Origin of the sequence: Spongiimicrobium salis, from assembly GCF_043678055.1 — a bacterium.
GTDB lineage: Bacteria > Bacteroidota > Bacteroidia > Flavobacteriales > Flavobacteriaceae > Spongiimicrobium > Spongiimicrobium salis.
Map to the genome: position 1 here is coordinate 631190 of NZ_JBHEQA010000002.1, position 57671 is coordinate 688860.

At 38.4% G+C, this 57671-nt stretch carries 50 protein-coding genes (2 of these 50 running past the window's edge); 30 read left to right on the plus strand and 20 right to left on the minus strand.

The annotated features are described in order from the left end of the window. From ACEXOE_RS12120 to ACEXOE_RS12135, 4 genes are all read right to left on the minus strand, one after another. A protein-coding gene (locus ACEXOE_RS12120; RefSeq protein ID WP_394749068.1) for a type III polyketide synthase crosses the window boundary here: on the minus strand, positions 1 to 292 show its beginning. The gene continues 758 nt to the left of window position 1, outside the view; the window shows 292 of its 1050 coding nt (coding positions 1-292); its start codon is at positions 290 to 292; the stop codon falls past the left edge of the window. A 7-nt stretch (positions 293 to 299) separates the two neighbouring features. Beyond that, a complete protein-coding gene (locus ACEXOE_RS12125) occupies positions 300 to 1022 on the minus strand; it encodes a methyltransferase domain-containing protein (RefSeq protein ID WP_394749069.1) in 723 nt (240 codons plus the stop codon). Then, the gene (locus tag ACEXOE_RS12130) at positions 1016 to 2146 is read right to left on the minus strand and encodes an NAD(P)/FAD-dependent oxidoreductase (RefSeq protein WP_394749070.1); all 1131 of its coding nucleotides are present in this window, start codon (positions 2144 to 2146) and stop codon (positions 1016 to 1018) included. Before ACEXOE_RS12130 ends, ACEXOE_RS12125 begins: the two co-directional genes overlap by 7 nt. A 114-nt stretch (positions 2147 to 2260) precedes the next feature. Beyond that, complete coding sequence (locus ACEXOE_RS12135; protein WP_394749071.1) at positions 2261 to 4240, minus strand: alpha-ketoacid dehydrogenase subunit alpha/beta; 1980 nt, start codon at positions 4238 to 4240, stop codon at positions 2261 to 2263. A 134-nt stretch (positions 4241 to 4374) separates the two neighbouring features. Between ACEXOE_RS12135 and ACEXOE_RS12140 the strand changes: the two genes are divergently transcribed. The 5 genes from ACEXOE_RS12140 (at position 4375) to ACEXOE_RS12160 (ending at position 8735) form a co-directional block, all read left to right on the plus strand. After that, positions 4375 to 5325 (plus strand): isopenicillin N synthase family dioxygenase, encoded by a 951-nt coding sequence (locus tag ACEXOE_RS12140; RefSeq protein WP_394749072.1) that lies wholly within the window; start codon positions 4375 to 4377, stop codon positions 5323 to 5325. Between the two features lie 358 nt (positions 5326 to 5683). Further along, complete coding sequence (locus ACEXOE_RS12145) at positions 5684 to 6013, plus strand: translation initiation factor (RefSeq protein WP_394749073.1); 330 nt, start codon at positions 5684 to 5686, stop codon at positions 6011 to 6013. 73 nt (positions 6014 to 6086) lie between these two features. Next, positions 6087 to 7022, plus strand: coding sequence for a DUF1835 domain-containing protein (locus tag ACEXOE_RS12150; RefSeq protein ID WP_394749074.1), 936 nt, complete (start codon positions 6087 to 6089; stop codon positions 7020 to 7022). 1 nt (position 7023) lies between these two features. After that, positions 7024 to 7893: a nucleoside phosphorylase gene (locus ACEXOE_RS12155; protein WP_394749075.1), complete on the plus strand. Its 870-nt coding sequence runs from the start codon at positions 7024 to 7026 to the stop codon at positions 7891 to 7893. Then, positions 7890 to 8735 carry a substrate-binding domain-containing protein gene (locus ACEXOE_RS12160; protein WP_394749076.1) on the plus strand — a complete coding sequence of 282 codons (846 nt, stop codon included), beginning with the start codon at positions 7890 to 7892 and terminating at the stop codon, positions 8733 to 8735. The genes ACEXOE_RS12155 and ACEXOE_RS12160 overlap by 4 nt, the downstream gene beginning before the upstream one ends. On the opposite strand, the gene ACEXOE_RS12165 is transcribed toward ACEXOE_RS12160, so the two are convergent. Together ACEXOE_RS12165 and ung are read right to left on the minus strand one after the other, a co-directional pair. Then, positions 8732 to 9169, minus strand: coding sequence for a response regulator (locus tag ACEXOE_RS12165; protein ID WP_394749077.1), 438 nt, complete (start codon positions 9167 to 9169; stop codon positions 8732 to 8734). The genes ACEXOE_RS12160 and ACEXOE_RS12165 overlap by 4 nt on opposite strands. Positions 9170 to 9253: 84 nt before the next feature. Then, entirely contained in the window at positions 9254 to 9919 is a 666-nt protein-coding gene (gene ung, locus ACEXOE_RS12170; RefSeq protein ID WP_394749078.1) for a uracil-DNA glycosylase, read from the minus strand. Between the two features lie 99 nt (positions 9920 to 10018). Between ung and ACEXOE_RS12175 the strand changes: the two genes are divergently transcribed. The 5 genes from ACEXOE_RS12175 (at position 10019) to ACEXOE_RS12195 (ending at position 15441) form a co-directional block, all read left to right on the plus strand. Then, positions 10019 to 12190 (plus strand): endonuclease MutS2, encoded by a 2172-nt coding sequence (locus ACEXOE_RS12175; RefSeq protein WP_394749079.1) that lies wholly within the window; start codon positions 10019 to 10021, stop codon positions 12188 to 12190. A 31-nt stretch (positions 12191 to 12221) separates the two neighbouring features. Beyond that, positions 12222 to 12635 (plus strand): thiol-disulfide oxidoreductase DCC family protein, encoded by a 414-nt coding sequence (locus ACEXOE_RS12180; protein ID WP_394749080.1) that lies wholly within the window; start codon positions 12222 to 12224, stop codon positions 12633 to 12635. A 98-nt stretch (positions 12636 to 12733) separates the two neighbouring features. Next, positions 12734 to 13258 carry a hypothetical protein gene (locus tag ACEXOE_RS12185; protein WP_394749081.1) on the plus strand — a complete coding sequence of 175 codons (525 nt, stop codon included), beginning with the start codon at positions 12734 to 12736 and terminating at the stop codon, positions 13256 to 13258. Further along, positions 13233 to 14336, plus strand: a complete 1104-nt coding sequence (locus ACEXOE_RS12190; protein ID WP_394749082.1) for a hypothetical protein — start codon at positions 13233 to 13235, stop codon at positions 14334 to 14336. Before ACEXOE_RS12185 ends, ACEXOE_RS12190 begins: the two co-directional genes overlap by 26 nt. Positions 14337 to 14643: 307 nt before the next feature. Then, on the plus strand, positions 14644 to 15441 hold the full coding sequence (locus ACEXOE_RS12195) for a hypothetical protein (protein ID WP_394749083.1): 798 nt from the start codon (positions 14644 to 14646) through the stop codon (positions 15439 to 15441). A gap of 109 nt (positions 15442 to 15550) precedes the next feature. Here the strand turns inward: ACEXOE_RS12195 and ACEXOE_RS12200 are convergent, their stop codons facing one another. The 5 genes from ACEXOE_RS12200 to aroC form a co-directional block, all read right to left on the minus strand. Further along, the gene (locus ACEXOE_RS12200; protein WP_394749084.1) at positions 15551 to 16723 is read right to left on the minus strand and encodes a flavohemoglobin expression-modulating QEGLA motif protein; all 1173 of its coding nucleotides are present in this window, start codon (positions 16721 to 16723) and stop codon (positions 15551 to 15553) included. Continuing rightward, positions 16720 to 17547, minus strand: a complete 828-nt coding sequence (locus ACEXOE_RS12205; protein ID WP_394749085.1) for an N-formylglutamate amidohydrolase — start codon at positions 17545 to 17547, stop codon at positions 16720 to 16722. The genes ACEXOE_RS12200 and ACEXOE_RS12205 overlap by 4 nt, the downstream gene beginning before the upstream one ends. Continuing rightward, complete coding sequence (gene gshB, locus ACEXOE_RS12210) at positions 17540 to 18571, minus strand: glutathione synthase (protein ID WP_394749086.1); 1032 nt, start codon at positions 18569 to 18571, stop codon at positions 17540 to 17542. The genes ACEXOE_RS12205 and gshB overlap by 8 nt, the downstream gene beginning before the upstream one ends. Positions 18572 to 18603: 32 nt before the next feature. Next, positions 18604 to 19929 carry a dicarboxylate/amino acid:cation symporter gene (locus ACEXOE_RS12215; protein ID WP_394749087.1) on the minus strand — a complete coding sequence of 442 codons (1326 nt, stop codon included), beginning with the start codon at positions 19927 to 19929 and terminating at the stop codon, positions 18604 to 18606. A 62-nt stretch (positions 19930 to 19991) separates the two neighbouring features. Further along, positions 19992 to 21056, minus strand: a complete 1065-nt coding sequence (gene aroC / locus ACEXOE_RS12220; RefSeq protein ID WP_394749088.1) for a chorismate synthase — start codon at positions 21054 to 21056, stop codon at positions 19992 to 19994. Between the two features lie 175 nt (positions 21057 to 21231). Between aroC and ACEXOE_RS12225 the strand changes: the two genes are divergently transcribed. Continuing rightward, positions 21232 to 22095, plus strand: coding sequence for a UDP-2,3-diacylglucosamine diphosphatase (locus ACEXOE_RS12225; RefSeq protein ID WP_394749089.1), 864 nt, complete (start codon positions 21232 to 21234; stop codon positions 22093 to 22095). Here the strand turns inward: ACEXOE_RS12225 and ACEXOE_RS12230 are convergent. Then, complete coding sequence (locus ACEXOE_RS12230; protein WP_394749090.1) at positions 22084 to 24996, minus strand: FAD-binding and (Fe-S)-binding domain-containing protein; 2913 nt, start codon at positions 24994 to 24996, stop codon at positions 22084 to 22086. The two genes, ACEXOE_RS12225 and ACEXOE_RS12230, sit on opposite strands and share 12 nt — an antisense overlap. 96 nt (positions 24997 to 25092) lie before the next feature. Between ACEXOE_RS12230 and ACEXOE_RS12235 the strand changes: the two genes are divergently transcribed. After that, the gene (locus ACEXOE_RS12235; protein WP_394749091.1) at positions 25093 to 25602 is read left to right on the plus strand and encodes a hypothetical protein; all 510 of its coding nucleotides are present in this window, start codon (positions 25093 to 25095) and stop codon (positions 25600 to 25602) included. A gap of 107 nt (positions 25603 to 25709) precedes the next feature. Then, complete coding sequence (locus ACEXOE_RS12240; RefSeq protein WP_394749092.1) at positions 25710 to 26816, plus strand: redoxin domain-containing protein; 1107 nt, start codon at positions 25710 to 25712, stop codon at positions 26814 to 26816. Positions 26817 to 26889: 73 nt separating this feature from the next. Here the strand turns inward: ACEXOE_RS12240 and ACEXOE_RS12245 are convergent, their stop codons facing one another. Both ACEXOE_RS12245 and ACEXOE_RS12250 read right to left on the minus strand, forming a co-directional pair. After that, positions 26890 to 28536, minus strand: coding sequence for an LVIVD repeat-containing protein (locus ACEXOE_RS12245; protein WP_394749093.1), 1647 nt, complete (start codon positions 28534 to 28536; stop codon positions 26890 to 26892). Positions 28537 to 28680: 144 nt separating this feature from the next. Beyond that, complete coding sequence (locus ACEXOE_RS12250) at positions 28681 to 29331, minus strand: rhomboid family intramembrane serine protease (RefSeq protein WP_394749094.1); 651 nt, start codon at positions 29329 to 29331, stop codon at positions 28681 to 28683. 60 nt (positions 29332 to 29391) lie between these two features. On the opposite strand from ACEXOE_RS12250, the gene ACEXOE_RS12255 reads away from it, so the two are divergent. Both ACEXOE_RS12255 and ACEXOE_RS12260 read left to right on the plus strand, forming a co-directional pair. Beyond that, positions 29392 to 30279, plus strand: a complete 888-nt coding sequence (locus tag ACEXOE_RS12255) for a lysophospholipid acyltransferase family protein (RefSeq protein WP_394749095.1) — start codon at positions 29392 to 29394, stop codon at positions 30277 to 30279. Between the two features lie 141 nt (positions 30280 to 30420). Further along, positions 30421 to 31224, plus strand: coding sequence for an alpha/beta fold hydrolase (locus tag ACEXOE_RS12260; protein ID WP_394749096.1), 804 nt, complete (start codon positions 30421 to 30423; stop codon positions 31222 to 31224). Positions 31225 to 31298: 74 nt separating this feature from the next. Here ACEXOE_RS12260 and glmM read toward each other — a convergent pair whose 3' ends face one another. Then, positions 31299 to 32687: a phosphoglucosamine mutase gene (gene glmM / locus ACEXOE_RS12265; protein ID WP_394749097.1), complete on the minus strand. Its 1389-nt coding sequence runs from the start codon at positions 32685 to 32687 to the stop codon at positions 31299 to 31301. A gap of 90 nt (positions 32688 to 32777) precedes the next feature. Between glmM and ACEXOE_RS12270 the strand changes: the two genes are divergently transcribed. The 3 genes from ACEXOE_RS12270 to ACEXOE_RS12280 are packed head-to-tail and all read left to right on the plus strand — an operon-like array spanning position 32778 to position 35826. Then, positions 32778 to 33362 (plus strand): acyl carrier protein phosphodiesterase, encoded by a 585-nt coding sequence (locus tag ACEXOE_RS12270; protein WP_394749098.1) that lies wholly within the window; start codon positions 32778 to 32780, stop codon positions 33360 to 33362. A gap of 29 nt (positions 33363 to 33391) precedes the next feature. Beyond that, positions 33392 to 35086, plus strand: a complete 1695-nt coding sequence (ggt, locus tag ACEXOE_RS12275) for a gamma-glutamyltransferase (protein WP_394749099.1) — start codon at positions 33392 to 33394, stop codon at positions 35084 to 35086. A 26-nt stretch (positions 35087 to 35112) separates the two neighbouring features. Then, positions 35113 to 35826 carry a hypothetical protein gene (locus ACEXOE_RS12280; protein WP_394749100.1) on the plus strand — a complete coding sequence of 238 codons (714 nt, stop codon included), beginning with the start codon at positions 35113 to 35115 and terminating at the stop codon, positions 35824 to 35826. Positions 35827 to 35830: 4 nt separating this feature from the next. On the opposite strand, the gene ACEXOE_RS12285 is transcribed toward ACEXOE_RS12280, so the two are convergent. Then, entirely contained in the window at positions 35831 to 36592 is a 762-nt protein-coding gene (locus ACEXOE_RS12285; protein ID WP_394749101.1) for an XRE family transcriptional regulator, read from the minus strand. Between the two features lie 127 nt (positions 36593 to 36719). On the opposite strand from ACEXOE_RS12285, the gene ACEXOE_RS12290 reads away from it, so the two are divergent. Together ACEXOE_RS12290 and ACEXOE_RS12295 are read left to right on the plus strand one after the other, a co-directional pair. Continuing rightward, entirely contained in the window at positions 36720 to 37982 is a 1263-nt protein-coding gene (locus ACEXOE_RS12290) for a putative DNA modification/repair radical SAM protein (RefSeq protein WP_394749102.1), read from the plus strand. Between the two features lie 2 nt (positions 37983 to 37984). Beyond that, complete coding sequence (locus tag ACEXOE_RS12295) at positions 37985 to 38761, plus strand: TIGR03915 family putative DNA repair protein (protein ID WP_394749103.1); 777 nt, start codon at positions 37985 to 37987, stop codon at positions 38759 to 38761. Positions 38762 to 38833: 72 nt separating this feature from the next. Here the strand turns inward: ACEXOE_RS12295 and ACEXOE_RS12300 are convergent, their stop codons facing one another. Continuing rightward, positions 38834 to 39361 (minus strand): hypothetical protein, encoded by a 528-nt coding sequence (locus ACEXOE_RS12300; protein WP_394749104.1) that lies wholly within the window; start codon positions 39359 to 39361, stop codon positions 38834 to 38836. 120 nt (positions 39362 to 39481) lie between these two features. On the opposite strand from ACEXOE_RS12300, the gene uvrA reads away from it, so the two are divergent. The 5 genes from uvrA to ACEXOE_RS12325 all read left to right on the plus strand — a co-directional run bounded on the left by uvrA (position 39482) and on the right by ACEXOE_RS12325 (position 49137). Next, entirely contained in the window at positions 39482 to 42316 is a 2835-nt protein-coding gene (uvrA, locus tag ACEXOE_RS12305) for an excinuclease ABC subunit UvrA (RefSeq protein ID WP_394749105.1), read from the plus strand. A gap of 62 nt (positions 42317 to 42378) precedes the next feature. Further along, positions 42379 to 43065: an LOG family protein gene (locus tag ACEXOE_RS12310; protein WP_394749106.1), complete on the plus strand. Its 687-nt coding sequence runs from the start codon at positions 42379 to 42381 to the stop codon at positions 43063 to 43065. Between the two features lie 7 nt (positions 43066 to 43072). Beyond that, positions 43073 to 45931 carry a gluzincin family metallopeptidase gene (locus ACEXOE_RS12315; protein ID WP_394749107.1) on the plus strand — a complete coding sequence of 953 codons (2859 nt, stop codon included), beginning with the start codon at positions 43073 to 43075 and terminating at the stop codon, positions 45929 to 45931. A gap of 162 nt (positions 45932 to 46093) precedes the next feature. Next, entirely contained in the window at positions 46094 to 48505 is a 2412-nt protein-coding gene (locus ACEXOE_RS12320; RefSeq protein ID WP_394749108.1) for an alpha-ketoacid dehydrogenase subunit alpha/beta, read from the plus strand. Between the two features lie 254 nt (positions 48506 to 48759). Next, on the plus strand, positions 48760 to 49137 hold the full coding sequence (locus tag ACEXOE_RS12325) for a DoxX family protein (protein WP_394749109.1): 378 nt from the start codon (positions 48760 to 48762) through the stop codon (positions 49135 to 49137). Between the two features lie 4 nt (positions 49138 to 49141). On the opposite strand, the gene holA is transcribed toward ACEXOE_RS12325, so the two are convergent. After that, on the minus strand, positions 49142 to 50143 hold the full coding sequence (holA, locus tag ACEXOE_RS12330) for a DNA polymerase III subunit delta (protein ID WP_394749110.1): 1002 nt from the start codon (positions 50141 to 50143) through the stop codon (positions 49142 to 49144). A gap of 26 nt (positions 50144 to 50169) precedes the next feature. Between holA and ACEXOE_RS12335 the strand changes: the two genes are divergently transcribed. The 3 genes from ACEXOE_RS12335 (at position 50170) to ACEXOE_RS12345 (ending at position 52648) form a co-directional block, all read left to right on the plus strand. Further along, on the plus strand, positions 50170 to 50616 hold the full coding sequence (locus ACEXOE_RS12335) for a type I restriction enzyme HsdR N-terminal domain-containing protein (RefSeq protein WP_394749111.1): 447 nt from the start codon (positions 50170 to 50172) through the stop codon (positions 50614 to 50616). A gap of 92 nt (positions 50617 to 50708) precedes the next feature. Continuing rightward, positions 50709 to 51713, plus strand: coding sequence for a glycosyltransferase family 2 protein (locus ACEXOE_RS12340; RefSeq protein ID WP_394749112.1), 1005 nt, complete (start codon positions 50709 to 50711; stop codon positions 51711 to 51713). Between the two features lie 83 nt (positions 51714 to 51796). Then, a complete protein-coding gene (locus ACEXOE_RS12345; RefSeq protein ID WP_394749113.1) occupies positions 51797 to 52648 on the plus strand; it encodes an OmpA/MotB family protein in 852 nt (283 codons plus the stop codon). An 87-nt stretch (positions 52649 to 52735) separates the two neighbouring features. On the opposite strand, the gene ACEXOE_RS12350 is transcribed toward ACEXOE_RS12345, so the two are convergent. Further along, positions 52736 to 53356 carry an L-threonylcarbamoyladenylate synthase gene (locus ACEXOE_RS12350; RefSeq protein WP_394749114.1) on the minus strand — a complete coding sequence of 207 codons (621 nt, stop codon included), beginning with the start codon at positions 53354 to 53356 and terminating at the stop codon, positions 52736 to 52738. A 43-nt stretch (positions 53357 to 53399) separates the two neighbouring features. After that, positions 53400 to 55727 (minus strand): ATP-dependent helicase, encoded by a 2328-nt coding sequence (locus tag ACEXOE_RS12355; protein ID WP_394749115.1) that lies wholly within the window; start codon positions 55725 to 55727, stop codon positions 53400 to 53402. A gap of 263 nt (positions 55728 to 55990) precedes the next feature. On the opposite strand from ACEXOE_RS12355, the gene ACEXOE_RS12360 reads away from it, so the two are divergent. Together ACEXOE_RS12360 and ACEXOE_RS12365 are read left to right on the plus strand one after the other, a co-directional pair. Then, a complete protein-coding gene (locus ACEXOE_RS12360; protein WP_394749629.1) occupies positions 55991 to 57223 on the plus strand; it encodes an amidohydrolase in 1233 nt (410 codons plus the stop codon). A gap of 32 nt (positions 57224 to 57255) precedes the next feature. Then, on the plus strand, positions 57256 to 57671 hold the start of the coding sequence (locus ACEXOE_RS12365) for an FMN-binding glutamate synthase family protein (protein ID WP_394749116.1). Its footprint extends 1162 nt past the window's final position; 416 of the gene's 1578 nt are visible here — the first part of the coding sequence; the start codon lies at positions 57256 to 57258; its stop codon lies off the right edge, out of view.

The following is a 57671-nucleotide window of genomic DNA, read 5'->3' on the forward strand; positions in this document are numbered from 1 at the left end:
CTGCTGTCCAAGCTGCATTGTCCAAGGCTTTTCTAAGGGCGGCATCGCCCAATTTCTTGACTTCTCGAATATAAATATTGTTCTTCTCTTCAAAGGAAGTTGCTGTAAACACTTCTTCAATGCTCATGATGCCATACCGTCTATCCACAGCCGCTCCCTCAAAAATTTTAAGTACTTTTCTTCTAAAACGCTCATCTTCATCTGCCAACCAAGCATTTACAAAAGGTAAAATATCTTTTGTTTCCCGTGCATAGGGTGGCAACTCTTTGGCTACTGCTTTTATTTTTGTCATTGTCATATTACTGCTTAATCGATGGTTGTTGTATTATCCATACATAACGGAATGCCCATTTCCATTTGATCTTATGTTTTTGTTTGGGCAATTGTTTAGCGAAGGCCAGCAATTCACTTTTGAAAAACCCGCTCATGATAGATACCAATCCATCATTTTTTGCAATTTTAGTTCTAATAAAAATAAGACTAAAACACTTAAAAAGATAATAGGCAATTCTGCTGCGTTGCAAATCATTAATGATTACCCCGATGCTCGCCAGCTTTACAAATTGACCTAAAAAAATAGGGATTTCCTTATCTTTAAAATGGTGCATCGTAAGGGTGCAAACTAAGATATCGCATTTTAAATCGGACGCTTGCAAATCCAAAATATCCTGCTGTAAAAAACTAATCTCGGGAAAAGCCTTCGTATGTTCTTGGGCAATTGCGATGGACTTTTCGTTTAAATCTACACCAATGAGACGGGCATTGATTTTTTTGTGACGGAGCAAGAGCGCTATTTCTTTCAACATTGTACCATCTCCACAACCCATATCAACAATGGTATACTGATCTTTTGAATGTCCTTTAATCAGTTTTTCCAATGCGTTTAGTGTAATGCCGTTTCCATTGAGCATGGCATTGGAGCGATTAATGTCCTTAAGGACTTCCCGCAATGTTGCCGAATCTACCCGTGGGTCATCCATCAATTCCTGCTCTGTACTTCGCTGTGAGAGATTCTTTAACATGTTATGGGTTTCCCATGGGTCTTTTTAATTAATGTCTTTATCAATAATGGCGACTGGGTAACAATTCCCATAGCGGCATTGGACAATTTTTGATTCAACAGCAAACGTTGCAATTGTCGCCCTGTATAGAGCCGCTGTTTAAAGGTAATATTCCATAATTTTTCATAATCCGATTCCAGCATTTCCCGACTATAGTCTTTTGCGCCATGAAAATTTAGAATTAATTCCGATGCAATCTTTGCACTATGTATTGCCATGGCCATTCCGTTACCACACAATGGATGAATGAGTCCTGCGGTATCCCCACACATAATAATATGGTTTTCAATAGCATTTTTAGGGTGAAATGATATTTGGGCTATACTCATGGGTTTTTCAAAAATAAGGGATGCTTCTTTTAAAAACGCATTCAAAAAAGGGTTTTGGGCAACCACATTTTCATTGAAGTTTTCAATGTTCTTATGTGCTTTGAAAGTTTTATAATTTGCCAAGTAACAAAAATTTACCGTGCCACTTTCTGTTTTGGATAAGCCACCATATCCCCCATTGAAATTGTGCAGGGCTACAAGATTCTCCGGAAAGTCATATTCATAATGCGCCTTTACACCTAGCCAAGAAGATTTGTTTTGAATAAAATTACGTTCCAATCGTTTGTCCAGTTGGGCCCTCTTTCCGTATGCACCGATGACTAATGGAGACAGGAAGGTGGTGTGCTCTATGCTGGCCACAGAGAATACACCATTTTGATAGTGCACCTTATCTACTGTTTCAAAAACAAAAGTAACACCTTGTGCAAGGGCTTTTCGATATAATAGATCATCAAATGCATATCTACTAATGCCCATTCCCCCTAAAGGCAATTTAGCTCTTAAGGATTTTCCTTTTACAGTGCTCAACTGAAACGTATCAATAGCGACGGCATTGGCTTCCTTGAGTGAAACATCCAGATAATTCAAATAGGGTTTGATTTCATTGGAAACGTACTCCCCGCATACTTTATGATGCGGATATGTTTGTTTTTCAAATACAGCAACCTGAAGTCCTTTTTTGCTTAAGTGCAAAGCGGCCGTTAAGCCTGCCAGTCCTCCTCCAATAATAATTACGTCATACGTACTTGCTTGCATATATTCCAAAATAACCCCATCATAATAATTACTCCTAGGTGGTGATAACAATCTTTGTGCTTCGTTTACTAAGTCGTGCTATAGTCACCCTACTTTCATAAAAAATGAAAACAGCTAGTAGTCAAGTAATTGCAACAACTCCTTTGTAAAACGATCTTTGGGAAGATAATTCTTTTCCAAAGTTTTGGCAAAAGGTATGGGGGTTTCAAGACTGGCCACTCTTCGTACGGGACCATCTAAATATTCAAAACAATTTTCCATGACCAAAGCCGATATATCACTTCCAATACCACCAAAAAGGCTGTCCTCCTGAAGAATGATGAGCTTCCCTGTTTTTTTTACAGAGGCATAAATGCTATCGATATCCAAGGGTTGTAGCGTGCGCAAATCAATAAGATCGGCTTCAATATTTGGATGATTATTTAAAGTTTCCAATGCCCAATGGACTCCGGCCCCATAGGTGACAATACTAATTTGCGTTCCTTCCCTGAGGAGGCTGGCCTTTCCTAAAGGCAAGGTATAATAATCAACCGGCACTTCCTGATAAACACTGCGATACAAGGCCTTATGTTCAAAAAAGAGCACCGGATTGGGGTCATTGATCGAAGAAGTCAATAAACCTTTAGCATCGTATGGGAAGGCCGGATAGACCACTTTTAAGCCTGGTGTTTTGGTAAACCAAGCTTCATTGGTCTGCGAATGAAAAGGACCTGCCCCTACTCCGGCTCCACAAGGCATCCGTATAACAACATCGGCATTTTCATTCCAGCGATAGTGCACCTTTGCCAGATAGTTGACTATTGGGTTGAAACCGCTGCTTACAAAATCGGCAAATTGCATTTCAACAACCGCCTTCATACCATTGATCGAGAGCCCCATGGCTGTGGATACAATGGCAGATTCACAAATAGGGGTATTGCGAACACGTTCTTTTCCGAAAGCCTCCATAAAACCTTCGGTGATTTTGAATACGCCACCATAATCTGCAACATCTTGCCCCATGATTATTAAGCTGTCATGTTGCTCCATAGCTTGACGAAGACCTTGAGAAATAGCATCGACAAGTCGAATATTATTCACCACAGAACCATGTTTAAATTCCTGATATTCAAAATTTTGAAATACATCACTTAATTCTAAAGTTTCATTTAATACAATCGCTTCTTCATTCGTAGCCAATAGCAACTGTTCATCAATTTCTTGCTGAATTTTATTCCGGATATCCTCAATAGTATCTTTGTTCAGAAGTCCTTCCTGTATTAAAAAATCTTCGTAATTCTGAATAGGATCTTTTGCTGCCCATGCTTCCATTAAGGCTTCAGGGACATATTTTGTACCACTGGCCTCTTCATGTCCGCGCATCCTAAAGGTTTTAAATTCCAACAATATGGGCCTAGGTTTTTTTCTTATATCTTCGGCTAATTCTTGGACTTTTTGATATACTTCCAAAATATTGTTCCCGTCCAAAATATGTGATTCCATTCCATAACCTATCCCCTTATCGGCTATATGTTCACATCGGAATTGTTCTGAAGTGGGCGTCGAAAGTCCATATCCATTATTCTCCACACAGAAAAGCACGGGCAAATCCCAAACGGCCGCTATATTCAATGCTTCGTGAAAATCACCTTCGCTTGTGGCCCCTTCTCCTGTAAAAACAGCAGTGACATGGGCTTGTTTTTTTAATTTATTTGCCAGAGCGATTCCATCGGCCACTCCTAGTTGGGGACCCAAATGGGAAATCATTCCTATGATCTTATAGGCTTGCGTCCCAAAATGAAAACTACGGTCTCTTCCTTTTGTAAAACCATTCGCTTTTCCTTGCCACTGGGAAAACAACCTATACAAGGGGATTTCCCTAGTCGTAAAGACCCCTAAATTTCTGTGCATGGGCAATATATAATCATTTTGGGCGTCCAGTGCTTTCGTAACCCCCACAGAAATAGCTTCCTGCCCAATACCACTAAACCACTTGGATATCTTCCCCTGCCTTAGGAGAATCAACATTTTTTCCTCGATCAATCGCGGTTTTAGGAGTTGTTTATAAAGTTCTAATTGAGTTTCTTGATCAATAGTCCCTGTGGTATACTGCATAAAAGGCCTTATATTATATTCTTGCTAATTGCTTCTCAAATGTAACAAAAAGCCCAGACTAAAATCAAAGATTCTATAACGGGAATCCATATTTATTTTTATTAATTTTGATATGTACTAAAAAACATTTTGTGATGAGCGAAATACCAAGTGTGGATCTTCAGGATTTTTTATCTGAAGACCCAAATAGAAAAAATAAATTTATTGTTGAGATTGGAGCTGCTTTTGAAAATATTGGCTTTGTAGCCTTGAGCGGCCATTTTCTTTCAGAATCTTTGGTTCAGGATTTATACGACGAAATAAAAGACTTTTTTAATCAACCCCAAGAAGTTAAAGATGGCTATGAGATAGCCGGAATAGGTGGGCAACGGGGGTATACCTCCTTTGGAAAGGAACATGCCAAAGGAAAAAAGGAAGGGGACCTTAAGGAGTTTTGGCATTTTGGGCAATATGTGGAGAACAACCCTAGGCTGGAAGCAGAATATCCTCCCAATGTGATGGTGAAAGAATTGCCCAAATTTAACGTGGTAGGCAAGGAAACCTATAAAATGTTGGAAAAAACCGCGAAATATGTATTACGGGCCCTAGCCCTGCATTTAAAATTGGAAGAGACCTATTTTGACCAATATATAGAAAATGGAAATTCCATTCTCCGCCCTATTCATTACCCTCCCATTAAAGAGGAGCCCAAGAATGCGGTCAGAGCAGCAGCACATGGCGACATCAATTTAATAACCCTCCTTATGGGTGCGCATGGCAAGGGACTTCAAGTAATGGACCACGAAGGAAATTGGGTAGACGCTATTGCCCGTCCAGATCAGTTGATGATCAATGTTGGCGACATGCTCTCCCGTTTGAGCAATAACAAATTAAAGTCTACAATACACCAGGTAGTTAACCCGCCCAGGGAACTCTGGGGCACTTCCAGGTACTCTATTCCCTTCTTTATGCATCCGATAAGTGAAATGCCATTAAATTGTCTTGAAGAATGCATTGATCAAGACAATCCCAAACGATATGAGGATATTACGGCCGGTGCTTTTCTACATGAACGCTTGATCGATCTGGGATTGATTAAAAAATAATTCCTATTTTAAAACAAAAAATGGATTTTATAACTATTGTAGCGACAAGATCTTTTGCACAACCTGATTTTTTACCAGGATTTTTGGCCACATTTGGGCTTTTGATTTTTTCTCTATTTTTTTTCTGGATTATTCGATTGCCTCTAAAGCGCCATACTAAAACGTATTTGGATAACTTCCCTCTGGACCCCTTACATCTTGAAGAGCCTCAATACGTAACTGAAATGACCATGGTTTCTAATATTTCGTTGGAGCCTCCAATTTCCAGAACAAAAAAGTACATTGTGTATGCCCTATGTCTTATACTTTGTGGTATTCCCATGTCAAAACTGCTATTCTCACCTATGCTCTTATAAATATGGACTTACAAGATCAATTAAAAAATTTATTTCCAGACCACACCCCTTCCGAAGAAGAGACTTCCACTCCTGAAAAAGATGCCATTTGGATGCAGGATGCCCCTATTCTCTGTAAGTACGAAAAAAGAAAAGGAAAACCTATTACCATTTTAGAGGGTTATACCGGAGCCGATGAGGATTTTAAAAAACTAGCGAAAGAAATTAAGACAACCCTTAGTGTTGGCGGGAGTTTTAAGGAAGATCGTATTATAATTCAAGGGGATTACAGGGATAAAATCATGGAAATTTTAAAAAATAAAGGCTTTAAAGTGAAGCGAGTTGGTGGTTAGTTGTGTTAATTTTCTTTTGTCGTGTTATTAATAATGCTATTTTTATAACTTCAACCTAACAACAGCCAACAGTATGAGTTCCCGAACACTACATATCACCAACGGTGATAGTTTTACTGAAAAATTAAATTCCTTACAGCTCAATGGAGATGTCATTACATGGCGAGAGATGCTGTGTGAAGGAAAAACCCTGACCAATGTGGGTAGTGAATCTTTTTGGAAAACCCGTTTTGAATTCTTCAACAAAACCTATAAAGTTTCCAAATCCAAATTTATTGAACACACCTTAAAAGAATACCGTTCCTTATGTAATCACAAACAGCAAGATCAGATTGTATTGTGGTTTGAGTATGATCTTTTCTGTCAAATAAATATGCTTGCGGTAATCAGCTGGCTTAAAACACATCGCAGATATGCAGAGATTTCTTTGGTTTGTAGCGGAAAAGAAGATGATACAGATAGGTTATACGGTCTTAGTGAATTGAATACGGAGCAATTATTAAAACTACACGAGAATAGAATAACCTTATCTCAAGACGATATTGAATATGCCGACTACATTTGGCAACTGTATTGTAGTGACAATCCCATTCGTTTAGAAAACTTGAAAGATTTTGAAAATTATCAATTTTCATATCTGGGCGATGCTATTACAGCCCACTTAAAACGTTTTCCTACCATTAAAAATGGCTTGAACAAAATGGAGAACACCATATTGCAACTGGCTGTGGACAAAAAGCCGGCAACGAGAAAAGAATTGCTGGGAACGGTTTTGGGACATCAGGACATCTATGGTTTTGGAGATATACAATATCAACGGGCCATTACTAGATTAAAGCCATTGTTTTCTTCTTTTAACCCTGTAAAGCTCACAAGAAAAGGAATGAGCATCTTAGAAGGGAAAAGCAATCACTATTCCAATATTCGAAATAGCAATGTTTATTTGGGAGGTGCACTAAAATATAACTATTTGTACAATACGGCTTCTGATCGAATTTTAAAATTATAATATGACGCTTGGACCATCAGAACTTATTCTGAATCCCGATCATAGCATCTACCATCTAAACTTATTACCAGAAGATATTGCCCAAACCATTATTACGGTCGGAGATCCGGACCGTGTGTCTGACGTATCCCAACACTTTGACCATATTGAAATTAAAAAGGGAAAGCGTGAATTTGTTACACATACCGGGACAATTTCCGGTAAACGTCTCACGGTAATATCCACAGGCATTGGAACAGATAATATTGATATTGTCCTGAACGAATTGGATGCGCTGGTGAATATTGATTTTGAAGAGCGGAAGATAAAAAAGGATAAGATAAGCCTGGATATTGTTCGGGTTGGAACCTCAGGGGCTATTCAACCTGATATTCCAGTTGATTCTTTTTTGATCAGTGAATTGGCTATAGGCTTTGACAATCTCCTACACTTTTATGATAGCAAGCACCTCCAAGAAGTACAAATGCAAGAGGAATTTAAAAAATATACCCATTGGAATATTGATAAATCCACTCCATATATCGTAAAATGCAACCAAGATCTCGCAGGCCGTTTAGCCTCCGATCTCACCTATACAGGTTTCACCGCCACCAATGTAGGTTTTTATGGTCCCCAAGGCCGTGTATTGCGCTTAAAAACAGAAGACCCTGCACTGAACGGCAAACTGGCTTCCTTTGAAAGCAAAGGGAGGAGAATCACAAATCTAGAGATGGAAACTTCCGGAATCTATGGCTTAAGTCTTTTAATGGGCCACAGAGCGGTCTCTATGAATTGTATCCTTGCCAACAGGAGTACCGGAGAATTTTCCAGGAGACCAAAACAAAGAGTCGATGAATTGATAGCATATACCTTAGATAAACTTCAAGAGTGAAAAAAGTTAATATTATAGGAGTACCAGAACATTTTAATCTCCCATGGCACCTCGCCATTGAAGAAGGAGCTTTTAAAAATAGAGGAATTGATTTAATATGGTCCGATATTCCCGAGGGAACGGGAAAAATGTGTCAGCTATTGCAAAATGAAGAAACTGATCTTGCCATTATCCTTACCGAAGGCCTCGTTAAAAGTATTACCGAAGGCAATCCCACTAAAATCGTACAAGAGTATATTGCTACCCCCTTGCTTTGGGGCATTCATGTTGCAGCCAATAGTGTCTATGAAAACATATCGGACCTGGAGCATTCCAAAGCGGCTATAAGTCGTTTTGGCAGCGGAAGTCACCTTATGGCCTATGTGCACGCTCAAAACAACGATTGGGATACCAGCACATTGGAATTTGAAGTTATCAATCACCTTCAAGGCGCTATAGAAGGTTTGACCAAGGGAAAGGCCGATTACTTTATGTGGGAGCATTTCACCACAAAGCCTTTAGTGACCGATGGCACCTTTAGAAGATTGGGGGATTGTCCCACACCCTGGCCCTGCTTTGTTATTGCAGCTACGGATAGTTTCATAAAAAACCATCCTGGAACCTTAAAGCACCTATTGGAAGTTATCAATAGCTACACTCTTGAGTTTAAAAGCATTCCCAGCATTGATAGGACCTTGGCCAACAGCTATGATCAAAAATTGGAGGATATTCAAAAATGGCTGTCCTTAACCCGTTGGAGCCAAAATCAAATGAAGGCAGAAACACTTGAAAATGTTCAAGACACATTGCTTGACTTAAATTTAATAACAACAAAAGTCTCTATAGACCAGCTATTGTACTAGGCATCTACTACAGAAAAGTATTTGTCAATTAAGTTTTGAAACTTGATATCCGATAGTGGTTTTTGAATGTACTCTTTGATATGCGGGTTATTACTGGCTTTAACCAAGTCTTGTTCATCTTCGCTTATGGTTACCATCACAATGGTGATGTTGTCCGTGATACTTTTGTCAAATTCTTTTTCATACGCCTCTAAGAATTGCCACCCATCCATCTGTGGCATGCGTATATCCAATATCAATAAACAAGGAAGCGTAAAGAGGTCATCTCCGTTAAACGGGCCTCTGTTTGCAATAATGTCCAAGGCTTCAGCACCATTTGATGCGACGCCGACATCAATGTCCAAATCCAATTTGCTAATAAAGATTTTATTTAAGAAATGGGTCGATTCATCGTCATCCACCAGTAAAATGGATTTTAGTTTTGAAGATATCATAAAAATTCGTTTAGTTTGTGATATTATAAATGTAGTAATTTTCCCCTAATAAAAAAGAACTTTCTTAATATACAAACAAGAAAATTACCAATTTATAACCTTTCTATTTTGTTGCCTCAATAAATCATTACATTTACTAAAGTGCTTATTACCAAACCAATACCCTCTATTTGCGCTTAGAGGTGAAGGGTGTCCCGAACTTAAGACATGGTGTTTCTTTGTGTCAATGAGTTTAATTTTCTTTTTTGCAAAGCCTCCCCAAAGTAGGAAAATCAACCCTTCTCTTTGCGCGGACAATTTTTTAATAACCGCATCGGTAAAAACCTCCCATCCCTGATTTTGGTGACTCCCCGCAGAATGCGCCTGTACGGTCAATGTGGCATTCAACAATAGAACGCCCTGTTTGGACCAACGCTCTAAATTTCCACTTTGAGGGTATGGCACTCCAATATCACTTTCTATTTCTTTGAAGATATTAATGAGAGAGGGCGGATGCGCAATTCCATCCTTTACAGAAAAACACAGTCCATTTGCTTGATTTGGACCGTGATAGGGGTCTTGTCCGATAATAATAACCTTTGCATCTTCAAAGGGACAATGATCAAAAGCAGCAAAAATATCCGCTCCCCGTGGATAACAGGTATGGCGGGCATAAGCTCCTTTTACAAAATGTATGAGTTTCTCAAAATAAGGTTCGCTAAACTCTTCTTTTAACTTGATTTCCCAACTTTCATGGATTTTAACCTTCATGCAATAGCTCCATTTTTATTTCTATCTAAAACACTGTGTACCCAGCACTTCAAAAATACTGAAAACTATGTACCTTTGACATCGATTAAATAAAAATCAATGAGCAACATTCATGCAAAGACGCTGCAGGATTTGGAATTTCATACGGTTTTGGATCAACTCGTATTGCGTTGCCATACTGCTATGGGAAAAGAACAGGTAGTTTCTCTAGCTCCTTTAAGCGATCAGCAGGCAATTTTAACCGCTTTGGGGGAAACATCGGAATATCTATCTTCTTACACCAATGAAAATAGAATCCCAAATCACGGCTTTGATGTAATTCATCATGAGCTTAAACTTTTGCATATAGAAAACACGACTTTAGAGATATCGGGGTTTCGAAAAATTGGAGGGCTTTCCAATACCGTTGGAATCCACAAAAAGTTCTTCAAAAAATTCAAGACCTATTACCCTTTACTTTTTGAAAAATCTGAAGATGTTGATTTACAATTAGATATACCAATTTACATCAACAATATTATAGATAAATTTGGAGAGATCAAGGATAAGGCTTCTGGTCAATTATGGGGTATACGACAGGATATAAATAGTGTTAAGGCAAAGATCAATCAAAGCTTTGCTGCAGCATTGCAGCGGTATCAATCTGCCGATCTTTTGGATGAGATCAGGGAATCGGTTGTAGACAATAGGCGTGTTCTTGCTGTTAAAGCCATGTACCGAAAGAAAGTAAAGGGGGCAATGATGGGAACTTCCAAAACAGGAAGTATTGCATACATTGAACCCGAAACAACGCTGCGCTATAACCGAGAATTGAATAATTTAGAATTCGAGGAAAAAGAGGAGATACAGCGCATACTGCATGAGCTTACCGATCAAATAAGACCACACCGACTCTTATTACAAAATTATCAAGATTTTTTGGCGCATATAGATATCACTTCCGCAAAAGCAAAATACGCCGAAGATATCAACGGTATTTTGCCTAAAATCAGCACAGAAAGAAAATTGCACCTGCGTGATGCCTATCACCCCTTGCTCTATTTAAATAATAAACGCAATAATGAAAAGACTTTTCCCCAGACCATATCATTGCATGAGGAAAATAGGATTATTGTGATTTCCGGGCCTAATGCCGGGGGAAAAAGTATTACACTAAAAACTATAGGGCTCCTCCAGTTGATGTTACAAAGTGGGCTATTAATTCCGGTGCACGAACGCAGCACAGCCTGTCTTTTTGATAAAATATTGACCGACATAGGCGATAATCAATCTATTGAAAATCATTTGAGCACCTATAGCTATCGATTAAAGAATATGAATTACTTTCTTCGAAAGTGCAATTCACAAACACTGTTCTTAATCGATGAATTTGGTACAGGAAGCGATCCAGAACTCGGAGGAGCATTGGCTGAAACGTTTTTGGAGGTATTCTATGAAAGAGGGGCTTATGGAGTAATTACAACGCACTATGCCAATTTAAAATTGTTGGCCAATGAACTGCCCCATGCTACCAATGCCAACATGCTTTTTGACTCCAAGACATTGGAACCTACTTTTCAATTGATTTTAGGGGAAGCGGGAAGTTCCTTTACTTTTGAAGTTGCCCAAAAAAATGGCATTCCCTATAGCTTGATCAACAAATCCAAAAAGAAAATCGAACGTGGAAAAGTACGATTTGATGCCACCATTGCCAAATTACAAAAGGAGCGCAGCAATATGGCCAAAACGGGAAATAAGCTTAAGGAAGAAGAATCCAAAGTCAGGGAAGAAGCTAAAAAACTGGAACTCCTCAATGGGAAAATAAAATCCAAATTAGAAAGCTATCAAGAACTTTTTGACAGCAATCAACGTATGATTTACTTGGGGAATAAAGTAAACGACGTAGCCCAAAAATATTTTTTAGACCGGAAAAAAAGACCTCTTATCTCTGAACTTTTGCGAATCGTGGAAACGGAGAATAGCAAACGTAAGAAGAAAAGTTCTGGTGAGGTCAAAAAAGCAAAAGAACAGAAAGTAAAGGTAGAGCAGGAAGTACAGCAAAAAGTATCCATAATTCGGGAGAAGAAAAAAGTAGAGAAGAAAAAGAAAGCGGCTATTCAAAAGAACAAACCCCGTCCAGTTTTCAAGATTGGAGATCGGGTGCGTTTATTCGATGGGAAATCTGTAGGCACTATTGATAGCTTGGAAAAAAACAAAGCCATTGTCAATTATGGGCTTTTCACTACCAATGTTAATGTGGATAAGCTAGAATTAGTGGAAGCAAAGAAATAGCTGTAACTTTGCACTATCTAATAGTCTAATAATGTCCAAATTGAATAAAAAAATAATTCTTTTTGACGGTGTTTGTAATTTATGCCAAAGTAGTGTCCAGTTTGTCATTAAACGAGACAAAAAAAACATCTTCCAATTTGCGGCACTTCAATCTGATTTTGGACGATCATTAGCACAAAAACTTAATCTAGACATTTCAAAAGTAGATTCCATAGTTCTGGTCGATGAGGAACGCAAAAGACACTGGATAAAATCTGGAGCTGCATTGCGTATTGCCCAGAATTTGGGAGGGGCCTACCCCCTATTGTCTGTCTTTCTAATTGTTCCAGGATTTCTTCGAAATATGGTTTATGATTATATTGCGGATAATCGATATAAATGGTATGGAAAACAGGAAGAATGCATGATTCCGACTCCAGAATTGAGAAGTAAGTTTTTGGATTGATGGCATATTGGCTTCCTATTAATATTTCCAAGTATGTTTTCTTGTCTATCGATCAAAGTATTGGAGTTTAACCCTAAAAGAGCATTGCCTTTGTATACATGAGATTGCGTTATAGAAATACCTTACACTTTTTCTTGCTCTTAATTTTCTTAGGTGGCCCTTTTGTACTGCGGATAGTGGATTACCGTTTTGAAATCTATCCTTCAGTGGTCCTGCCCGCTGGCGCCAAAAAACTTGATTTAAATAAGGAAATCCGTATTTCGGTCAATGAAATTTATGGGGAAACCGGAGAAGGAAGCCTCAAAAATTTAGACAATGCTCATTTTCTAAGGCCTATACGGGTAGAATACCTAAGCTATTTTTATGAAGCCAATTTTGGTTTGGATACCCCCAAAACTTATGAATTTACAACAAATCGTTTTGCTATTCCTATAACCCTAAAGTCCAAAAAGTCCCTAGAAGATATCAAGGCAACCAAAATATGGCTTCGACAACGATTACGGGAACAAGGGTGCAAGGATTCTGTATTGATTTTAAAGAAAAGAATAATGATTGTGTGCAAAGACGGCACATTTTATGAAGACAACAATATACTAAATGACACCATTCTTGGACTCTATTGAGGCTTTCTTGAAACGTATTTTCGAACGGATTGAGCAGGCCACGGCTGTAAGCACTGAACAATTGGCATGTTTTAGAGTATTTTTTGGGCTTCTCATGCTTGTTTATTTCCTTCCGTCCTGGTCTTGGCTAAATGACGTCCCCCCTGCTTTTTTTAATCCAAGAATCTTTAGTTTTGCCTATCTTACAGATGGTTATTTGCCCGATATCATCTATCTGCTCTGCGATATCTTGGCCATAATTCTTTTAGTATGCATTACGCTTGGGATCTTTACCAGAAAAGCACTCTTGGCGATGTTTGTTTTAAGTAGTATCCTCTTTTCATATGCTTTGAGTTTTGGAAAAATTGATCATTACACCAACCTTTTTTTAATTGCTTATCCTGCTCTTGCCTTTACCAATTCTGGGACTAGGTTTGCCCTCAAAAAAGATAAAGAATTAAGTTCTGCCACACAAGCAAGGGTTCTTGCCCTATTGGGCATTGCGATTGCCTTTGGTTTTTTTACGGCAGGAATCCCAAAACTCCTCTACTGGGTAGATTTTGATCTCAGTAGTAGTGGATTCTTGTTCTGGTTTTATGGAGTATTCCTTAAGGATCAGCATCAATACCTACTTAGTCCCTATGTATTTAAATTACCGTACTATGTATTTGAGGCCATGGATTATTTGGCCGCTATTTTTGAAGTTGTCGGATTCTTTTTTCTTTATAAGGGAAGGAAGTTTTGGAGGATGTATCTTACTATTGCATGCACTTTCCATTTTCTGAATTTGCTGACCTTGAACTATGGTTTCACCTTGAATTCGTTATGTTTTGGTATTTTCATCGTTGCCCCTGTATTAGCGTTGCTCTATCGCAAATACAACAGCTTCTTACAGCAATACGCTAACTATTTCATTCTTACAATACTTGGCATTGCCCTTCTAAAGACAGTCTTTTTACTATGGAACAATACAGGCTTTAGATATCATGGTTACGGCCCTTTATTGCATCTGGAACATATGGTAGACCTTTTCCTATGGAGTTTGACTATTTTTTGTGGTGTTTATCTCCTTCGATCCAAAAGTAAATCGACTCATTAATACCTTAAATAGGTTTCTATCCAGAAAATTGTGTTAAAGTAGTCTCATTATGTGATATATCTGGAATATTGGCATATTTTTTGAGCCTATTTTCATAGTAAAAAATGCTTCAAAATTGTCCAAAAAAAAGAATGTCACCATTGTTTGCTATGCATTGTTGATGCCACTTTTTTTCTTCTTTTTTTGATCAGTTTTACCAGAATGTGTATTGGTCCCAAAATCCTGCAGAAATCATTTGCCCATACGGTATTTGTCTACTTATGTTCTTAATGGCAAAAGAAAAAGAAAATTAATTTAAAAAAAATGTATGATGAAAAAATTGCTATTAGGAATTGCCCTATTGTGCCTGTGCACTACTTTTGCCCAGGTTGAAAAAATCAATGACACTATTTTTACCGTTGCAGGCCCCTTGATAAAGGCCCAAGTGACGAAAGTGAGTTCAAGTACCATTCATTATAATTACCCGGACGAGAAGGTAGTCAATGAATTGGAAACCAATGCCATTGCTAAAATAGTTTTTGCCAACGGAAGAGTTCAGTTTTTTTCTGAAGAAGACCAAAGTTCCGTAGCGGAAGAAACAATAGAAGTGGTCGAGGAAACCGTACCGGATTTTGAGGAAAACAGTTTATCTATTTTACCCTTCGCATTTACAAAAGGAGAAAACTTGGATAATGATGCTTCCGAGATTGCAACGGACTATGCCTATGAGTTTCTTGAAACCGCTCTTGAAAAGGATGAACTTGTCCTTCAAGAGACCATTGTTACGGCCAAAAGGCTCGATGAACATGAAATAGATTTAGGCCAACTCCAAAGTGTAGATATCAGTGCCTTGCGGAAAGCGGTCCAAACGGAATACATCCTAAAAGTAGCCATTGAAGAATGCACGGTAACTCAAGAGGAGAAAACCAATGGTATTGAGAATAGTATTGCCATCCATCTCAAATTGTACAATGCTGAAAATGATACGGAAATCTATGAATCGGCGACCACACAAAATTTATTTGCGAAAACCTCGATAGACACTAGTCTGGCTATTGAAACAAGTTGGAAAAATGGTTTGGAATCTCTTTTGCAACACTTTTTAATCTTTAAAGAATCGGAGTAAAAACTACACCATTAAATGATAAAAAAATATCCAAAACGTTAAGTTTTGGATATTTTTTTTAGGCTTACAGCTAAGCACATCCGAAAGAACATATCATGCTTTCAAGGTGTTATTTTAAATTGTTAAGGATGAAGTCTAATGTTGTATTGGAATTGAGATTTTGTGTGTAGGCGAAATTGGTATAGGTTGTAGGTTGTGCCAATCCTAGGTTGCGTAATTTTGCAATGGTGTCTTCGTACTCCAAGGTAACTTTCCCACTGAGTAAGGCATCCATATCCTGTCCATTTTTGTAGCGCTTATAGATTTTTTTTAAACCACTTAAATACAGCCTATCTTTAGTGAAGCCTCCTCCCCTATGCGCTCTTAAGGTGATGGAAAAAGCATCGTGTTTGTTTAATTTATATTGATTGTGTATCAAGTCAAAAGTATCCGAAAAACCGTATCCTTTAATTAAACTGTCTGAAGCTAAAACCCTATATGAAAGTTCCTTTAATCGTTTTAAGGTCAATGCGCCACACATATATTCACTAAAAACAGCCAAACCTTCCTGGGTTTCGACATTTTTTGGGAAACCATTGGAAAAAATCTTTAAAGGCTGAAGCATTCCGTTATATGTGGTCACCAAATGGACCCCTATTTCATGATTGGCCAGTGTTAATAATTGATTTTCACTAAAAGTGGTGTTTTTTTTGATCAAAAGTGTCTGCGTACTATTGCGAACCATGGCATCTGCCGCAATATTCGTAGAAAACTTAATATGCAGCGGGAAATCATATTGCTTGGAAAAAGCTTCAAAATACGCTTTGGCGTCTTCTGCCGTAAATCTTTTTACTTGTGTGGAATCTTCTGTCTCGTTTTCGTAATGTAATATAAATTTTGCATTGTCTACATCACGTTCGGTCGGAGTGCCATAAATCCGTAAAGAATTGTAATAAAACTCATTGGCTTTGCCGATGGTTTTAATACACTGGATCATATTGGCGTAATAATAGATGATATCCTGATATAATGCCTGAACTTCGGGCTCCTTAATACGCTCTAATCGCTGGGAAAAGAATAAGCGGTGTAATTTATAGGCGTCAAATTTTATTTTTGGATACTTAAATGTAGGCTCCTTACTGTATTTTGATGCGAAAAAACGGTTTTTTTCCTTTTCAATATTCAGCGGATTTACATAGTTCAATAATTCTATTCGTTGAATCAAGCGATTTAGATTTGCATCGATTTCAAACAAATCTGTATACTCCTGCTGTATATTGACCCCCACTTTTTCCTGTATCATGACACACCTTCTTGAAATACTCTAGCCTGCAAAGGTATTAATTCTTTTAGTTGCCGTTCAACAGCATGCACAACTTCAGGAAAAATTGTCCCTGTATGCTCATTACAATATATCTTTGAAATTTCCGTGGCCAGCACTAAGGTTTGATCAAAGTGTCGCGTAATGTATTTAAGGAAATAACCATTTCCTTGAAAAGTATCATTGATTTTGGAAGTTGTTTTAATTTTATTGGGCAATTGCATCTGCCCTAAAGAAGTACTCCATGACGTTGCAATAGCCCCAAATCTCTTGTCGTCTATATTTGCCGTTCCCAAGTTCCATACGGGCACTTCCCGTTCCCAACGTTTCCAATTATAACTGTGCATATCAAAAACCAAGGCATGGGAATACTTCTGTTCTATCTGTGCCACTAGCGCATGTACGACCTTGTAAAAAGCAAAGTGCTTTCTTAGGCTATGTTCCTTTTCTTTTTGATCCAAGGGGGATTTCCACAGTTGTTTCCCCCAGGCGTCTGTATATATCGCCGTTTCCGGAGGTCTATTTAAATCATATTCAAATCTGCTATCGCAACCCGCTATGACAATGGGATGGGATTGAACCATTTGTTTGGTACACGGGTCTTCCTCATACCAACGTTCATATTCCGTATGCAAGCAGTTTTCCCATAAAGATTTTCGAAATTGATGCCCATCGTGCACGGCTGCACATATATAGGGTATATACTTCTCTATTTTTATGGTAAAGGAATAATCCTCAGAAACAGCTTCAAAAGGTATTTCTGCTTCAATATTTGAAACGATATCCTCAACAGAAAGTTTATGCATTTTCCACTTCATTTCGCAAACGGGAGCGTCTATCCAGTGCTTGTAATTTGTCCAAGACCTTACTTTCTATAAAATCAATGACTTTACATTGTAATTTGGCTTTGTACACTTTGTTCATGTAAGTAATACCTCCTGGCGACATCACATTCACTTCCACCAGTTTTCCGCCTATGACATCGATACCCACAAAATACAATCCGTCTTTTACCAATTTCGGGCCTATTTGTTTACATAATGCCTTTTCTTCTTTCGTTAAGCTATGTTTTGCGATAGAACCTCCAGCAGAAACATTGGATCGGTGATCATCTTCGCCGGGAATCCGTTTCATAGCTCCAATATACTCACCATTAAGCAATAAAATACGAATATCTCCTTTATCCGCACCTTCAATATATTCTTGAAGAATAACATAGTTAGAGCTTCCATCTGAGTTAGTTACATAAAAATCGAGTAATGATTTGATATTAGACATGGCCGACTTTTCAATGAGGATAACCCCAGAGCCTCCAAAACCATTTAAAGGTTTTAAAATCATTTTATCCGCTGAGGATTCATTGATTTGTTGTACCAAATAATTCTTATTCTTGGATACATGGGTTACTGGAATAATATTACTATGGGAATCCCCAAAAGCCGCAGTGTACAATTTATTATTGGCCTCTCTAAGACCTTGTAATGAATTTACAATAAAAACATCGTCTTTTACCGAATCTAAAAAGTTTAGCATCAATGGGTCCAAGGGCGGATTTGCACGCATAAAAATAACATCAAAACCCGCTAGAGGAAGCATTTCTTCTCTTAGTTTAGCCTGTTTATAGAAGGTTTTTAAATTGGAAGGAGGTTTTTCCATTCTTCCAACTACCGTACAAAATGCACTGGTTACCGTATTTCGAATGGTAAGGTTGGCAGGAATACACATGGCGACACCGTGTCCTCTTTTCACACATTCATGAATTAAGGTAAGACTAGTATCGTTTTCGGGATCAATATCTTCCCAGGGGTACATTAAGAAACATATATTCATAATTCCGATTTTTTTATTGCCTTTACAGGGTATTATTTTACTTCGTCTAAATGATCATCCCAATTTTTAACTTTGGGTTCTCCAAGTTTTCCTTCAGATTTTGCAACGATCATAGATACCGTGGCATCCCCGGTTACATTAATTACAGTCCTACACATATCCAATGGTCTATCTACGGCAAAAATCAATGCCAAACCTATGGCGAGCTTGTCCGCAGGGAAACCAATGGATTCCAATACAATAACAAGCATTACCATTCCGGCTCCTGGTACTGCAGCAGAACCTATGGATGCCAACAATGCTGTTAAAACAATCGTCAACTGCCCTCCAAGGGTAAGGTCAAACCCTAGAGCTTGTGAAATAAACACTGCAGCAACTCCTTGATACAGACTAGTACCGTCCATATTTATAGTGGCTCCTACGGGAAGCACAAAACTAGAGACTTCTTTATCTACCCCTATATGTTCCTCAACACGTTCCATGGTAACCGGTAGGGTTGCAGCACTAGAACTTGTTGAAAAAGCAAGAAGCTGTGCTGGACTGATCTGTTTTAAAAACCAGAAAGGATTCTTTTTAACATAAAGACCTACAATCATTAAATAAAAGCCTACCATCAATAGCAGCCCCAAAACCACAACCAGAGCATATTTGAGTAGGGCAAAAAGTAAATCTGGATCTCCGGAAGATACCACCACACTAGCCAATAAGGCGAAGACAGCGTATGGAGCTATAAGCATGATAAGATCCACCATTTTAAGAACAATATCATTTAGGGCATCAAAAAACTGTTTCATGGGTTTAGCCTTTTCTTCCCCAATAAGCAGCATAGAAATTCCAAATAATATCGTAAAAAAGATAACTTGTAGCATTTTCCCATTATCACTTAAGGCAGAAAAGGCATTATCTGGAACCATGTCTTCTACAAATTGTAGAGGGCCACTATCCATCTGCTTCGAAGCCTCCATCATTTTAGAGGTAACCCCTTTATCATTGGCATAAGTTGCGGTTAATTTATCAATGGTTTCTGTAGAAACACCATCTCCAGGCTGCATAATATTCACCAATACAAGCCCAATGACAATGGCAACAACGGTGGTGCCTATATAAATGCCTATTGTGCGTAGTCCGATATTCCGAAATTTGGAAATATCCTTTAAATCGGAAATTCCTTTAATCAATGAAGCCAATATAAGCGGAATGGCAATTAATTTTAGCAATTTTACAAAAATGGACCCTAAGGGTTTTATCCAATCCGTTACAAACTGTCCTCCCCACGCTACTTGGGTCATTCCGTATCCAAAAAGGATACCAAGAAACATTCCGATCAAGATTTGCCAATGCAATTCAAGCTTCCGCATACATTTTAATTTTAGGATAGAAAGATACTATTTTGTATGGGAATGCGCCAAAAAAAGAAGGGCTATAATTTCACAACGCCATTAAGTAAAGTGTAATCGGCCAAAACCAAGGCTGCCATAGCTTCTACAATAGGTACTGCGCGAGGTACAACACAAGGGTCGTGACGCCCTTTTCCTTTAGTTTGCACCATATTTCCATCTTTGTCTATGGTTTCATAGGCCTGTATAATGGTGGCCACAGGTTTAAAAGCAACTTTAAAATATATGTCCATTCCATTGCTTATTCCGCCTTGTATTCCTCCACTGTGATTGGTCTTCGTTGTTCCATCCGTCCGATAGGAATCATTATGGGCGCTACCCTTCATACGTACACCTTCAAAGCCACTTCCATATTCAAATCCTTTTACCGCATTGATGGATAACATTGCCTTTCCTAGTTCTGCATGTAATTTATCGAATACAGGTTCCCCAAGACCAATAGGTACATTTTTAATGACACAACTAATAACGCCACCTATGGTATCCCCCTCTTTTCTAATTTCTTTGATATGATCTTCCATTAGCTTCGCCATGGCCACATCCGGACATCGCACAGGATTTGTTTCCGTAAGGGAGAAATCAAGTTTTTCATAAGGGGTATCCAATACAATATTCCCCACTTGAGAAACATAAGCGTTTATCGCTATTCCTTTTAGGAATTGTTTTGCTATGGCACCAGCAACTACTCTACTCGCTGTTTCCCGAGCAGAACTCCTTCCGCCACCGCGATAATCCCTAAACCCATACTTTTGATCATATACATAGTCGGCATGGGAAGGCCTGTAGGAATCCTTAATATGTGAATAATCATGGGATTTTTGATTGGTATTTCTTATGGCAAAACCAATAGGGGTGCCCGTAGTCTTTCCTTCAAAAATTCCTGAAAAAAACTCTACGGTATCGGGCTCTTTTCGCTGGGTAACGATAGCTGATTGTCCGGGTTTCCGACGTTCCAGTTCTTTTTGGATCTGGTCCAAATCAAGTGTGATTCCAGAAGGACAGCCATCCAGAACACCGCCAATGGCAACGCCATGGGATTCTCCAAAAGTGGTTAATTTAAATAGTGTTCCAAAGGTATTTCCAGCCATATCGTTTGTTCCTGCTTAAAGCTGGTAAAGGTAAATTTTAAATTAGCTAAAACCAAAATTTCACCACCTACTTAATATCTAGTTAATATACAGTCTATTAAGCTTAACCTTTTATTCATTGTATCCTGACCTGCAATTTATACCAGCAGGTTTATTTTGTAGGAAAATATTTGAATTGAAGAAAAGATCAATTGAACTAGCCGTAATCTCCGATGTCCACTTAGGGACCTACGGCTGTCATGCCGAAGAGCTGATTGCTTACCTCAATAGTATTTCCCCAAAAAAGTTAATACTGAACGGGGATATCATTGATATTTGGCAGTTTAGTAAACGCTACTTCCCTTCTTCTCATTTAAAAGTTTTAAAAAAAATCATTGGAATGGCCTCTAAAGGCACCGAAGTGTATTACATCACGGGCAATCATGATGAAATGCTCCGTAAATTTAGTGATACCGAAGTAGGCAATTTTACTCTGGTTAATAAATTGGTTTTGGAATTGGATGGAAAAAAAGCATGGTTCTTTCACGGAGATATTTTTGATGTTTCCATTCAAAATGCCAAATGGTTGGCAAAACTCGGAGGATATGGCTATGACATTCTGATACTCTTGAATAAATTCATGAATTGGATTCTGGCAAAATTGGGAAGGGAAAAATATTCTTTATCAAAAAAAATAAAGCATAGTGTAAAAGGGGCAGTACGCTATATTTCCAATTTTGAGAAAACCGCAGTAGATCTGGCGTTGAACAATGGCTATGACTACGTAGTTTGTGGACATATACACCAACCAAAAAAGGAAATACATGTTTCAAAAAATGGAAAATGCACCTATCTTAATTCCGGGGATTGGGTAGAAAACCTAACCGCCTTGGAATATTCCTTTAAACGTTGGAAGATCTACAAATACAGTCACGATAAGTTATTGCCTTTCTTTGTTGATGAAGATATCAAGGAAATGGACGTTAATGAGCTCATTGCCTCCATTATGTCCAATGAACCGAAACCAAAATCGCATAAGGACAAAGAATCAATTGAGTAAGGCTTCTTTCAATATAGATATGGGATGCATTGCCTTTCTGGAAGTACCATCCAATATTTGATGCCTACAACTGGTGCCATTGGCCGCAATAACAACTTCTTGGGGTGTTTTCCGAATGGCGGGAAACAATTTCAACTCTCCTACTTGCATGCTCAATTCATAGTGTTCTTTTTCGTATCCGAAGGATCCAGCCATGCCACAACACCCCGAAGCAATAATAGAGACCGAATAATTTTTTGGCAGGTTGAGAATGTCAAAGGTTACTTTTTGATTGGATAAGGCCTTTTGATGACAATGATTATGGATTTTAATTACTTTCTGTTTTTCCGTAAAATGCTGCGCATTAATATTCCCAAGTTCAATTTCATTCGCTAAAAATTCCTCTATTAAAAACACATTTTTGGCAATACCATCTATCACGGTCTTATCTTGGACAAATCTCTTATATTCATCTCTAAAACTTAGAATTGCTGAAGGCTCTAAACCAACTATTGGCATTTCGTCCTTCGTGAATTGCTCTAATTTCTTTATATTGGCTAGGGCTATTTTTTTTGCTTGTTTCAAAAAGCCTTTGGACAAAAACGTCCGACCGCTTTCTGCATAGAATAGATTTACGCGATACCCTAATCCTACCAATACATCAATAGCATCTTTTCCAAGTTCCGTATCTAGATAATGCGTAAATTCATCAATATATAAAATTACCTCTTTTTTATATTTAATATCCTTTTTATCAATGTTTTGAAGATATTTATTAAAATTAAAACTTGAAACTTTTGGAAGAGATCTTTCTAAAGCTACCCCAGAGGTTTTTTTAATGAATTTTCCCAGAATTTTGGAGTCATAAGTCTTATTGGTCAGCCAAGCCACTTTACTTCCCATTCGATTCATTCGCGTGCTATAGGCAAACAGTTTACTGCGAGTAGAATATCCGTTCTCCTCTTGATATTGATATAGAAATTCCGCTTTCAAAGTTGCAATATCCACATTGCTGGGGCATTCACTGGAACAGGCTTTGCAACTGAGACAAAGGTCAAAAACATCTTTTAGAGCCTCCTCGTTAAAAGCATTTTCTTTATTGGAAGTTGTCAAGAATTCCCTAAGGGCATTGGCTCGCCCTCTAGTGGTATCTTTTTCGCTCTTTGTCGCATGATAACTTGGACACATAGCCCCCGATACCTTATGCGTTTTTCTACAATCCCCGCTACCATTACATTTTTCGGCAGCTTTTAAAATACCTTCGCTATCGGAAAAATCTAGTAGCGTTGCAATCTTGGGCTCTTCCCGATCGATTTCATAACGCAGGGATTCGTCCATCGGATAAGCATCCACTATTTTTCCGGGATTAAATATATTCTGGGGATCAAAATAAGATTTTATGCGCCTTAGGAGTTCATAGTTCCTCTCTCCGATCATTAAAGGGATAAATTCAGCCCTTACTATTCCGTCACCATGTTCTCCACTGAAAGAACCTCTGTATTTCTTAGTAAGCTTGGCAACATCTGTAGTGATGGCTCTAAACAGCGTAACATCCTCTCTTTTTTTAAGATTTAATATTGGTCTAAGATGTAGTTCCCCAGCACCTGCATGCGCATAATAAACTGCTTGCTGCTTATACTGCTCCATAATTTCGCTGAATTCCCCAATAAAGTCTTTCAAGTCTTCCAGAGCTACAGCGGTGTCTTCAATACAGGCAACAGCTTTCCTGTCCCCGATCATATTGCCCAGTAGTCCTAGACCGGCTTTGCGCAATTCTATAGCTTTTCGGATATCATCACCCTTTAGGATGGCATTGGCATAACTTAAACCTGAATGATCCAAACTTTGAAGAAGGGTATCTGATTTTAATTGAAGCTCTTCTGGACTGTCTGCCTTGAACTCCAACATCAACAGGGCTGCTGGATCCCCTTCTACAAAAAACCGGTTTGCCAGTTGCGCCCTATTATTTTTTGTGCAGTCCAAAATGACCTTATCCATCATTTCACATAAATGTAAATCGTGTTTCATTACAGGGACTACATCATTCAGGCAATCTTCCAAACTGGTATAATGCGTAACGATCATCGCAGAATAGCTTGGAGGAACAACATCCAATTGTAAGGTAATTTCTGTAGTAAAGGTTAAAGTTCCTTCGCTTCCACTAAGAAGATCACATAGATTTATAGCTGGTTCCTCCCCGCCAAACAAATTACTTTTCAAGAGTTCATCAACGGCATAACCCGTGTTTCTCCTATGGATTTCAGCTTTAGGAAATTCTGAACGAATACTATCTTGTAAATCTTTGTTTTTTAATTCATTAAATACATTATTATAAATATTTCCTTCAAATGTGTCCAATGTCCTTTTTTGATGAAACTCTTCAATGCTCAGCGCCCCAAAACTTGCTTCACTACCATCCGCCAGCAAAGTCTTCATAGCCACAATCTTATCCCTGGTTACCCCATATTGAATAGAAGTAGTGCCTGAAGAATTATTGCCTACCATTCCTCCGATCATACAGCGGTTTGAAGTGGAAGTATTCGGTCCAAAAAACAGCTGGTGTTCTGCTAAATATAGATTCAGTTCATCACGTATCACTCCGGGTTGCACTGTAACTTGCTTCTTGGCGATATCAAGATCGACGATTTTTGTGAAATATTTTGAGACATCCACGACAATCCCATCACCTACGCATTGTCCGGCCAAAGAGGTACCTGCCGTTCTGGGAATGATGGAAGCATTATTTTCCTTGGCAAAAAAAATAATTTTTTTCAGGTCTTGAACGGTTTTCGGATAGGCTACCGCAAGGGGGACTTTCCTATACACGGAGGCATCTGTGGCATATAATCTCGTTGTAAGTTCATCCGTCAACAACTCTCCTTCCAGGTCGTTTTTAAGACCTTCAAATACATTTTTATTCACCTTGGAACAATTTTTGGATATAAAAGTAAGTTTTTATTAACTGAAGACCATGATGGCAATCCAATTTTAAACTTTTAACAAAAAAAGACGAAACTTATGAAAATCTTTAAATTTTTTAGCGCTATTCTTTTGTTTTCCATGGCTAGCGTAAATGCTCAAGAAATATCGGATCACACCTTAGGACTACGCTTAGGGGATAGTGACGGTTTTGGTGCAGAAATTTCGTATCAAAAATCCATTGCAAGGTACAATCGTGTGGAATTCAATTTGGGTTGGCGCGACAATCGTAATTTTGATGCCTTTAAAATTTCTGGAACCTACCAATGGGTACATACACTTGATGGCAATTTTAACTGGTATTACGGCTTTGGAGGAGGCCTGGGGAGTGTGGATTTTGAGCCTATATCCGATAATAATGGAGGTTCAGTAACACCTGATGGGGGATTGTTTGTATTTGCGGCCGGGGATATTGGCATAGAATATAATTTTGATATTCCCCTATTGATCTCGCTTGATTTTAGACCGGAAATCGGTTTAATTGGTTTTGATAATTTCTCGGATAATTTTGATTTTGACATTGCTCTGGGAATCCGATATCAATTCTAGAACAACACTTGTTTCTTTTAATACTGCCCTTAACACTATAACAGTTTGTTAAGGGCTTTTTTTATACGCTTTATAATAAGTACATTTGTTCCTTTAAAAATTTCCACATGAAAAAGTTTGCTTTGATTATATCTGCGGTTCTAATACTAGCAGCATGTAACACCAGTACGGAAGGATTTACGGTTAATGGTACGTTAAGCGGAGAAGTAAAAGACAGTACTAAAATATTTCTTCGAAAAACAGATTCCCTGAACAAATTAGTAGAGGTTGACACTACTGTGATTAAAGATGGAAAATACGAGTTTACAGGAATTGCGGATTCCCCGGAAGTCTACTTCGTATTTGTTGATCAACTCCCCGGAAACATTCCCTTTATTCTTGAAAACGGTGATATTACAATCAAAGCACAAAAAGACAGTTTGTTTTTCGCAAAATTAAGTGGCACGCCACAGAACGAAATTTTTGCAGGTTTTTTAAAGGAGACCAGAGAACGTGCCCAAAAGGGACAATCTATCTCTGTAGACATTCAACGAGCAAGTGCTGAGAAAAATCAGGATAAACTCATTGCCTTGCGGGATGAATATTTTGAATTACAACAAGAAGCAAAGGATTTCGAGGCCGACTTCATAAAAAAGAACCCCAATGCCCTTATTGCTGCATTTTTGATCGATCGTGCACTTTCCGGAAAATTACTTCCTGAAAATGAAGTCCGTGAGCTATACGAAGCACTTACACCTGAAATTAAACAAACTTCTATTGGAAAAGCATTAAAAGGAAAATTGGATAAAACCAAAAGCACTTCAATAGGTTCAAAAGCGCCTAACTTTTCTGCACCTACCCCGGAAGGAGAGCCACTGGCATTAAATGATGTTTTAGGAAAGGTAACCATTGTTGACTTCTGGGCGGCATGGTGTCGTCCTTGTCGGGTTGAAAACCCCAATGTTGTACGTATTTATAATGAATACCATGATAAAGGGTTAAACATCATGGGCGTTTCTTTAGATCGTCGTGCCGAGGACTGGAAAAAAGCCATTTTAGATGATGGGTTAACTTGGAACCACGTTTCCAATGTAGATTACTTTGATGAAATTGCCCGTTTATATAATGTAAATGCTATTCCAGCTACATTTATATTAGACGAAAAAGGGGTTATCGTGGCAAAAGATTTAAGAGGTGATGCCCTAGAGGAAAAAATTGCCAGTATGTTGCAATAAACAGAATAGCTTAACATAAAAAAAGCCTGTGCACTTGAATAGTGTACAGGCTTTTTTACTTTTTCTATTTTATTTAGAATTTGTTTGCTACGTCATCAAAAGTACCAGTGACTGTGGTATTCCCATTTCTTATTACATCACCAATAACATTTACAACAGAACTATCTCCTAAAAATTCAAGGGTAGCCCCATCATTCAATATCAAATCTCCAAAGATGGTCAAATTTCCTTCCACTCTGAACGTTGCGCCGTTATCCACGATAATATTTTTTCGATCCCTATTACGACCAACCACAAAAGTTCCATTCATTTCGAACAATGCGTTTGCACTGATATCAACATCATTCCTAACGGTCCATGACCCACATAAGAGCAAAGCACCTTTAATATCCAATTCTGAAAATCTAGCACTTCCTGTATACGCCAGGTCTTCATCTTCCTCTACAGTAAGATTTCTTCCTCTATTGTATAGTGGCAGGGAAATACAACGTTCTACAAGACTTGCAGAAGGCCTGTTTAATTTTATAATTTGCAATCCAGCTTTACCCGAAGCTGCAAAGAGATAATCTCCTTTAGATTCAACATAATTAATGGATCCATTCAGTTCCAATATCCCTACAACATCCATTGCGTTGTTATCATCATTTTCCGTAACACAAAGTCCTGCTCCCCCATTGGCCATGAACACAACATCTCCATTGGCACTAATGGCATTGGTTACAATATCGCTCTGGGCTACATCAGCAGGATTCACCAAAATGGGAATACGCTCTAGGAAATCCCCTGTATTATAGTCATAAACCCCAGCACCATTGGCTCCTTCAGATACAATTACCCTATTTTCAAAAAAGTCCATTGTTCTTTTGGAGGCTATTCCAAAATCGGCATTAATTGGGATTTCACGGGCTATGTCGTAATTTCCATCTAGGATGTTAACGCCAACACTAGCATCTAAAACGGCAATTTTATCGCCATCGATGGCCAACGATCTTAAATCGGCAAAAGAGTAGGTATTGACCAAAGTTAAGTCAGATTTCCGATACGCTGCCAGTACGCCATCTTTTCCACTGGTTACCAATACTTCATTGGCTGTGGTCTTGATATCTGTGCCTACAAAACCTTCCTGAAAACCAAAAGGAACACCGGCATTAATATTGAAAAAGCCGCCAGAAGCTTCTATTTTACCTACAAAGGAGTTGTTTTCTATGGTTGGAGATAATTCTGAATTGAATCCACCAACAACATAAGCAAATCCATTGTCAAAGCGTATGGCATTGACATCTGCATTATTGAAATTTAATCGAGAACGCAAGACCGGATTATTAGGGTCGCTAATATCAATTATATCAGCACCTCCTGCATATCCATCTTCTACAGTATTATAGGATACGTATGCATAATTACCATCGATGTGGACGTGGGATGCCGTAAGATTCTCTCCGCCAGAAAATGAAGGAGGATCTATTTGTGCCACTAAAGTCAAAGGATAGCCATTGGCCAATTCTTCAGGAGTTTTAGAGGACAAGCCTGTCCCATTGATGGTTTCTTCATTTAGAAGATCCAACACCCCTGCATCGTCAAAATTAACACTGTTCGCAAGTGCCTGTTGACTAGGTTGCAATTGTAAATCATCTTGAGTTTCGTTGAAAACGGTTGTTTCATCACTACATGAGGAAACAAGTAGCAGCAAGGCCACTACAAGGAGGGGAAATTTATTCATAGTTTAGTAGGTTTAATTAGATTTGGGCTCTAATACAACGTCGAAAGTAGGAAAATTATATAATTGGCACTTATTTTTTCGACCAACTGCACGGTTTTATGGGATATACTGCTATTTTAAGGACTTCATTTTCAGATAATATACTTAAATTTTGCCCATTTTTTGAAGAATAACAAAAATAATTATTGGAATTGCCAGCAAAATAACCATCAAAGTATCCGAACTAAAAAGTTCTGGTTTAAAAAACAAGGTAGCGACATAGCCTCCCACAGCGCCACCGAAATGGGCAGTATGCCCAATATTCCCTACTCTATTCTTCATACCATATATGGTATACAATAAATATCCTATTCCAAAAACATAACTCGGAATGGGGATGGGAAGAAAAATAAAGGCAATGGATTTTTCAGGTTGTAATAGAATGGCTGCATATAAAATACCCATTACGGCGCCACTTGCCCCTACCGCGCTATAATAGGATTCGTTCCTGTGAAAGAAAAGTGCCAATAAACTTCCCGCAAGTAAACTTATCACATAAATCCCTATATATTTTATAGGCCCAAAATCTGCAATGACCACATCGGCAAAGAAATACAGGGTAAGCATATTAAAAAAGAGGTGCATATAATCCACATGAAGAAAACCTGAAGTGAACATCCGTTCATTTTGTCCGGAACGTATAGAGCCAATTTCAAATTTAAAACGTTCCAAAAAAGAGCGATCTTCGAACCCTTTAAGAGAAACTATAACGTTTGCCGCTATGATTACAATAGTAGCGATATGCAAATTATTCATCTATGATGCCATTAAGTATCGTTTCAAATATAGTTATATTTGCCCATATTTTTTGATCGAATGCAGCTATTGGTTTTTATTCTTGCCTACCCTATTCTTTGGTTAATCTCAAAGTTGCCCCATACCCTATTCTATTTCTTTTCGGATGTGATTTTTGTGTTTATGTATTATGTTGTAGGCTATCGCAAAAAAGTAGTTTACGATAATTTAAAATTGGCTTTTCCGGAAAAAGACGGTGCGGAACTTAAGGTTATTCGAAAGAAGTTCTATCATCATTTATGCGATGTGTTTCTAGAAATGATAAAAACGATGGATTTATCCAAAGATGATATCAAAGCGAAGTACCAGATTACGAATATGGAGTTGGCGCAAGAGACCGAAAAAGAGAAAAGCATTTTGGTAGCACTTACCCATTACGCCAATTGGGAGTGGACCACTAGTGTAAATAATTATATAAAAGCCAATGGTTATGCCATTTATCAAAAAATCGGAAATAAATATTTTGATCGTTTGGTACAACGCATACGTGCTCGGTGGAACACCTACCCCATTACCCAGCAGGATACCGTAAAAACATTGATACGGAATGAACAAAAGGGCATAAAGGGGGTTTATGGTATTGTGAGCGATCAATCTCCCATGGTCTCCAAAGCAAAGTACTGGAGTAATTTCATGGGAATCAAAGTGCCCATCTTCAATGGTACTGAAGCATTGGCAAAAAAATTAGACCTTCCTGTTTTCTTTATGAAAGTATCCAAAATAAAGCGTGGTTATTACCGTGCTACTTTTATTCCTATTACCATGGCCGGAGCAAGTACGTCAAAAAATGAAATTACCGAGGCCATTATTAAGGAAACGGAGAAACAGATACGGGAATGTCCCGAGCACTATCTATGGACCCATAAACGCTGGAAGCATAGAAATAAGGTGCCAGAGGCCTTTAAATAAGCAAGTATATCTTATTTACTTCGACTGAGCGAATAACATAAATATTATCTTTATAACATGAGTATCCTTAAACGATTCAAAAAAAGATATTTTATTCTAGCCGGCATTACTGCATATGTATTATTCAATTCCTCTTGTTTAATGATGAGAACATCAAAAAAAGAGACCAAAAAGCTATTTTTGGAGGAAAACATCAGCTATCAGGATACCGTAGTCTCTATACAGGGTAGGAAGATCCATTACCTGCAGACAGGACGGGTTGATGCTCCCACTTTGGTCTTTGTTCACGGATCTCCAGGGAGTTGGGATGCATTCAAAGGATATTTAATGGATAAAGATCTTTTAAAGAGATACCGAATTATTGCTATGGATAGACCAGGTTTTGGGTATAGCAATTTTAGACGAAGTTTAGGGCTTTTGCCCCAAGCAAAATTATTGAACGAATTGCTGGCGCGATTGGATAATGGTGCCCCCTACACCCTTTTCGGTCATTCTTATGGTGGACCTTTAATTGTGCAAATGGCATTGGATAAGCCGCAATTGTATTCAAATTTGGGCATTTTGGCGGGAGCCTTAGATCCGGATGCGGAAAAACCCGAACGTTGGCGGTACCCTTTTAGAGCTTTTCCGTTAAAATATATCGTCCCGGGAGCGCTCAGGCCTTCCAATGATGAATTGATATTGTTAAAAAAAGAATTGAAAAATTTAAAAGGGAACTTTGAAAACCTAACACAAAATATTCTTATCATTCATGGAACGGACGACAAACTGGTTCCTTATCAAAACGTTCCCTATATGGAAAAGGAATTTACAGCTGCAGAAACACTCAAAGTGATTACATTAGATAAGCAAAATCATTTTTTCATTTGGTCCGAAAAGCCATTTGTAATTAAAAGTATATTAGAATGGCTATCCGGATTGGAAACCGCTAAAAAAGTAAATTGATTTTATCTAAAAATTTAATTATAAGATATTTAAGTAAATTACTTAATCTTTTAATTTAACCTCTTATCACCTAACTATATTCCCGCAATAGCTTTGATTTCTGCAATTATGGTATCTGCCAATTCATTGGCCAAGTCCTGAGTTTTAGCCTCCGTATAAATCCGAATAATAGGTTCTGTGTTGGACTTCCTAAGATGCACCCAGTTCTCTGGAAAATCAATTTTAACACCATCTATAGTACTCACATTTTCGTGTGCGTACTTCTCTTCCATAGCCTTTAAAAGCCCATCAACATCCAATTCTGGTGTGAGCTGAATTTTCTTCTTGCTCATGAAATATGATGGGTAACTTGCTCTAAGCGCTGCTACGCTCCCCCCCTTTTCGGCCATAAGCATTAAAAATAAAGCGGTACCTACCAGAGAGTCTCGCCCGTAGTGGCTTTCTGGGTAAATAATTCCTCCATTCCCTTCTCCTCCGATAATAGCATTATTGGCCTTCATTGCAGCAACTACATTTACTTCGCCCACTGCTGCTGCTTCATAAGTTCCTCCATGTTTTTCCGTGATATCCCTTAAAGCCCTTGAAGAAGATAGGTTGGAAACCGTATTACCCTTTGTTTTCCCCAACACATAATCTGCACAGGCTACCAAAGTGTATTCTTCTCCAAACATTTCACCATCATCGCTGATAAACGCAAGGCGATCAACATCGGGATCCACAACAATACCAAAATCCGCTTTTTCTTTCACCACCAGCTCACAAATATCACCTAAATGTTCTTTTAAAGGTTCTGGGTTATGCGGAAAATGACCTGTAGGTTCACAGTATAATTTTACCACTTCTACTCCTAGCGCTTCCAGCAATTTGGGAATGGCAATGCCTCCGGTGGAATTTACACCATCTACAACCACCTTGAATTTAGCAGCTTTAATAACTTCTGCGTCCACTAAGGGCAAATCCAAAACTTCGTCGATATGGATGTCTATATAAGCATCATTTTTCGTGATTTTACCCAAATCATCCACTTCAGAGAATACAAAATCCTCTTTTTCTGCAATTTCCAATATTAGCGCTCCTTGTGCCGCATCTAAAAACTCTCCTTTCTCATTTAATAGCTTCAGTGCATTCCATTGCTTAGGATTGTGACTAGCGGTTAATATGATACCTCCATCGGCTTGCTCCAAAGGAACCGCAACTTCAACGGTAGGGGTCGTTGAAAGCCCTAAATCAATAACATCAATCCCCAACCCTATTAGGGTAGATACTACCAGGTTTTGAATCATTTCCCCTGACAAACGGGCATCTTTACCAATGACTACGCTAAGTTTTTCTTTTTTGGAATACCCTTTTAACCATATTCCATATGCTGCTGCAAATTTCACTGCATCAATTGGGGTAAGATTTTGGTGAGGCGCTCCTCCTATTGTACCTCGTATTCCTGAAATTGATTTGATTAATGTCATGTATCTAAAAAGTTTTTGCAAATATATCGATCTAATGTTAAACTATGTTTCCGAATTCGTAAATTCGAAGCAAAGATTATTAACATTTCTATGAATTTTTTGGCGCATATCTATCTCTCTTTTAATGATGATGAGATTACTTTAGGAAATTTTATTGCAGACAGTATCAGAGGAAATAAATTTGGGCATTTGCCAGAAAAAGTTCAAAAAGGAATTTTACTGCACCGGCATATTGATACCTTCACTGATTCCCATAAAACTGTACGTATGAGCACCAAAAGACTACACAAGAACTACAGTCATTATAGTGGTGTTATCGTAGATATTTTTTACGATCATTTTTTAGCGAAGAATTGGAACCAATATTCTGAAACACCTCTGGATGTTTATGTGGATTGCTTCTATGACTTACTTGAGGATAATTATGCTATTTTGCCGGAAGGTATACGCCGTATGATGCCCTATATGATAGCGGACAATTGGATCTATAGTTATGCGAAAATGGATGGAATTGCCAAGGTGTTGAATGGAATGAACCGACGAACCAAGAATAAATCCAAAATGAATTTCGCCATTATCGACTTGGAAGAGCATTACAATGATTTTGAGCGGGAGTTCACTTCTTTTTTTGAAGAATTGATTATCTTTTCCAAGCAAAAATATAAGTCACTTTAACGCATTCTCATATAAAACCAGCACATCCCATGAAAAGAATTACGCTTCTCGCCTTAATTTGCCTATTTCTATGTACAAATTGTAAAAAAGAACCTGCACTCCCTACCGGGGTAGTTTCCAAAAATGCCATGGTGGTATCTGCACGGGAAGAAGCTTCCAAAATTGGTAGTGCTATTTTAGAGAAAGGCGGAAATGCCTTTGATGCCATGGTGGCTACTGAAATGGCCTTGGCCGTGGCTTATCCTTTTGCAGGAAATTTAGGCGGTGGAGGTTTCATGGTCTACCGTAAAAGTAACGGAGATATTGGTGGGTTGGATTATAGAGAGAAAGCACCCTTATCGGCCCACAAGGATATGTATTTGGATTCCCTAGGAAACGTCATTCCCGGAAAAAGTACGGTAGGCGCTACTGCTGTTGGTGTTCCAGGGACGGTAGCAGGCATCTTTGAAGTTCATAAAAAATTTGGATCGCTCTCCATAGAAGAAATATTGACCCCAGTTATTGAATTGGCCGAAAAAGGGGTATTGGTCACTGAAAATCAAGCCAGGCGTCTCGCCAATGTAAAAGAGGCTGTCGTTGCGGTTAATGGCGATAGTACACTGTTCGCAAAAGATTTTTCCAGGGGAGACAAGATAATGTATCCTGCTCTGGCAAATACGCTAAGGCAATTGGTAAAAAATGGTCGGGATGAATTTTACAAAGGGGAAACAGCAAAAAAGTTGGCCGCTTTCATCCAAGAAAAAGGAGGTTATGTTACCGAAGAGGACTTAGAAAAGTATGAAGCCGTATGGCGGCAACCTGTAGTATTTAAATATAAGGATTTAAAAATTATATCCATGAGCCCTCCAAGCAGTGGCGGCGTTACCATGAATCAAATTTTCAAAATGATAGAGCCTTATGATGTAGCGGATTATGGACATAATAGCGCCAAAACGATTCAGTTATTTACCGAAGCTTCCAGAAGGGCGTATGCCGATCGAAATTATTATTTGGGAGATCCAGATTTTGTAGATATTCCATTGGATGTCCTGTTGAGCACGCCTTATTTGGAAGATAGGATGGCAAATTTTTCCTTTGACAAAGCCACAAAATCTTTGGAAGTAGAAAGAGGTAATGTTCAAATTGTTGAAAGTAATGAAACCACACACTATTCCATTGTTGATCAAGAAGGAAATGCAGTCTCAGTAACTACAACCTTAAATGGGGCATTCGGATCTAAATTATACCATGATGAACTTGGTTTTTTTCTGAATAATGAGATGGACGATTTTAGCGCAAAACCAGGAGTACCCAATATGTTTGGACTTATTGGGGCCGATGCGAATAGTATTGCTGCCGAAAAACGAATGTTGAGCAGTATGACACCAACAATTGTTGAAAGGGACGGGCAGTTATGGTTGGTAGTAGGTACCCCGGGAGGATCTACTATTATTACTGCAGTGGCACAAACCATACTAAATGCCTATGAATTTAATATGAGTATGCAAGAAGCGGTAAAAGCGCCTCGCTTTCATCATCAATGGTTGCCCGATGCGGTAATTTTTGAACCCAATGGGTTTTCGGATCAATTGAAATCGGAATTAAAAGCTAAATCGTACATCATTAATGAGGAACGCACTCCAATTATTGGAAAGGTTGACGCCATTCGAGTATTGCCCGACGGTTCTCTTGAGGGAGGAGCCGATCCGCGGGGTGATGATACTGCAGTAGGATTCATGCCATAATTTACCATATCAAAGCACCCAAAACCATGAAGAAATTTTTTAAAATCCTTTTGAAAACCCTAGTAGGCCTTATTGGTGTTTTCCTATTGGTTTTTGTTGTGCTGTATCTTATATACAATGAAAGTGTTCCAGAAATGAAACCTAGTCCTGAAGCGGATATGTATGCCAATAAAATGTTGAACGCTTTAAACTATGATTCGTATAAACAAACTCGTTTTTTAGAATGGTCCTTTAGAAATGGGGCGCACCGTTACCTTTGGGATAAGGAAAATGGCAGAGTGAAAGTATCATGGAGTACCTATGAGGTTAATCTTCATTTAACCAATAAAACGTATAGCACGGTTTTTAAGAATGGTATTGTGGTCAAAGGAAAAGAAAAAAACAGGTTGATCACAAAGGCCACAACACTCTTCAACAATGATTCTTTTTGGTTGGTAGCTCCCTTTAAAATCTTCGACAAGGGTACGGAACGCAGTATTATTACTATGAAAGATGGTTCAAGGGGACTGTTGGTGCACTATTTGGAGGGAGGGGATACTCCTGGAGATGTGTACCTATGGCGATTAAACCAAGACGGAACACCAAAAAGCTACCAAATGTGGGCAAAAATTATCCCTATTGGGGGTATTGAAGCTACTTGGGAAGAATGGACCGAAATGGAAAGTGGTATCTTACTACCGCAATCCCATGACTTAGGACCATTGACCTTGGATATGGGAGCTATAAAAGCGTATAATTAAAAACTTAGTGTTTCACCTGTTTTAATTGGCTCTTTAATTCTTCCATAGATTCTTGTAATTGACGTAATAGGCCTTTTTCGGTTGTGGCATCCACACTAAAGGTTATTTTACTGCTTACCTGCCATATTTCCTGAATCTGAAAAGGTTTGATTTCGTAGGGTGGATAGGTTTCGTTCAAAGAAATTAAAGTAACATTATTGGAGTTGGGGCGCTTTTCCACTTTTTTAACCAATACGGCATCCTGTAAAACCACAACATACATCTTATTAGGGCTAACATCATCGATATGCTCTATGGCCTTGGCAAGGACCCATTCCCCTGGCCTTAAATTAGGCAACATACTATCTCCTTCTACCTGAAACCCACGATAAGTAGCATTTCTAAATTCCGGTAAGGGAAGATCGAAAGCCGGTAGTTGACGATACCAACTCGTATCCTGAATATTTTGTGGATAGCCTGCAGCCGCTTTTGCATTGACCAAAACCATATTTTCGTTTTCTCCAGCATCTACAGTAACCACTTTTGGAATAACACTGGTGTTTGTAGTAGCCAAATATTTTTGCTCACTGTCTCCAAAAAGCCATAAAGGATTTATTTTAAATTGCCGTAACAATTCAGAAACTACTTTTCCAGACAATTTTGTACGCCCACGCTCAATATCGGCAGTAGTACTGGAAACACCCAGCAATTTGGCAAAATCCGCTTGAGTATACCCTAATTCACGGCGTATTTCAATAAATCGTTTTAATGTTAATTCGTTTTCCATAGGTTCGGACTATCACATTGTTCTCTGCTCAAATATACAAAAATAGGAATATATCCAAAAATAAATTGGAATATTTCCATAATTAGGAATTTTTCCATAATTTTGGATTAATTACTAATTACAGCTTATGTCATTTGATCGAATACGGGAAAAATTAAACATCTTGGCAGATGCCGCGAAATATGACGTTTCTTGCTCAAGCAGTGGCAGTAAACGGGTTAATAATACAGGAGGTCTGGGAGATAGTTCTGGCATGGGGATTTGCCATTCTTATACGGAAGATGGACGTTGTGTTTCCCTCTTGAAAATCTTATTGACCAATCATTGTATTTTCGATTGTGCCTATTGCGTTACGCGAAAAAGCAATGATATTGAGCGAGCTGCCTTCAAAATACAGGAAGTGGTTGACTTAACCATTAATTTTTATCGTAGAAACTACATCGAAGGTCTTTTCCTGAGTTCAGGTATTTTCAGTAATCCCGACTATACCATGGAACGCTTGGTCAAAGTGGCTAAAAAACTACGCTTGGAAGAAAATTTTAATGGATATATACATCTTAAATCCATTCCGGGAGCGAGTGATGAACTGATGCGGGAGGCTGGATTATATGCAGACCGCCTTTCCGTGAATATTGAAGTACCCACTATTTCAGGATTAAAACTATTGGCCCCGGATAAGAAGCACGAAGATTTTATAAAGCCCATGCGTAAAGTCAAAAATGAAATCATGCAATACACTTCTGAAAAGAAGAAGTTTAAAAGTGTACCGACCTATGCTCCTGCTGGGCAAAGCACGCAGATGATTATTGGAGCTACGGGAGAGTCCGATAAAGATATCATGTATACTGCAGCACACTATTACAACAATTTCAATATGAAGCGGGTTTACTATTCGGGCTATGTTCCCGTGACCCATGACGAGCGTCTCCCTGCCATTGGGTCACAAGTTCCCATGCTCCGGGAAAACAGATTGTATCAGACCGATTGGTTAATGCGTTTTTATGGCTTTGGCATAAAAGAATTGCTAAATGATACCCATCCTAATCTGGATATTGACGTAGACCCAAAATTAGGGTGGGCCTTACGTAATCTCAATATGTTTCCCATTGATGTCAATAAGGCCGACAAAAGTATGTTAGCAAGAATCCCGGGAATGGGAATGAAATCGGTCTACAAAGTTATCCAGGCCAGACGGTATCGAAAACTACATTGGGATCATCTCAAAAAAATCGGTGTCGCGTTGAACAGAGCAAAATACTTCATTTTATGTGATTCCCGGCATTGGGAGCATAAGGATATGGACGCTCCCAAAATTAAAGGGCTCATTCTACAAAATTCAGTAGGAAAGTTTAGAAATCAATACAGCACACAATTAAGTTTATTCAATTAATTATGGAAAATGCAAAAATTTTAATCTATGATGGTAGTTTTAATGGATTTTTAACGGCCATTTTTGTCGCTTTTGACGAAAAAATCCCTGTATCGGATATTCAAAAAAACACCAAGGTCCAGCGGGGACTCTTTTCCGATAATGAAACCGTATTCACTCAAATGGACAAGGCCAAACGTGTTTGGAATGGGATCAAAAACAAAAGTCATACCGCTATTAAGGATATTTATTTTGCATTCTTAAGTGAAACAAAAGATATTGAACACCTACTCTATCGGTATATCAGAAAGTTGTTTGCGGCAACGGCCACTTCGCATTCCAATTATGCAGATCCCTTGGTATTAAAAATTAGTCAATTGGCAAGATCCGTGGGACGGGAAAAACATCGGATGGAAGCTTTTGTTCGTTTTCAATTGACCAAAGATGAAATCTATTTTGCCAATATTGAACCTGATTTTGATATTCTTCCCCTAATATCCAAGCATTTTAGGAATAGATACGCAGACCAACAATGGATTATCTATGATATAAAACGTTCTTATGGGTTGTATTATAATCTAAATACTGTAGAAATCATTGCCCTTGATTTACAGGATATCCACACCAATAGCATTCGTAAAAGTGATACTTTTTTGGATTCGGAATACGAATATCAATCCCTTTGGCAAGACTACTTTAAGAGCACTAATATCAAATCTCGTATCAACAATAAATTACACCAACAACATGTTCCAAAACGTTATTGGAAATACTTGAGTGAAAAAAAAGCCGTGTCCTAATAATACCAACGCTTCGTGCTGTTGCTATGCCAAAATAAGAGCTTTCAAGGCCTAGCTTTGCTCTAAATTAAGCTATTTGGAACGTTCGCCTATAAACTGATCGCTCTGATTTTTAAAGAGAACATTGAAGGTTGTTAAACTTCCATATATGCGGGTAATATATTGTTGGAGATCTACTTTTTCCTGATCATCCAAATTTTTGCTGGAGTTTATTTTTTGTTCCATCACCCGTATGCGATCTCGCACCATGACTATTTTATGAAAAAAAGTATTGATTGGGATTTCCTTAGTGCTTAGGTTTTCATTTCCAGGTTGTAATATTAGTGTACCTCCCTTCCATTTATCTGCAATTGGAGATATCTGACTCGTATCGCTCCATCGTCTTAAAATGGAAATAAGGGATTGTTCTACTTCCGAAAAGCTAATGGTATCCACTTCGTCCTCTACGGCTTCAATAACCTCAATATCTTCATCAAGCTCAATAGTTTCAAGTCCATTTTCCATAAACGTGACCCAATAGTGTTTGGAAGTAACATTCGTTACCACACCTTTTCCGTATTCTTTATGCTGTATTCTTGATCCAATTCCTAAAAGTTGCATATGTTGTATTTAAAATTATGCCGCTAATTTATAGCTACACTTTTAATTAACAAAAAACTAAATCGTGCGTACTTTATTTTTAGTTGCCAAAACCGTAACTTCGCAATCTTGCTAAAAAAGATGATAAATTACGAGGAAAATATTGAGGTTAAAGGAGCTAGAGCACACAACCTCAAAAATATAGACGTTACTATTCCAAGGGAAAAATTAGTGGTTATTACCGGTCTTTCGGGTAGTGGCAAATCCTCTTTGGCTTTTGATACCATTTATGCCGAAGGACAGCGCAGATACATTGAAACCTTCTCTGCTTATGCGCGTCAATTTCTTGGAGGCTTGGAGCGTCCGGATGTAGATAAAATCGATGGCTTATCGCCCGTGATCGCTATTGAGCAGAAGACCACTTCCAAATCTCCTCGTTCTACCGTAGGTACCATTACGGAAATCTATGATTTTCTAAGACTTCTATATGCGAGAGCGGCAGATGCCTATAGCTATAATACCGGTGAAAAGATGGTAAGTTATAGCGATGAGCAAATAAAAGAATTGATTATTGCTTCTTATCAGGGGAAAAAAATAAATATTTTAGCCCCGGTCATTCGTTCTAGAAAAGGGCATTATCGGGAATTGTTCGAACAAATTGCGAAACAAGGTTTTGTCAAAGTTCGTGTAGATGGAGAAATCAGGGATATTGTCAAAGGAATGAAAGTGGATCGGTACAAAGTCCACGATATTGAAATTGTGATTGACCGATTAAAAGTTGCTGATGGTGCAGATTTGGATAAAAGATTGAGCGAAACCATCAATACGGCAATGTATAGTGGCGATGACATTCTCATGGTTCTAGAAGAAGGAGCCAAAGAACCTCGTTATTTCAGTAGGGATTTAATGTGTCCTTCCACCGGAATATCGTATCCAAACCCTGAACCCAATACCTTCTCTTTTAACTCTCCCAAGGGAATGTGTGGGGAATGTAGCGGAATTGGTCACGTATATCAGGTGAATCCTGATAAAATTTTTCCCAATAAAAAGCTATCTATCCATGACGGGGGTATTGCACCTCTTGGAGAATATAAAAAGTCATGGGCCTTTAAACAAATTGAAACGATTGGGAGTCGCTATAACTTTGAACTTACCACTCCAATTCATGCTATTCCTGACGAAGCCATGGAAATTATTCTGAATGGAGGTAAAGAACGTTTTGAAGTAGATTCCAAGACTTTAGGCATAAAACGGGAGTATAAAATAGATTATGAAGGAATTTCCAATTTCATTAAAAATCAATACGAAGCCTCGGATTCTACTTCTCTCAAACGTTGGGCAAAAGAGTATATGGACAGGGTATTATGTCCGATATGTAGTGGTTCCCGCTTAAAGAAAGCTTCTTTAAATTTCAAATGCGACCATAAGAATATTGCGGAGTTGGCAGATATGGATATTACAGAACTTGCCGCTTTTTTCAATGCACTATCGGATAAATTGGATGGCAAACAGCTGAAAATTGCCGAAGAAATCATCAAGGAAATCAAAACCCGTATTCAATTTTTATTGGATGTGGGCTTAGATTATCTTTCCCTTAATCGGAGTTCCAAATCCCTTAGTGGCGGTGAAGCCCAACGTATTCGACTTGCCACGCAAATAGGATCTCAACTGGTAGGCGTACTGTATATCTTGGACGAACCAAGTATAGGCCTGCACCAAAGGGATAATGAACGTTTGATCCGTTCTTTGGAGTCTTTACGGGATATTGGAAATTCCGTAATTGTAGTGGAGCACGACAAGGATATGATCGAACGGGCCGATCATGTCATTGACATTGGCCCTAAAGCAGGAAAACATGGCGGGGAAATCATTTCTGAAGGAAAACCTTCGGAATTGATAAATTACCATACCTTAACGGCCGATTATATTACCGGAGTAAAGCAGATTGCAGTACCCAAGAAAAGAAGAAAAGGAAATGGAAAAAAAATCACCTTAACCGGCTGCACGGGGAACAATCTAAAAGATGTTACGGTCACCTTTCCGTTGGGGAAAATGATCGGGGTAACCGGAGTATCGGGAAGTGGAAAATCTACCTTGATCAATGAAACCCTCTACCCCATTATGAATGCCTATTATTTCAATGGAGTAAAAAAACCAATGCCGTATAAAAAAATACAAGGCTTGGAGGCCGTTGATAAAGTCATTGACATCAATCAATCCCCTATCGGCAGAACGCCAAGATCCAATCCCGCAACCTACACAGGAGTCTTTAGTGAAATTAGATCTCTTTTTGCGAAAACTCCAGAAGCGGCCATACGAGGTTACAAACCTGGTCGTTTTAGCTTTAATGTCAAAGGAGGACGATGTGAAACATGTCAAGGAGGAGGATTACGGGTTATTGAAATGAATTTTCTTCCCGACGTATATGTGGAATGCGAAACCTGTCATGGAAAACGTTTCAATAGGGAAACGCTGGAAATACGGTACAAAGCAAAATCGATTTCCGATGTTTTGGAAATGACGATCAATGAAGCGGTAGGGTTCTTTGAAAATATTCCTAAAATACATCGAAAACTAAAAACGATTCAAGATGTAGGTTTGGGCTATATTTCACTGGGGCAGCAATCCACCACTTTATCTGGCGGAGAAGCGCAACGGGTAAAATTGGCTACCGAGCTCTCCAAGAGAGATACTGGAAACACCTTTTATATTCTAGATGAACCCACTACCGGTTTACATTTTGAAGATATTAGAGTTTTAATGGAAGTTTTGGATAAATTGGTAGACAAAGGTAATACTGTCCTTGTTATTGAACACAATATGGATGTGATTAAAATGGTAGACCATATCATTGATATTGGCTATGAAGGTGGACGTGGTGGCGGTATGGTTGTCGCTAAGGGCACCCCGGAGGAAGTTGCCCGAGATAAAAAAAGCCATACTTCAAAATTTTTGAGAAAAGAATTGAACGCATAGCCCTTATTTTTCGTACATAAAAACAACTAAACGCAAACAACAACAAAATAACAAAGGTTACAATGAGAAAAGAGCAACATCATAAAGGGTGGAACGAAATAAAAACAAATGATTCATGGGCATTGTTTAAGATCATGGGCGAATTCGTGAATGGTTTTGAAAAAATGAGTGCCATTGGTCCCTGTGTATCCATCTTTGGATCTGCACGAACCAAAGAAAATGATCCTGAATATAAGCTGGCGGTACAAATTGCCGAAAGCGTTTCCAAAGCTGGTTATGGTATTATTACCGGAGGTGGCCCTGGTATTATGGAGGCGGGTAATAGAGGGGCGCATTTGGCCGGAGGTACTTCCGTAGGCCTAAATATAGAATTGCCTTTTGAACAGCATGACAATCCCTATATTGATGGAGATAAAAGTTTGGATTTTGATTACTTTTTTGTTCGGAAGGTAATGTTTGTAAAATACTCCCAAGGATTTGTGGTGATGCCCGGTGGTTTTGGTACATTGGATGAACTTTTTGAAGCCATCACCTTGATTCAAACCAATAAAATTGGAAAATTCCCCATTATTCTAGTAGGAAAGGGTTTTTGGAAAGGCCTTATGGACTGGATAAAAAATACCATGCTGACCGGTGGAAAAATAAGTCCTGGAGACCTTGATCTCATTAAAATAGTAGATACTGCAGATGAAGTTGTAGATATCATTGATGCCTTTTACAAAGGCCATACATTAAGCCCTAATTTCTAATCCTATTATGCCCCAAAAAAAGCATCATTATTTATCGTATTGGCTCGTATTCTTGCTATTTATTCTAGGAGTAAATGCTTCAAATGGCCAGCACACCAACATAATGAATGCTACTTTGGATGACGATACCAAGACAATTCGCATTAAACAAGAGTTCACTTATCTGAACTCTTCAAAGGACACCTTAAATACCATCTATTTCAATGATTGGAATCATGCGTATTCCGATAAGAACACCCCTTTGGCAAAACGTTTTGCGGAACAATTCAAAAAAAGTTTGCACCTAGCCAAAGACAAAGACCGTGGTAGAACGGATATTGTTAGTGTGGTCACTAAGAACCATGTTGGCCTCAAATGGGAGCGCACCAAAGAGCTGGATGTCGTAAAATTGGAATTGGAGACACCTATAGCCCCATGGCAATCCACTACGGTTTTTTTAACTTATACTGTAAAATTGCCCCCAAGAAAATATACGGCCTATGGGTATTCTAGTAATAGCCGTTACTATCTTAAGGATTGGTACCTCACTCCTGCAGTGTATAGAGATGGAGATTGGTTATTGTATTCCAACAAAGACTTAGAAGATTTGTATACCGGAATCACAAATACTACTATAAATTTTACATATCCACAGGACGTTTTTTTGAATACAAATTTGGACAAAGGCAGTATTTCCAAATTGCAGCAAGGGCAACATACGACAATAACTGGAAAACTTAGGAAGAGTTGCGAAATTATTTTATACCCCAAAAAGAGGTTCACAAAGCATGTCACCGAGCATTTAACGGTAGAAACCGATATTGAAGCGACAAAATTTAATGAAATCATGCAAGGGGTTTCTGTAAATAAAATTTCGGAATTTATTTATGACAATTTAGGCGCGTACCCTCATGAGACCTTATTGGTAAGCGAAATAGATTATGCAAAGAATCCCTTGTATGGAATTAATCAATTGCCTTCTTTTGTGCGTCCTTATGAAGAACAATTTCAATTTGAACTGAAGTTTCTAAAAACTGCTTTGGCCAGTTTCTTAAGGGAAACCATGTTTCTTGATACCCGTAAAGAATATTGGGTAAACGATGCCCTGGTAAATTATTTGATGATAGACTATGTGGACACCTACTACCCAAAGCAAAAACTTTTGGGGAAATTATCCAAAATTTGGGGTGTTCGCGGATTCCGGTTGGCACAATTGGATTTTAACGATCAGTATGCCTTTCTTTATATGTTCAGTGCAAGGAAAAACACCGATCAATCCTTGATCACTTCCAATGACTCCCTTATCAAATTCAATCATAAGATTGCAAACAGATACAAAGCAGGACTTGGAATAGCTTACTTATCGGAGTATCTAGGCAAGCAACAGGTAGATCAAAGTATAAAAACCTTCTATCACAATTTTAGCTCCAAGCCTTCTACCGCTGCCAATTTCAAGGCCATATTGGAGGGACATGCAGATCAAAATATAGATTGGTTCTTTAGTGATTACATCTCCAGCGAGAATCAGATCGATTTTAAAATTGAAAATGTCGTTAAAAGTGAGGATTCCATCCAGATTACCTTAAAGAATAAATTGGGTACTAATGTTCCTATTTCCGTTTTTGGACTTCAAAAAGATTCTGTAGTATCCAAATACTGGTTTAAGGATATTGTCACGGAAAAAACATTTACGGTACCAAGAAATGGGGAAGATAAATTGGTCTTGAATTATGATCAGAAAATTCCGGAATTTAACCAAAGGGATAATTGGAAAACCCTAAATGGTGGTTTTTTAAGCGGTAATAAAAAATTAAAAATACAATTCTTTAGGGACGCAGAGGACCCTTATTATAATCAATTATTTTATGTCCCCGCATTTATTTTCAATGCCAATGATGGTATTACCCCAGGTCTTAGAATTACCAACAAAACCCTTTTGGAACGCCCTTTTTTATTTAATTTCAATCCCTCCTATTCCTTTAACGAAAAAGCTTTTGTAGGTTCGGGTGGCTTTAGTTATCGAAAGTACCATGGAAAAAGTGGATTTTTTCTTTCCCGATACTCCTTAGGAGGGTCTACCTTTCATTTTGCCGAGAATTCGCGCTTCTTTACCTTGACACCTGCGATTAGTTTTGCTTGGAGGCCCGATGACCTTATATCTAACGAAAGACAATCCCTGATTTTTAGATGGGTGAACATTTTTAGAAATGCAGATGAAAATCTAAGTGATCAAAACCTCAATCTTGAAGATCAGCCCGATTATAGTGTGATAAATGCCCGTTTCCGTAGTTCCAATACAGGAATCATTGATTTCCGTTCTTGGTTTGTGGATGCACAGCATTCTGTCGACTTTTCAAAAATTGCTTTCAATTGGGAATACCGAAAGTTATTTAAGAACAATAGGCAATTAAATCTTCGTTTCTTCGCTGGTAAATTTCTACGAAATCGGACGGAATCCGATTTCTTTAGTTTTGCTTTGGATAGGCCCACAGATTATCTTTTCGACTTCAATTATTTGGCGCGCTCTGAAGATTCTGGGATATATGGACAACAAATTATTATTGCCGAAGGTGGATTTAAGTCACAATTGGAAAATCCATTTGCCAATGATTGGTTGACCACTGTAAACGTCAGTGGTAATGTTTGGCGATGGGTAGAACTTTATGGTGATGTCGGACTTTTGAAAAATAGAGGAGTCAACACTCGTTTCGTATATGATTCCGGAGTTCGACTAAATTTTGTTACGGATTTCTTTGAACTTTATTTCCCGGTATATTCCAACAATGGATGGGAAATTGGGGAAGATAATTATGCCGAAAGAATACGTTTTGTGGTCACCTTAAGTCCAAAGACACTTATCCGATTATTCAATAGAAAATGGTTTTGATTTTTTAGACTATTGCTAAAAAATAGACGTTTTTATTGCGTAAAAAATAAAATTACAAAAGTAAAATACAGCATTTTTGGGAAATTATTAATATATATCCGTTTCTTTTGAATTGCAAAAACCATAATGTTTTGATACTTTTGCAAAAAGTATTTCCAGTATATGAAGGCAGAAGCAAAACTCAACGATAATATTTCTTTCAATGATTTTAAAGAGCAAATTCTAAAAGACTATGAAATTGCGGTAATCAGTAGAGAGTGTAGTTTGTTGGGTCGGCGTGAGGTATTGACTGGAAAAGCAAAGTTTGGAATCTTTGGTGACGGGAAAGAACTACCACAATTGGCCATGGCCCGATCTTTCCGAAATGGAGATTTTAGAAGTGGTTACTATAGAGATCAGACTTTTATGATGGCACTGGATCTTTTGAGTGCCAAAGAGTTCTTTCATGGATTATATGCAACGACAAGTTTGGAGCAGGAACCCATGAGCGCTGGTAGACAAATGGGCGGGCATTTTGGAACTTCCAGTCTTAATTCTGATGGTAGTTGGAAGAATTTGACAGAACAAAAAAACAGTAGTCCTGACATCTCTCCTACCGCTTCCCAAATGCCAAGACTATTAGGTTTAGCTCAAGCTTCCAAAATTTATAGGAATGTAGAAGGTATTGCCAGCGAAAAATTTTCTAAAAATGGTAACGAGGTTGCTTGGGGAACCATTGGTAATGCCAGTACTAGCGAAGGGCATTTTTTTGAAACCGTAAATGCTGCAGGTGTACTTCAAGTACCTATGGTCATTAGTGTATGGGATGATGATTATGGAATTTCAGTACAAGCAAAATACCAAACTACCAAAGAAGATATTTCCAAAATATTAGCTGGTTTTCAAAGAAATGAAGAAGAAGCTGGGTACGAGATTCTAAAGGTAAAAGGATGGGATTATACGGCCTTGATACACGCCTATGAAAATGCTTCTGATATTGCACGGGAAGAACATGTTCCTGTATTGATACATGTTACCGAATTAACACAGCCGCAGGGGCATTCCACTTCTGGCTCCCATGAACGTTACAAGAACGAAGCCCGCTTGGAATGGGAAAAGGATAATGATTGTAACAAACGCTTTAGAGAGTGGATTCTTGAAAACAATATCGCCCAAGAGGAAGATCTCAAAGCCCTCGAAAAAGATATTAAGAAAAACGTCAGGAATGCCAAAAAAGAAGCTTGGGAAGAATTTTTAGCTCCGCATAAAGCGGCTAAAAAGACATTGGTTTCCTTATTAGAAAATGTAGCTAGGAATAGTCCAAATAGAGTCTTTGTTGAAAAGGTAATGCATGATTTAATTGCCGTTGAAGAACCTCTAAAGAAAGATTTGGCGGCTACTTCCAGAAGAGCACTCCGTTATTTAATTGGGGATACTACTCCCGAAAAAAATGCCTTACTTGCCTGGATCAATAACTTTATGCAGGAAATGCAGCCTAAATTTAGCTCGCACCTCCATAGTGAACTACCTAGCAAAGCAACCAATGTTTCTGAACTTAAGCCCTCTTATGTTGGCGAACCTGAAGAAGTAGACGGCAGAATAATCCTAAGAGACAATTTTGACAAAATTTTTGAGAAATATCCTGAAGCCTTAATTTTTGGAGAAGATAGTGGCGCCATTGGCGATGTTAATCAAGGTTTGGAAGGATTACAAAAAAAATACGGCGCTTTGCGGATTGCGGATACTGGTATCCGGGAAGCAACCATTATAGGTCAAGGAATAGGTCTTGCCTTACGAGGTTTACGTCCTATTGCCGAAATTCAGTATTTGGATTATCTCTTATATGGGATTCAATTAATGAGTGACGATTTGTCTACCATCCTATACAGAACCGTTGGCCAACAAAAGGCACCTTTGATTGTAAGAACCAGGGGGCATCGTCTTGAAGGGATTTGGCATTCCGGTTCCCAAATGGGTGCTTTGATCAGTTTACTGCGTGGAATGTATATTCTGGTTCCTAGAAATATGACCAAGGCTGCAGGATTCTATAATACCTTAATGCAGAGCGACGAACCTGCCCTAGTCATCGAGAGTTTAAATGGATATCGACTAAAAGAAGATAAGCCAGATAACCTCGGAGAATTGCGAACACCAATTGGTGTTGTCGAAACCATAAAGGAAGGAACAGATATCACGGTAGTTTCCTATGGGTCTACCTTACGTATTGTGGCTAAAGTTGCCGATGAACTTAAGGAGGTAGGAATTGATGTAGAGGTTATTGATGCACAAAGCCTACTCCCATTTGATTTGGCCCACAATTGTGTGGAAAGCGTCCAAAAAACAAATCGTTTACTAGTAGTAGATGAAGATGTTCCCGGCGGATGTTCTGCCTACCTAATTCAACAAATTGTTGAAGTTCAAGGAGGGTACCAATATTTGGATAGCCCAGCACAAACCTTAGCAGCTAAAGATCACCGACCGGCCTATGCCACAGATGGCGATTATTTTTCTAAACCTAGTGCGGAAGATATTTTTGAAAAAATCTACGAAATCATGCATGAGGCCAATCCTAGTGATTTTCCTTCACTACGATAGGTAAACACTTCTAAGTATTTTCAGTTAGATAGCATAAACATCCTTCTGTCGTCTTGAAAAGATAACATTTTTAAGAGGTATACAGATACATAGAAATAGTTCGGCAAAGATTTAATAGAATATTTACAGTAAAATTCTATTCGATCGGTTTTCCTGAAAATCATATCACAAATTGTCATTAATCTAAGGGTCTATTCATTAGATATTCAATAAAAATTATATACTTTTACGAATATTCAAAATGACACTACACAATGAAAAGTTCCCTTAAAAATGACATTGGTCTTGCCTTATTACGAATTCTCCCATCGGCAATTATGCTGACTCATGGTATCCCTAAATTGCAAAAATTAATTAATGGAGATTTTGAGTTTGCCGATCCTATTGGTATTGGTGCGACTCCTTCCCTATTTTTAACCGTGATTGGAGAAGTAATTTGCCCCATCCTGATTATTGTTGGTTTTAAAACAAGGCTAGCAGCTGTTCCTGCCGCCATTACCATGTTGGTTGCCGCGTTTTTCTATCATGCTGACGACGCTTTTAAAGTGAAGGAACATGCCATTCTATACCTTATTTTCTTTGTAGTCATCTTTCTTTTAGGGCCAGGAAAATTTAGTATAGACCGAAAGTAATGCCTTAAATTACTTTTACCAAAAGCTCTTTTAACAAATCGGCCTGTGAAATAGCTGTAGCGCCTACCCCTTTTCCTTTAAGGTCCAGTTCCCTTAGTTGGGAAATGATATGGCTCACTTTTTTCATGGGGTAATTTTTAGCTGCAACTTGATATTCCTTTACAAAATAGGGATTAACACGTAAAACGCTGGCCACATTTTTTGGAGACTGATCTTTTAGACCATGATAGTTCAATAATTGGGAAAAAAACGTATGCAATAAACTTATAGTGACCACTAAAGGATTATCCTTGGGGTTCTGGGAAAAGTAATTGATAATGCGCGTCGCTTTTAGAATATTGCGTTCTCCAATTGCCTTTTTCAACTCAAAGTTATTGTAATCTTTACTTATTCCAATATTCTCTTCAATAGCTTCGGGGCTAATTTCGGTGTCCTTGCTGATAACCAACTGCAATTTCTCCAATTCATTATTGATCTTACTTAAATCTGTTCCCAAAAACTCCACCAGCAATATGGCCGCCTTGGGAGCTATTCGATATCCTTTTCCGGCAAGTACTTTTCGTATCCATTCGGAAACTTGGTTTTCGTAGAGCTTCTTACTTTCAAAAAGCACTCCGTTTTTTTGTACAGATTTGTATAATTTTTTTCTCTTATCGAGTTTATTATACTTATAACATAATACAAGCACCGTTGAAGTCTGCGGATTATCTACATAACTACTCAACTGGTCAATACTTCTGGATAAGTGTTGGGCCTCCTTGACAATCACTACTTGTTTTTCGGCCATCATTGGGTAACGCTTTGCATTACTTACGATATCCTCTATAGTAACATCTTTCCCATAAAGCACCATTTGATTAAACCCACGTTCTTCTTCGGAAAGTACATTCTTCTCAATGAATTCAGCTATTTTATCAATATAATAGGGCTCCTCGCCCATCAAAAAATACACAGGACTACTATTTCCACTACGTATATCGCCAACTATTTTTTTAACTTCATCCATCCAAAAAAAATCATCAATTTTGCAGCATGCGACCACTGAACTTTCCGGCCTATGACTTCAGATTCAAAAGTAACGAAAATAACGTGCATATTTTTGATGTTATCCGCAAAAAATTCGTGGTGTTACAACCCGAAGAATGGGTAAGACAACATACCCTGCACTATCTTATTGAAACCAAAGGATATCCCAAAAGTTTGATCAATGTAGAGAAACAACTTCAAATCCATAAGCTAAAAAAAAGGTATGATATTGTAGTCTTCACCTCTAATGGTGCTATAGAAATCCTCATAGAATGTAAAGCCCCGGAGGTCAGTATTACACAACAGGTATTTGATCAGATTGCCCGTTACAATATGCAATTGAAGGCAAAATATCTAATGGTTACCAATGGATTAGATCATTTTTATTGCAAAATGGATTTTGAGGCAGAAAAATATCATTTTTTGAGGCATATTCCTGATTTTAGCCGTTAATTTGTGGACTTCAAACCATAGCGTTGTATCGCGAATCAAACAAATGATAACTAAAAAAGCGGAGGCGACCGATTTCTTTCGGTAATAAGTGAATGTCAAAAATAGCAATTGTCATACTCAACTGGAATGGACAAGTTCTTCTGGAGAATTACTTGCCCTCGGTGACCCAATATTCCCAAGGGGCAGACCTCTATGTTGCCGATAATGCTTCCACAGACGATTCTATTCTCTTTTTAAAAGAACACTATCCCGAGGTCAATATTATCCAAAATTCCAGCAATGGTGGTTTTGCCAAAGGTTATAACGATGCCCTACAGCAGGTGGATGCAGATATCTATTGTCTTTTGAACTCTGATGTAGAAGTCACTGAAGGCTGGTTGGTCCCTATTCAGGAGTTTTTTGAAAAGCATGAGGATGTTGCTATTGCGCAACCTAAGATTTTGGATGCCTTAAATAAGGCATATTTTGAATATGCCGGAGCTGCCGGAGGCTTTATAGACCAACTAGGCTATCCATTTTGTAGAGGACGTATTTTTCAATCTCTGGAAAAAGATCAGGGTCAATACGATGATATACGGGAGATATTCTGGGCAACCGGAGCTTGTATGTTCATCAAAAGTGCTATTTTTAAGGAATTGGGAGGCTTTGACGAAGACTATTTCGCCCATCAAGAGGAAGTGGATTTATGTTGGCGTGCAAAAAATAAAGGGCATAAGGTTTATTACGTAGGCAGTTCGCAAGTATATCATTTGGGCGGCTCTACATTGAGTAATATGAACCCCAAAAAAACCTATTTGAATTTTAGGAATTCCTTATTTTCAATCACAAAAAACCTACCGAGAAAAAAAGCATTTCCAATTATTTTTTTACGTTTAATACTGGATGGTATTGCTGGAATTCGATTTATTACGCAATCAAAGTTTAACCACTGTATTGCCATTCTTCGTGCACACCTAAGCTTTTATAGGCAATTTAGGCGTTTTTATAGAAAAAGGGAAACTCCTAATTTTACCTTAAAATATTATACCGTTAAGTCCATTGTGTGGGCTCATTACGTAAATCAGGTAAAGAAGTTTACTGTTTTAGTAAAAGATTAACTAATTTGCAATATCGAAGCATATCATTTTATCTAATTTTGAATAGAGAATAACAAACAATTTTTAATACTAGTTATATTATTATGAGAAAAATCATCTTAGGCTGTTTAGGGGCTACATTACTTTTAACTTCCTGTGTATCGCAGAAGAAATATGCGGAATTAGAGGCAAAACAAAAAGAAACACAGGATTTACTAAATTCAGCTACAGTAAAGTTAAATGACTGTTTGGAGGAAAAGACAACGGCAACAGCTAGAATGAAGTCGCTAGAGGATCAAGTGAGTTTCCTTAAATCCAATAATCAAACCTTGATCGATAATATGGGGAATTTGACAGATTTAACAGCCAAAGGAGCTGCTAATCTTGAAAAATCTTTAGAAAGTATCCAGGAGAAAGATCTTACCATTAGAAAACTCAATGAAGCTATTACACGTAGAGATTCTGTAAATCTTTCCTTAGTACAGAGCCTGAAAGGTGTTTTAGGGAATTTGGATGATGAGGATATTGAAATCAGTGTGGAAAAAGGAGTAGTGTTTGTTTCAATCTCAGATAAGTTATTGTTTAGCAGTGGAAGTTATAACCTTACCTCAAGAGCTAAAGAGATTTTAGGAAAAGTTGCTAAAGTAGTAAACAACAAGCCTGATTTTGATTTTATGGTTGAAGGGCATACGGATGACGTTCCTTATAGAAAAGGTGTATTATTGGACAACTGGGATTTGAGTGCAAAACGTGCTACTGCTGTAGTACGCTTACTTCAAAAAGATTATGGTGTAGATCCTAAGCGTATGACAGCGGCAGGAAGAGCGGAATTTGTGCCTGTCTCTACTACAGAAAAAGCTAAAAACAGAAGAACACGTATTGTTGTGCTTCCAAAAATAGATCAGTTCTACGATATGATTGAAGAAGGTATGAAAGATCCTGCCATCAACAATTAATAAATAGAGATAATATTATTATAATAAAAAAAACCGCATCTAATCGATGCGGTTTTTTTATGTTCTCTTGAAATTTCACATCCAATTTTAGAAAATATCTACCTCCCCTTTTCCTTCACGAACCACTTCAGGCTCTCCATCGGAAAGGTCTATTACTGTGGAAGCTACGTTATCTCCATATCCTCCATCGACAACAACATCGACCAAATTTTGCCATTTTTCAAAAATAAGCTCAGGGTCTGTAGTGTACTCCAATAAATCATCGTCGTCCCTAATGGAAGTAGAGACAATCGGATTTCCCAAACCGCGTACCAAAGCGTTGGTAATGGTGTTATCAGGGATACGTATCCCCACTGTTTTTTTCTTTTTAAAATCTTTGGGAAGGCTATTGTTCCCAGGCAAAATAAAGGTGTAAGGACCGGGCAAGGCCCTCTTTAAAATCTTAAATGTGCGGGTATCTATCTGTCGTACATAGTCCGATAAGTTGCTTAAATCTGCACAAATGAAGGACCAATTCGCCTTTTCCAATTTGATTCCCTTAATGCGTGCAATACGCTGCAAAGCTTTGGTATTGGTAATATCACAACCTAATCCATAAACGGTATCCGTAGGATAAATTACCAATCCCCCTTTCCGAAGAAAGTCAACCACCTTGGCTACTTCCTTAGGGTTAGGGTTGTCCTCATATATTTTAATGTATTCGGCCATACCTTAAAGTTAAAAAGAATTTGGGTCTATTGCTTCTAAAAAATCAATCCAATACTTCTAATTTTGCAAAACGAAGCAGTAGTTTTTTAATATTACCACTATCAAATTGAATTTCAGCCTTCTTGTCGTTTCCTACCCCTTCAATTTTCAATACTTTACCTCTTCCAAAGCGATTGTGATTTACTAGGCTGCCTGCCACTAGATTGGTATCAGTGGTTATTGCATTTCCAATAGGTTTTGCCAATTCAGGTTTTAACTTCCTGAGTTTGCGAAGCTGGCTCTCATTGGGCTTTACTACAGATGGCGGAGTTCCTCTCAAGGGTTTGTGTTGTCGCAGTTTACTCTTATCCACTTCCCCGAAGATATCCGAGTTGATCATGGATTTGTAACGATACCCATCGTTCACAGGAACCAAATTCTCTACATATTGCTCATCGATCTCTTCAATGAACCGACTAGGTTCCGCATCGATGAGTTTTCCCCAACGATACCGGCTTTGGGTATAGGTGATATAGGCTTGCTTTTCCGCTCGTGTCAGTGCGACATAGAACAAACGTCGCTCTTCTTCCAGCTCACTCCGCGTACTCATACTCATTGCCGAAGGAAACAAATCTTCTTCCATTCCAACGATATAAACATGTGGGAACTCTAGTCCTTTGGCCAAGTGAATCGTCATTAGGGCTACCCGATCATCATCACCAGTATCTTTGTCTAAATCTGTAGCCAGGGCAACATCTTCCAAAAATTCCGAAATATCTCCTTTGGCATCAGCCACCTCGCGCTGTCCTTCCACAAAATCCTTGATTCCATTTAGCAACTCTTCAATGTTCTCCATACGTCCAATACCCTCTGGAGTGCCGTCTTTTTTAAATTCCAATAGAATTCCGGTTTTTTTGGCAACATGTTCGGCCAGAGCAAAAGCATCGGTATTGGCATTCATGATCTGGAAACTTTTGATCATGGTCACAAAATCCTCCAATTTTCGTTTGGTTCCCGAATTGATTTTCAGGTTGATTTTTGCCAAATTCTCAATAACTTCAAAAATAGATCGTCCATAATGATTGGCGGCAACCGTCAGTTTATCCAAGGTACTTTGACCAATTCCCCTCGCAGGGAAATTAATAATACGTTTTAGGGCCTCTTCATCTTTTGGATTGATGATCAAACGCAAATACGACAGTACATCTTTGATTTCCTTTCTTTGGTAAAAGGAAAGTCCACCGTAGATCCGATAGGGTATGTCTCTTTTACGCAAGGCATCCTCAATGGATCTGGATTGGGAATTGGTACGATACAATACAGCAAACTGGCCATTTTGCAATTGATGTTGCATTTTATTTTCAAAAATAGAACTGGCCACATAACGTCCTTCCTCTGCATCTGTAGGACTTCGATGTATCTTGATCAATGGCCCCTCATCATTGGAGGTCCATACCACTTTTTCCAGTTGATTTTTGTTTTTTGCAATAATGGAATTGGCGGCATTCACAATATTCTTTGTAGAACGATAATTTTGCTCCAAACGATACATGCCAACATCGTCATAGTCTTTTTGAAAATTAAGGATATTACTAATATTGGCCCCTCTAAACGAATAAATACTTTGAGCATCGTCCCCTACCACACAAATATTCTGATAACGATCGGAAAGTGCTTTTACAATAAGGTATTGGGAGTGATTGGTATCTTGATACTCATCGACCAAGATATATCGAAAGCGATCTTGATACTTCATTAAAACTTCTGGGAAACGGGTCAACAATTCATTGGTTCGCAATAACAAATCGTCAAAATCCATAGCTCCGGCCTTAAAGCAGCGATCTACATAGTTTTGATAAATCTCTCCGGTTCGGGGACGTTTGGCCATGGCATCGGCCTCCACCAATTCCGGATTGTTAAAATAGGCTTTAACAGTAATCAGGCTATTTTTATAGGAAGAAATCCTGTTTTGGATTTGTTTGTATTTATAAATGTCCTTATCCAAGCCCATTTCCTTTATAATGGAGGCGATGAGGCGTTGGGAATCTTGGGTATCATAAATGGTAAAATTGCTGGGATACCCCAATTTATCCCCGTCAAAACGCAACAGCTTTGCAAAAACGGAATGGAAAGTTCCCATCCATAAATTTTTTGCCTCCGAAGTCCCCACGATATCGGCTATCCTTTTCTTCATTTCACGGGCCGCTTTATTGGTAAAGGTCAATGCCAAGATGTTAAAGGAATCAATTCCCAGGGACATGAGATATGCAATCCGATAGGTAAGTACCCTCGTTTTTCCAGAACCGGCACCGGCAATAACCATTAAGGGGCCATCCTTATGCAATACGGGTGCTTTTTGGGCTTCATTTAATTCATTGATATATTTCTCCAATAGTGTCCTATTTTAAATCTTACGGAATGGTGAATTTAGGTATAATTCATATCATCCAAAAAACATGATTTTAATAATTATGAACAATCAAAGGTGTTTTTTATTGAATTTGAATATATTTAGGTTTTTGTTGCCTTAGGCTAGCAAAAAAGGGGTTGAAATACCACTTCTAAATGAAAAAATAGCATATAATTCCATACGATTTAAAATTATTTTTTATGAAAAATATCTTATTGGCGGGCCTTCTTTTATCCAGCACATGGATGGTTGCTCAGAGTATCAATTTATCCAGCGCCTATGCTGCCGTGGAAAACAAAGTAATTGATTGGCGACATGATTTCCATCAGAATCCTGAGTTGGGGAATAGGGAATTTAAAACCGCTGAAAAAATAGCCAAACACCTAAAATCTTTGGGCATTGAAGTACAAACTGGTGTAGGCAAAACAGGCGTTGTTGGCGTTTTGAAAGGTAAAAAACCAGGAAAAGTTATCGCCTTAAGAGCCGATATTGATGCCTTGCCTGTAACGGAAAGGAATGACCTTCCATTTAAATCTACGGTGACCACAGAGTTTCTGGGTAAAAAAGTGGGTGTGATGCATGCTTGCGGTCATGATACGCATACGGCAATTCTTATGGGAGTAGCCGAAGTATTGTCCAAAAACAAAAGTAAAATAAAAGGTACGGTGAAATTTATCTTTCAACCTGCTGAAGAAGGGGCACCTCCAGGAGAAGAGGGTGGAGCCGCATTAATGATCAAGGAAAATGTGCTGAAAAGTCCGGACGTTGATGCCATTTTTGGCTTGCACATCAATTCCCAAACCCCGGTTGGGACCATTCGTTATAAATCTGGAGGTACTATGGCCGCTTCACAGCGTTTCGTTATCAAGGTAAAAGGAAAACAAAGTCATGGATCTCAACCCTGGTCTGGTGTTGATCCTATATTGATCAGTGCCAAAATTATTGATGGATTGCAAACCATTATTAGTCGTGAGGTTAAGCTTATTGATGAAGCTGCCGTTATTACCGTAGGTAAAATTACGAGTGGTGTGCGATTCAATATTATACCGGAAAGCGCAGAACTCATTGGAACGATTCGGACCTTGGATTACGACATGCAAAAATTAATCAATGATCGGATGAAAGAAATGGTTCCTGCTATTGCCAAAGCCTATAAAGGTGAAGCTACCATTACTATTGAAGATGGCACTGCAATTACTTATAACGATCCCGATCTTGTGGTACAGATGTTACCCACTATGGAACGTGTGGCGGGAAAAGCCAATGTACAAACCCAAAAGGCAATTACGGGGGCAGAGGATTTCTCTTTTTTCCAACAAAAAGTACCTGGGTTTTACTTCTTTCTTGGAGGAATGACTCCTGGAAATACCGAATCTTTCCCACATCATACGCCCGACTTCAAAATTGATGATGCAGGAATGATTTTGGGCGTCCGTACGTTAACCGAAATGAGTTTGGATTATTTAAACGCAAAATAGTGAAAACATTACCCCTTTAAATTATTCTTGATATGGATGCCCTATTCGATTTTCTTTCCCGTATTCCTTGGTGGTTATGGTTAATTTTATTGCTACTTCTGATTGCTATACGGGATATTTTTATTCAGCGTTCACATACCATAAGCCATAATTTCCCCATTATTGGGCATTTTAGATATTGGCTGGAGAGTATAGGTCCTGAAATGCGCCAATACTTTGTGGCCAATAATAGGGAGGAACTTCCTTTTAATAGAATTGAGCGAGGATGGATCTATGCCTCTGCCAAAAAAGAAAACAATTATGAAGGTTTTGGGACGGATCGGGATATTTATGCCCATCAACATATCTTTGTCAAGAATCAAATGATGGCTTATGCGGTTCCGGAAGGTCATCCCAATACCATTGACAAGACTTTCTTGCCCTGTGCCAAGATCATCGGGGCATATAA

Excerpts from the sequence above, each read along its gene's own strand:
- ACEXOE_RS12125 (WP_394749069.1), bottom strand. The coding sequence starts at position 1,022 with ATGTTAAAGAATCTCTCACAGCGAAGTACAGAGCAGGAATTGATGGAT.
- ACEXOE_RS12130 (WP_394749070.1), bottom strand. The coding sequence starts at position 2,146 with ATGCAAGCAAGTACGTATGACGTAATTATTATTGGAGGAGGACTGGCA.
- ACEXOE_RS12135 (WP_394749071.1), bottom strand. The coding sequence starts at position 4,240 with ATGCAGTATACCACAGGGACTATTGATCAAGAAACTCAATTAGAACTT.
- ACEXOE_RS12140 (WP_394749072.1), top strand. The coding sequence starts at position 4,375 with ATGAGCGAAATACCAAGTGTGGATCTTCAGGATTTTTTATCTGAAGAC.
- ACEXOE_RS12145 (WP_394749073.1), top strand. The coding sequence starts at position 5,684 with ATGGACTTACAAGATCAATTAAAAAATTTATTTCCAGACCACACCCCT.
- ACEXOE_RS12150 (WP_394749074.1), top strand. The coding sequence starts at position 6,087 with ATGAGTTCCCGAACACTACATATCACCAACGGTGATAGTTTTACTGAA.
- ACEXOE_RS12155 (WP_394749075.1), top strand. The coding sequence starts at position 7,024 with ATGACGCTTGGACCATCAGAACTTATTCTGAATCCCGATCATAGCATC.
- ACEXOE_RS12165 (WP_394749077.1), bottom strand. The coding sequence starts at position 9,169 with ATGATATCTTCAAAACTAAAATCCATTTTACTGGTGGATGACGATGAA.
- ung (WP_394749078.1), bottom strand. The coding sequence starts at position 9,919 with ATGAAGGTTAAAATCCATGAAAGTTGGGAAATCAAGTTAAAAGAAGAG.
- ACEXOE_RS12175 (WP_394749079.1), top strand. The coding sequence starts at position 10,019 with ATGAGCAACATTCATGCAAAGACGCTGCAGGATTTGGAATTTCATACG.
- ACEXOE_RS12180 (WP_394749080.1), top strand. The coding sequence starts at position 12,222 with ATGTCCAAATTGAATAAAAAAATAATTCTTTTTGACGGTGTTTGTAAT.
- ACEXOE_RS12185 (WP_394749081.1), top strand. The coding sequence starts at position 12,734 with ATGAGATTGCGTTATAGAAATACCTTACACTTTTTCTTGCTCTTAATT.
- ACEXOE_RS12190 (WP_394749082.1), top strand. The coding sequence starts at position 13,233 with ATGACACCATTCTTGGACTCTATTGAGGCTTTCTTGAAACGTATTTTC.
- ACEXOE_RS12195 (WP_394749083.1), top strand. The coding sequence starts at position 14,644 with ATGATGAAAAAATTGCTATTAGGAATTGCCCTATTGTGCCTGTGCACT.
- ACEXOE_RS12200 (WP_394749084.1), bottom strand. The coding sequence starts at position 16,723 with ATGATACAGGAAAAAGTGGGGGTCAATATACAGCAGGAGTATACAGAT.
- ACEXOE_RS12205 (WP_394749085.1), bottom strand. The coding sequence starts at position 17,547 with ATGCATAAACTTTCTGTTGAGGATATCGTTTCAAATATTGAAGCAGAA.
- gshB (WP_394749086.1), bottom strand. The coding sequence starts at position 18,571 with ATGAATATATGTTTCTTAATGTACCCCTGGGAAGATATTGATCCCGAA.
- ACEXOE_RS12215 (WP_394749087.1), bottom strand. The coding sequence starts at position 19,929 with ATGCGGAAGCTTGAATTGCATTGGCAAATCTTGATCGGAATGTTTCTT.
- aroC (WP_394749088.1), bottom strand. The coding sequence starts at position 21,056 with ATGGCTGGAAATACCTTTGGAACACTATTTAAATTAACCACTTTTGGA.
- ACEXOE_RS12235 (WP_394749091.1), top strand. The coding sequence starts at position 25,093 with ATGAAAATCTTTAAATTTTTTAGCGCTATTCTTTTGTTTTCCATGGCT.
- ACEXOE_RS12240 (WP_394749092.1), top strand. The coding sequence starts at position 25,710 with ATGAAAAAGTTTGCTTTGATTATATCTGCGGTTCTAATACTAGCAGCA.
- ACEXOE_RS12245 (WP_394749093.1), bottom strand. The coding sequence starts at position 28,536 with ATGAATAAATTTCCCCTCCTTGTAGTGGCCTTGCTGCTACTTGTTTCC.
- ACEXOE_RS12250 (WP_394749094.1), bottom strand. The coding sequence starts at position 29,331 with ATGAATAATTTGCATATCGCTACTATTGTAATCATAGCGGCAAACGTT.
- ACEXOE_RS12255 (WP_394749095.1), top strand. The coding sequence starts at position 29,392 with ATGCAGCTATTGGTTTTTATTCTTGCCTACCCTATTCTTTGGTTAATC.
- ACEXOE_RS12260 (WP_394749096.1), top strand. The coding sequence starts at position 30,421 with ATGATGAGAACATCAAAAAAAGAGACCAAAAAGCTATTTTTGGAGGAA.
- glmM (WP_394749097.1), bottom strand. The coding sequence starts at position 32,687 with ATGACATTAATCAAATCAATTTCAGGAATACGAGGTACAATAGGAGGA.
- ACEXOE_RS12270 (WP_394749098.1), top strand. The coding sequence starts at position 32,778 with ATGAATTTTTTGGCGCATATCTATCTCTCTTTTAATGATGATGAGATT.
- ggt (WP_394749099.1), top strand. The coding sequence starts at position 33,392 with ATGAAAAGAATTACGCTTCTCGCCTTAATTTGCCTATTTCTATGTACA.
- ACEXOE_RS12280 (WP_394749100.1), top strand. The coding sequence starts at position 35,113 with ATGAAGAAATTTTTTAAAATCCTTTTGAAAACCCTAGTAGGCCTTATT.
- ACEXOE_RS12285 (WP_394749101.1), bottom strand. The coding sequence starts at position 36,592 with ATGGAAAACGAATTAACATTAAAACGATTTATTGAAATACGCCGTGAA.
- ACEXOE_RS12290 (WP_394749102.1), top strand. The coding sequence starts at position 36,720 with ATGTCATTTGATCGAATACGGGAAAAATTAAACATCTTGGCAGATGCC.
- ACEXOE_RS12295 (WP_394749103.1), top strand. The coding sequence starts at position 37,985 with ATGGAAAATGCAAAAATTTTAATCTATGATGGTAGTTTTAATGGATTT.
- ACEXOE_RS12300 (WP_394749104.1), bottom strand. The coding sequence starts at position 39,361 with ATGCAACTTTTAGGAATTGGATCAAGAATACAGCATAAAGAATACGGA.
- uvrA (WP_394749105.1), top strand. The coding sequence starts at position 39,482 with ATGATAAATTACGAGGAAAATATTGAGGTTAAAGGAGCTAGAGCACAC.
- ACEXOE_RS12310 (WP_394749106.1), top strand. The coding sequence starts at position 42,379 with ATGAGAAAAGAGCAACATCATAAAGGGTGGAACGAAATAAAAACAAAT.
- ACEXOE_RS12315 (WP_394749107.1), top strand. The coding sequence starts at position 43,073 with ATGCCCCAAAAAAAGCATCATTATTTATCGTATTGGCTCGTATTCTTG.
- ACEXOE_RS12320 (WP_394749108.1), top strand. The coding sequence starts at position 46,094 with ATGAAGGCAGAAGCAAAACTCAACGATAATATTTCTTTCAATGATTTT.
- ACEXOE_RS12325 (WP_394749109.1), top strand. The coding sequence starts at position 48,760 with ATGAAAAGTTCCCTTAAAAATGACATTGGTCTTGCCTTATTACGAATT.
- holA (WP_394749110.1), bottom strand. The coding sequence starts at position 50,143 with ATGGATGAAGTTAAAAAAATAGTTGGCGATATACGTAGTGGAAATAGT.
- ACEXOE_RS12335 (WP_394749111.1), top strand. The coding sequence starts at position 50,170 with ATGCGACCACTGAACTTTCCGGCCTATGACTTCAGATTCAAAAGTAAC.
- ACEXOE_RS12340 (WP_394749112.1), top strand. The coding sequence starts at position 50,709 with ATGTCAAAAATAGCAATTGTCATACTCAACTGGAATGGACAAGTTCTT.
- ACEXOE_RS12345 (WP_394749113.1), top strand. The coding sequence starts at position 51,797 with ATGAGAAAAATCATCTTAGGCTGTTTAGGGGCTACATTACTTTTAACT.
- ACEXOE_RS12350 (WP_394749114.1), bottom strand. The coding sequence starts at position 53,356 with ATGGCCGAATACATTAAAATATATGAGGACAACCCTAACCCTAAGGAA.
- ACEXOE_RS12360 (WP_394749629.1), top strand. The coding sequence starts at position 55,991 with ATGGTTGCTCAGAGTATCAATTTATCCAGCGCCTATGCTGCCGTGGAA.